49 protein-coding genes and 7 tRNA genes (1 of these 56 running past the window's edge) are annotated in these 57,671 nt (G+C 49.6%); 20 read left to right on the top strand and 36 right to left on the bottom strand.

What is annotated here, in order from left to right; genetic code table 11:
- The 19 genes from ACYQ8U_RS03330 to ACYQ8U_RS03420 all read right to left on the bottom strand — a co-directional run.
- On the bottom strand, positions 1 to 159 hold a 159-nt coding region (locus ACYQ8U_RS03330), incomplete at its 3' end, for a GTP-binding protein (RefSeq protein ID WP_459944367.1).
- A 54-nt stretch (positions 160 to 213) separates the two neighbouring features.
- Positions 214 to 289, bottom strand: a tRNA-Thr gene (locus ACYQ8U_RS03335).
- A gap of 25 nt (positions 290 to 314) precedes the next feature.
- Positions 315 to 390, bottom strand: a tRNA-Gly gene (locus ACYQ8U_RS03340).
- A gap of 33 nt (positions 391 to 423) precedes the next feature.
- Positions 424 to 508 (bottom strand) — tRNA-Tyr (locus tag ACYQ8U_RS03345).
- Positions 509 to 578: 70 nt separating this feature from the next.
- Positions 579 to 653, bottom strand: a tRNA-Thr gene (locus ACYQ8U_RS03350).
- 196 nt (positions 654 to 849) lie between these two features.
- The gene (gene qmoC, locus ACYQ8U_RS03355; protein ID WP_459944099.1) at positions 850 to 2,043 is read right to left on the bottom strand and encodes a quinone-interacting membrane-bound oxidoreductase complex subunit QmoC; all 1,194 of its coding nucleotides are present in this window, start codon (positions 2,041 to 2,043) and stop codon (positions 850 to 852) included.
- A gap of 110 nt (positions 2,044 to 2,153) precedes the next feature.
- Positions 2,154 to 4,415, bottom strand: coding sequence for a hydrogenase iron-sulfur subunit (locus ACYQ8U_RS03360; RefSeq protein ID WP_459944100.1), 2,262 nt, complete (start codon positions 4,413 to 4,415; stop codon positions 2,154 to 2,156).
- 6 nt (positions 4,416 to 4,421) lie between these two features.
- Positions 4,422 to 5,681 (bottom strand): NAD(P)-binding protein, encoded by a 1,260-nt coding sequence (locus ACYQ8U_RS03365; RefSeq protein WP_459944101.1) that lies wholly within the window; start codon positions 5,679 to 5,681, stop codon positions 4,422 to 4,424.
- Between the two features lie 327 nt (positions 5,682 to 6,008).
- Positions 6,009 to 8,024, bottom strand: coding sequence for an adenylyl-sulfate reductase subunit alpha (gene aprA / locus ACYQ8U_RS03370; protein WP_459944102.1), 2,016 nt, complete (start codon positions 8,022 to 8,024; stop codon positions 6,009 to 6,011).
- Positions 8,025 to 8,077: 53 nt separating this feature from the next.
- A complete protein-coding gene (gene aprB, locus ACYQ8U_RS03375; protein ID WP_459944103.1) occupies positions 8,078 to 8,497 on the bottom strand; it encodes an adenylyl-sulfate reductase subunit beta in 420 nt (139 codons plus the stop codon).
- A gap of 254 nt (positions 8,498 to 8,751) precedes the next feature.
- Entirely contained in the window at positions 8,752 to 10,893 is a 2,142-nt protein-coding gene (locus ACYQ8U_RS03380; protein ID WP_459944104.1) for an FtsK/SpoIIIE family DNA translocase, read from the bottom strand.
- Positions 10,894 to 10,995: 102 nt separating this feature from the next.
- Positions 10,996 to 11,427, bottom strand: coding sequence for a transcription antitermination factor NusB (nusB, locus tag ACYQ8U_RS03385; protein WP_459944105.1), 432 nt, complete (start codon positions 11,425 to 11,427; stop codon positions 10,996 to 10,998).
- Between the two features lie 122 nt (positions 11,428 to 11,549).
- Complete coding sequence (gene ribH / locus ACYQ8U_RS03390) at positions 11,550 to 12,017, bottom strand: 6,7-dimethyl-8-ribityllumazine synthase (RefSeq protein WP_459944106.1); 468 nt, start codon at positions 12,015 to 12,017, stop codon at positions 11,550 to 11,552.
- 49 nt (positions 12,018 to 12,066) lie between these two features.
- Complete coding sequence (locus tag ACYQ8U_RS03395) at positions 12,067 to 13,278, bottom strand: bifunctional 3,4-dihydroxy-2-butanone-4-phosphate synthase/GTP cyclohydrolase II (RefSeq protein WP_459944107.1); 1,212 nt, start codon at positions 13,276 to 13,278, stop codon at positions 12,067 to 12,069.
- Between the two features lie 50 nt (positions 13,279 to 13,328).
- The gene (locus tag ACYQ8U_RS03400; protein WP_459944108.1) at positions 13,329 to 13,988 is read right to left on the bottom strand and encodes a riboflavin synthase; all 660 of its coding nucleotides are present in this window, start codon (positions 13,986 to 13,988) and stop codon (positions 13,329 to 13,331) included.
- Between the two features lie 19 nt (positions 13,989 to 14,007).
- Entirely contained in the window at positions 14,008 to 14,607 is a 600-nt protein-coding gene (locus ACYQ8U_RS03405) for a tetratricopeptide repeat protein (RefSeq protein ID WP_459944109.1), read from the bottom strand.
- Entirely contained in the window at positions 14,600 to 15,739 is a 1,140-nt protein-coding gene (locus tag ACYQ8U_RS03410; RefSeq protein ID WP_459944110.1) for a DVU0298 family protein, read from the bottom strand. The genes ACYQ8U_RS03405 and ACYQ8U_RS03410 overlap by 8 nt, the downstream gene beginning before the upstream one ends.
- 37 nt (positions 15,740 to 15,776) lie before the next feature.
- On the bottom strand, positions 15,777 to 16,406 hold the full coding sequence (locus tag ACYQ8U_RS03415) for a tetratricopeptide repeat protein (protein ID WP_459944111.1): 630 nt from the start codon (positions 16,404 to 16,406) through the stop codon (positions 15,777 to 15,779).
- 257 nt (positions 16,407 to 16,663) lie between these two features.
- Positions 16,664 to 17,593, bottom strand: coding sequence for a bifunctional riboflavin kinase/FAD synthetase (locus tag ACYQ8U_RS03420; protein ID WP_459944112.1), 930 nt, complete (start codon positions 17,591 to 17,593; stop codon positions 16,664 to 16,666).
- Positions 17,594 to 17,679: 86 nt separating this feature from the next.
- Here ACYQ8U_RS03420 and ACYQ8U_RS03425 point away from each other — a divergent pair.
- The 5 genes from ACYQ8U_RS03425 to hflC all read left to right on the top strand — a co-directional run bounded on the left by ACYQ8U_RS03425 (position 17,680) and on the right by hflC (position 23,690).
- Positions 17,680 to 17,766 (top strand) — tRNA-Leu (locus tag ACYQ8U_RS03425).
- Between the two features lie 684 nt (positions 17,767 to 18,450).
- Positions 18,451 to 20,403: a phosphoenolpyruvate carboxykinase (GTP) gene (locus ACYQ8U_RS03430; RefSeq protein WP_459944113.1), complete on the top strand. Its 1,953-nt coding sequence runs from the start codon at positions 18,451 to 18,453 to the stop codon at positions 20,401 to 20,403.
- A gap of 108 nt (positions 20,404 to 20,511) precedes the next feature.
- Complete coding sequence (locus ACYQ8U_RS03435) at positions 20,512 to 21,411, top strand: rhomboid family intramembrane serine protease (protein WP_459944114.1); 900 nt, start codon at positions 20,512 to 20,514, stop codon at positions 21,409 to 21,411.
- Between the two features lie 186 nt (positions 21,412 to 21,597).
- The gene (gene hflK / locus ACYQ8U_RS03440) at positions 21,598 to 22,749 is read left to right on the top strand and encodes an FtsH protease activity modulator HflK (RefSeq protein ID WP_459944115.1); all 1,152 of its coding nucleotides are present in this window, start codon (positions 21,598 to 21,600) and stop codon (positions 22,747 to 22,749) included.
- A 2-nt stretch (positions 22,750 to 22,751) separates the two neighbouring features.
- Complete coding sequence (hflC, locus tag ACYQ8U_RS03445; RefSeq protein WP_459944116.1) at positions 22,752 to 23,690, top strand: protease modulator HflC; 939 nt, start codon at positions 22,752 to 22,754, stop codon at positions 23,688 to 23,690.
- Positions 23,691 to 23,708: 18 nt separating this feature from the next.
- Here hflC and ACYQ8U_RS03450 read toward each other — a convergent pair whose 3' ends face one another.
- Positions 23,709 to 24,398 carry a hypothetical protein gene (locus ACYQ8U_RS03450; protein WP_459944117.1) on the bottom strand — a complete coding sequence of 230 codons (690 nt, stop codon included), beginning with the start codon at positions 24,396 to 24,398 and terminating at the stop codon, positions 23,709 to 23,711.
- A gap of 362 nt (positions 24,399 to 24,760) precedes the next feature.
- Between ACYQ8U_RS03450 and ACYQ8U_RS03455 the strand changes: the two genes are divergently transcribed.
- On the top strand, positions 24,761 to 26,059 hold the full coding sequence (locus ACYQ8U_RS03455; RefSeq protein WP_459944118.1) for a citrate synthase: 1,299 nt from the start codon (positions 24,761 to 24,763) through the stop codon (positions 26,057 to 26,059).
- Between the two features lie 56 nt (positions 26,060 to 26,115).
- Here the strand turns inward: ACYQ8U_RS03455 and polA are convergent, their stop codons facing one another.
- On the bottom strand, positions 26,116 to 28,785 hold the full coding sequence (gene polA / locus ACYQ8U_RS03460; RefSeq protein WP_459944119.1) for a DNA polymerase I: 2,670 nt from the start codon (positions 28,783 to 28,785) through the stop codon (positions 26,116 to 26,118).
- Between the two features lie 277 nt (positions 28,786 to 29,062).
- Positions 29,063 to 29,596, bottom strand: coding sequence for a cold shock domain-containing protein (locus tag ACYQ8U_RS03465; RefSeq protein ID WP_459944120.1), 534 nt, complete (start codon positions 29,594 to 29,596; stop codon positions 29,063 to 29,065).
- Positions 29,597 to 29,911: 315 nt separating this feature from the next.
- Between ACYQ8U_RS03465 and hemH the strand changes: the two genes are divergently transcribed.
- Positions 29,912 to 30,865 carry a ferrochelatase gene (hemH, locus tag ACYQ8U_RS03470; protein WP_459944121.1) on the top strand — a complete coding sequence of 318 codons (954 nt, stop codon included), beginning with the start codon at positions 29,912 to 29,914 and terminating at the stop codon, positions 30,863 to 30,865.
- 4 nt (positions 30,866 to 30,869) lie between these two features.
- Here hemH and rodA read toward each other — a convergent pair whose 3' ends face one another.
- The 4 genes from rodA to mreC are packed head-to-tail and all read right to left on the bottom strand — an operon-like array spanning position 30,870 to position 35,269.
- Entirely contained in the window at positions 30,870 to 31,991 is a 1,122-nt protein-coding gene (gene rodA, locus ACYQ8U_RS03475) for a rod shape-determining protein RodA (RefSeq protein ID WP_459944122.1), read from the bottom strand.
- A 56-nt stretch (positions 31,992 to 32,047) separates the two neighbouring features.
- Positions 32,048 to 33,919 (bottom strand): penicillin-binding protein 2, encoded by a 1,872-nt coding sequence (mrdA, locus tag ACYQ8U_RS03480; RefSeq protein WP_459944123.1) that lies wholly within the window; start codon positions 33,917 to 33,919, stop codon positions 32,048 to 32,050.
- Positions 33,920 to 33,940: 21 nt separating this feature from the next.
- Complete coding sequence (locus tag ACYQ8U_RS03485) at positions 33,941 to 34,471, bottom strand: hypothetical protein (RefSeq protein ID WP_459944124.1); 531 nt, start codon at positions 34,469 to 34,471, stop codon at positions 33,941 to 33,943.
- Positions 34,472 to 34,480: 9 nt separating this feature from the next.
- On the bottom strand, positions 34,481 to 35,269 hold the full coding sequence (mreC, locus tag ACYQ8U_RS03490; protein WP_459944125.1) for a rod shape-determining protein MreC: 789 nt from the start codon (positions 35,267 to 35,269) through the stop codon (positions 34,481 to 34,483).
- Between the two features lie 40 nt (positions 35,270 to 35,309).
- Here mreC and ACYQ8U_RS03495 point away from each other — a divergent pair, with 40 nt between their 5' ends.
- Positions 35,310 to 35,444 (top strand): hypothetical protein, encoded by a 135-nt coding sequence (locus ACYQ8U_RS03495; protein WP_459944126.1) that lies wholly within the window; start codon positions 35,310 to 35,312, stop codon positions 35,442 to 35,444.
- Here the strand turns inward: ACYQ8U_RS03495 and ACYQ8U_RS03500 are convergent.
- Positions 35,441 to 36,478 carry a rod shape-determining protein gene (locus tag ACYQ8U_RS03500; RefSeq protein ID WP_459944127.1) on the bottom strand — a complete coding sequence of 346 codons (1,038 nt, stop codon included), beginning with the start codon at positions 36,476 to 36,478 and terminating at the stop codon, positions 35,441 to 35,443. The two genes, ACYQ8U_RS03495 and ACYQ8U_RS03500, sit on opposite strands and share 4 nt — an antisense overlap.
- A gap of 271 nt (positions 36,479 to 36,749) precedes the next feature.
- Between ACYQ8U_RS03500 and ACYQ8U_RS03505 the strand changes: the two genes are divergently transcribed.
- Positions 36,750 to 36,825 (top strand) — tRNA-Ala (locus ACYQ8U_RS03505).
- A gap of 268 nt (positions 36,826 to 37,093) precedes the next feature.
- Positions 37,094 to 38,635, top strand: coding sequence for a SpoIIE family protein phosphatase (locus tag ACYQ8U_RS03510; protein ID WP_459944128.1), 1,542 nt, complete (start codon positions 37,094 to 37,096; stop codon positions 38,633 to 38,635).
- Between the two features lie 484 nt (positions 38,636 to 39,119).
- Here the strand turns inward: ACYQ8U_RS03510 and ACYQ8U_RS03515 are convergent, their stop codons facing one another.
- Both ACYQ8U_RS03515 and ACYQ8U_RS03520 read right to left on the bottom strand, forming a co-directional pair.
- Positions 39,120 to 39,287 carry a hypothetical protein gene (locus ACYQ8U_RS03515; protein ID WP_459944129.1) on the bottom strand — a complete coding sequence of 56 codons (168 nt, stop codon included), beginning with the start codon at positions 39,285 to 39,287 and terminating at the stop codon, positions 39,120 to 39,122.
- A gap of 10 nt (positions 39,288 to 39,297) precedes the next feature.
- Positions 39,298 to 40,611, bottom strand: coding sequence for an aspartate kinase (locus ACYQ8U_RS03520; protein ID WP_459944130.1), 1,314 nt, complete (start codon positions 40,609 to 40,611; stop codon positions 39,298 to 39,300).
- A 16-nt stretch (positions 40,612 to 40,627) separates the two neighbouring features.
- On the opposite strand from ACYQ8U_RS03520, the gene ACYQ8U_RS03525 reads away from it, so the two are divergent.
- Both ACYQ8U_RS03525 and ACYQ8U_RS03530 read left to right on the top strand, forming a co-directional pair.
- Positions 40,628 to 40,837 carry a hypothetical protein gene (locus tag ACYQ8U_RS03525; RefSeq protein WP_459944131.1) on the top strand — a complete coding sequence of 70 codons (210 nt, stop codon included), beginning with the start codon at positions 40,628 to 40,630 and terminating at the stop codon, positions 40,835 to 40,837.
- Between the two features lie 616 nt (positions 40,838 to 41,453).
- Complete coding sequence (locus ACYQ8U_RS03530) at positions 41,454 to 41,657, top strand: hypothetical protein (RefSeq protein WP_459944132.1); 204 nt, start codon at positions 41,454 to 41,456, stop codon at positions 41,655 to 41,657.
- A gap of 367 nt (positions 41,658 to 42,024) precedes the next feature.
- Here the strand turns inward: ACYQ8U_RS03530 and ACYQ8U_RS03535 are convergent, their stop codons facing one another.
- From ACYQ8U_RS03535 to ACYQ8U_RS03545, 3 genes are all read right to left on the bottom strand, one after another.
- Positions 42,025 to 42,291, bottom strand: a complete 267-nt coding sequence (locus tag ACYQ8U_RS03535) for a DksA/TraR family C4-type zinc finger protein (protein WP_459944133.1) — start codon at positions 42,289 to 42,291, stop codon at positions 42,025 to 42,027.
- 351 nt (positions 42,292 to 42,642) lie between these two features.
- Positions 42,643 to 42,918: a type II toxin-antitoxin system RelE/ParE family toxin gene (locus ACYQ8U_RS03540; RefSeq protein ID WP_459944134.1), complete on the bottom strand. Its 276-nt coding sequence runs from the start codon at positions 42,916 to 42,918 to the stop codon at positions 42,643 to 42,645.
- Entirely contained in the window at positions 42,918 to 43,187 is a 270-nt protein-coding gene (locus ACYQ8U_RS03545; protein WP_459944368.1) for a CopG family ribbon-helix-helix protein, read from the bottom strand. Before ACYQ8U_RS03545 ends, ACYQ8U_RS03540 begins: the two co-directional genes overlap by 1 nt.
- Positions 43,188 to 43,661: 474 nt before the next feature.
- Here ACYQ8U_RS03545 and ACYQ8U_RS03550 point away from each other — a divergent pair, with 474 nt between their 5' ends.
- From ACYQ8U_RS03550 to ACYQ8U_RS03580, 7 genes are all read left to right on the top strand, one after another.
- Complete coding sequence (locus ACYQ8U_RS03550; RefSeq protein WP_459944135.1) at positions 43,662 to 44,330, top strand: dihydrofolate reductase family protein; 669 nt, start codon at positions 43,662 to 43,664, stop codon at positions 44,328 to 44,330.
- A gap of 246 nt (positions 44,331 to 44,576) precedes the next feature.
- Positions 44,577 to 45,458, top strand: coding sequence for a hypothetical protein (locus tag ACYQ8U_RS03555; RefSeq protein ID WP_459944136.1), 882 nt, complete (start codon positions 44,577 to 44,579; stop codon positions 45,456 to 45,458).
- 92 nt (positions 45,459 to 45,550) lie between these two features.
- Positions 45,551 to 46,651, top strand: coding sequence for an oxidoreductase (locus ACYQ8U_RS03560; RefSeq protein WP_459944137.1), 1,101 nt, complete (start codon positions 45,551 to 45,553; stop codon positions 46,649 to 46,651).
- 535 nt (positions 46,652 to 47,186) lie between these two features.
- On the top strand, positions 47,187 to 48,413 hold the full coding sequence (locus ACYQ8U_RS03565) for an NAD(P)/FAD-dependent oxidoreductase (protein WP_459944138.1): 1,227 nt from the start codon (positions 47,187 to 47,189) through the stop codon (positions 48,411 to 48,413).
- A gap of 81 nt (positions 48,414 to 48,494) precedes the next feature.
- Complete coding sequence (locus tag ACYQ8U_RS03570; RefSeq protein WP_459944139.1) at positions 48,495 to 49,094, top strand: 4Fe-4S dicluster domain-containing protein; 600 nt, start codon at positions 48,495 to 48,497, stop codon at positions 49,092 to 49,094.
- Positions 49,095 to 49,128: 34 nt separating this feature from the next.
- Positions 49,129 to 51,015, top strand: a complete 1,887-nt coding sequence (gene cooS, locus ACYQ8U_RS03575; RefSeq protein ID WP_459944140.1) for an anaerobic carbon-monoxide dehydrogenase catalytic subunit — start codon at positions 49,129 to 49,131, stop codon at positions 51,013 to 51,015.
- A 313-nt stretch (positions 51,016 to 51,328) separates the two neighbouring features.
- Entirely contained in the window at positions 51,329 to 52,081 is a 753-nt protein-coding gene (locus ACYQ8U_RS03580) for a class I SAM-dependent methyltransferase (protein ID WP_459944141.1), read from the top strand.
- 577 nt (positions 52,082 to 52,658) lie between these two features.
- Here ACYQ8U_RS03580 and ACYQ8U_RS03585 read toward each other — a convergent pair.
- The 4 genes from ACYQ8U_RS03585 to ACYQ8U_RS03600 form a co-directional block, all read right to left on the bottom strand.
- The gene (locus tag ACYQ8U_RS03585; protein WP_459944142.1) at positions 52,659 to 52,904 is read right to left on the bottom strand and encodes a hypothetical protein; all 246 of its coding nucleotides are present in this window, start codon (positions 52,902 to 52,904) and stop codon (positions 52,659 to 52,661) included.
- Positions 52,905 to 52,977: 73 nt separating this feature from the next.
- Complete coding sequence (locus ACYQ8U_RS03590; RefSeq protein WP_459944143.1) at positions 52,978 to 53,622, bottom strand: GntR family transcriptional regulator; 645 nt, start codon at positions 53,620 to 53,622, stop codon at positions 52,978 to 52,980.
- 384 nt (positions 53,623 to 54,006) lie between these two features.
- Positions 54,007 to 54,083, bottom strand: a tRNA-Arg gene (locus tag ACYQ8U_RS03595).
- Between the two features lie 39 nt (positions 54,084 to 54,122).
- Positions 54,123 to 56,381 (bottom strand): Rne/Rng family ribonuclease, encoded by a 2,259-nt coding sequence (locus ACYQ8U_RS03600; RefSeq protein ID WP_459944144.1) that lies wholly within the window; start codon positions 56,379 to 56,381, stop codon positions 54,123 to 54,125.
- Positions 56,382 to 57,240: 859 nt separating this feature from the next.
- On the opposite strand from ACYQ8U_RS03600, the gene ACYQ8U_RS03605 reads away from it, so the two are divergent.
- Positions 57,241 to 57,671, top strand: partial view of an LPS-assembly protein LptD gene (locus ACYQ8U_RS03605; protein WP_459944145.1) — the start only. 1,888 nt of this gene lie beyond the right edge of the window; 431 of the gene's 2,319 nt are visible here — the first part of the coding sequence; its start codon is at positions 57,241 to 57,243; its stop codon lies off the right edge, out of view.

A 57,671-nucleotide genomic window follows, 5' to 3' on the forward strand; every position in this document is an offset into this window, starting at 1 on the left:
CGCCTTATCAATCTCGCTGAAGTCAGTAAAAGTGGCCTGACCTTTGAGTGATAAGACACGAGTAATAGCAGCGGTCAGTGTGGTTTTACCATGATCGATATGTCCGACGGTACCTACATTGACATGCGGCTTGGTCCTTTCAAATTTTTTCTTTGACATTTTCTTATCTCCTCAGGCCGTTAATATGGTTTTCAGATTACTGATGGTGTTCATTGGAGCCCACGACCGGAGTCGAACCGGTGACCTCATCCTTACCAAGGATGCGCTCTACCAACTGAGCTACGTGGGCTTCTTATTTTACACAAAAATAACAATGGAGCGGGAAACGAGACTCGAACTCGCAACCCTCAGCTTGGAAGGCTGATGCTCTACCAATTGAGCTATTCCCGCTCAGGATATTCCTACTTTACCGGGCACATAAATTGGTGGAGGGGGGAGGATTCGAACCTCCGAAGGCTGAGCCGACAGATTTACAGTCTGTTCCCTTTGGCCACTCGGGAACCCCTCCAGGGGAAACGTCTGAAATAGACAGACATTCTTTATACTCTAACAAGCCCTTTGTAAAGTACTATTTTAAATGGAGCTGGCGATAGGACTTGAACCCACAACAACCTCATTACAAGTGAGGAGCTCTACCATTGAGCTACGCCAGCTTACAAGACCGGAGAATATACTTACTTTAAAAGTTTAAATCAAGTTCTATTTTCAATCCTTCGTTTTTTTTGCTTCGTTATAACGAAGAAATGTCAGGGACAACGATACAAAAAAGCCGAGTCCAATGGACTCGGCTTTTCCTTTAATTTCTTGGCAAGTGCGATCTCCAGAAGCAAGACCATACTTTAACGTTTTTCAGATCTTACCACTCCCGTAGACACTGTCACGATATTTTTCGAAAGTATAGGCACCGGTCCGGTAGATCAGATGAGCAAACTTTGTATATGGCAGATACAAAAACAGCATCATAACAGAGACGAGATGCAGAAAATAGACGATGTAACCGAGAACAGGCATGCCGGCCCAGCGAAGAAGTTCCGCCCCGAGTCCGGTAACACCAACTGCAGTGATTTCCCAGATGAGAAACCAGTCATAAAAGGTAGGCTGGGTGTTCTGTTCATTCTCCGCTTTTTTTCTATTGCTCCACAGCACCGCAATACCAAACAGCAGGGCAATTGCCGAAACATTAGCGAGAATCTTAAAAGGATCAGTCAGGGGCAGTGGGCCATGCAGAGACGGCCAGATCAGACCAAGGACATCATTTTTCAAAAGAGACCAGCATGTTACTATGAATAACCCAATAAAGGCCAACATCAACGGCAAATGACCACGTACTCGGTCAATATTCACTGTACACTCGCGAAATCTGGAGTGCTTGACAATCTCGATCAGAGAAGGCCAGAGGAATTCCTTGGTGAACTGGACAACAGAAGGCCGATACTCGTTGGTCAGACCGGCATCGGCGCTCATAGTCTTCCACATCTTGGTGATACCCTTAAAGCCGGCAAACAGGCCGAGCCCCAAAGATGGCACCATAATCAGCACGATAAAAAAGATATTTTTCGCATACCAGTAAAAATCCCAGGTGCCGAAAAACTGCTGATAGCCGTGGCTGGCAAATTCTTCTTTGGTCGGGATGTGCATTGCCCCGGAAAGAAGCCACATGACAAAAATCACCAGAACAGGCAGACCGATCAGGATCGGTAAGCCTTTCGCACTTGAAGCAAGTTTAGCAAGAGGCGCAGGCCAGCCGTAAAAAGTATATGCATAGGCCCGGATTGCGCTAAGGACATCACCGGGCTTTGCTCCTCGTGGACACATCGTCGTACAGTCACCACACTGATGACAGAGAAACACATCCGGATCGGTCACTAATTTATCTTTCATACCCCACTGGGCCCAGATCATCTCTTTTCTGGGAAAAGGCTTTCCATCTTTGGAAAGAGGGCACGCAACGGAGCAGGTTGCGCACTGATAACACTTTTTCAGTGTATCCCCCCCCGCCTCTTTCAAAGATTTAATAAACTCTAAATCGGGTTGAACATTCATTTGTTCCTCCTGCAAAGTATATCAATGTAACTCATTTAATTTCCATCATTTTCAGGCCGTGCACCCTGCCGGCCGCTTTTCATGCCGGCAGGGTGCCGAGCATAAACAGCCTAGAAGCCCTTAAATGGATTCGGTCCTATCTCGACAATTTGATCTACGAAATCATTAATGATCTGCGGGATTTTATCATAATCCGTGATTGCTACCTGGTTTGCCGCACATCTTTCAGATTCAAGGCCAAGGCTTGATAACGTATCACCGATATTTTCCATACGCTTGTTGGCAATTTCCGATCCCTTAACAAAGTGGCACTGGTAGTCATCACCGTAGGTACATCCCAGTAACATTGCGCCATCCAAACCGGCGGAAAGTGCATCCCTGATCCAGGCCATATTCACGGAACCCAGACATCGAACCGGAATAAACCGAACCATGTGACTGATACCATTCCGCCTCATTCCCGCCATATCGATGGCCGGGTAGGCATCGTTCTCACACACCAACACGAGAATTCGCAATCTGTCTTCATCATCTTCCGGTACTTCGATCGATTTGATCATAGAACCGATCAGATCGATGTTATAGTCCTTGAAACCAATAATACGTTCCGGGCAGGCACCCATACAGGTACCACAACGCCGGCATCTGGTCGGATTAGGCAGCGGAGTCCCTTTTTCGTCATCATCGAGGGCGCCAAAAGGACATTCCTCTGTACAACGTTTACACTGAGTGCATCTCTGCATGAAGAATTCGGGATAGGTTGCATCTCCTGAACGGGGATGAACCGATACTCCGCGATCAGTCGACTCGATACACTGGATGGCCTTGAGAGCTGCACCGGTAGCATCGTCGACAGCTTCTTCCATGGTTTCAGCTTTGCGTACACCACCGCAGGCGTAGACACCGGTTCGCCTTGTTTCATATGGAAAACAGATAAAATGCGAGTCAGCATAGCCATCAAAAAGATCAAGATCATTGAATCCAGGACCCTGCCGATAGGCAAGATTGATGCTTTTTTCATGCAGAGTTGTCGGCTCCATACCGGCAGCGAGAACGACCATATCAACACTCAGGTCGATATTCTCTCCGAGCAGGGTGTCTTCCACGGAAACATTCAGGGCACCACCATTCTCTTCAACTTTCATGACATTTCCCTTGGTCATGAAAATGCCCTCATTACTCTGGGCCTGTTTATAAAACAACTCCATATGCCCTGGAGTTCGCATATGTTGATAGAGAATGTACGCCTTGCCTGCCGCATTATCCTCACAGACATACTGCGCCTGCTTCAAAGCGACCATGGATGTAACCGAGTTACAGTACGGAAAATCCTTGTCGTCGTCTTTGCCACCGGGACTTTGAATAAAGGCGACATTGGCCGGCACCTTGCCTTCCTTGGCGATTTTTTCGAACTCGGCGTTGGTGACGACATTTTTCACCTTGCCGTATCCGAGATGTTCGTATTGTGAGACATCGGCAGGTTTCCAGCCAGTAGCAAGGACAACAGCACCTACCTTGACCGCATCAGGATTAATGGAAGTATATTTTTTCAACCCTTCATTGGGGTTTTCCATCTTGCCTTTTTCAATAAGGTCCGCTTCGTCAACGGTGACCTTGGCAGGAGCGTCCCATTCGGTTTTGGTGCCGGCAGCTTTAAAGGAAATGCCGAAATCCCCAGGGGATCCGGTTATACGCGCAACCTCTATACCGGTCTTGATAGTGATCCTGTCGTCACCTTCAACAGCGGAAATAAGACTGTGAATAGGATTGTCTTCCAGATCCGTCCAGGGCGCCTTGGTTGGAAAACTTTTTCTCCAGCCAAGAGCTTTGCCGCCGAGCTTTTCTTCTTTCTCGGTAAGGATGACTTTATAGCCAGCTGCTGCCGCTTCTTTTGCCGCGGTGAGACCAGCCAGACCACCGCCCATAACCAGAATCGTTTTATTAATGACTTCCAGCTGATAGGCATCGGGCAGTTCGGTCTTTTTGGCACGGGTACAGGCCATGCGCATATAGTCGCTTGCCGTCTCCTGCAGAAATTCCGCTGCTTCACCATGCGGTTCCTCGCCGGCAGCAGGTTTTACCTCGGACCATACCACATGCTCCCGCAAATTGGCCCTTACGGTGATTTTATCTTTCCCAAAATCGAACTCTTGGGTCATGACGCGGGGCGAGCAGGCACCGATGACGACGGTATTGATACCGCCGGCCACATCTTTTTCAATCAGAGCTCGACCATCTGCTCCACAGAGGCATTCATGCGTTTTGCACTCCATGGACATCTCACCAGTCACAACTTCAGCGAGGGCCTCAAGGTCAAGCCCTTCACCAATGCCACAACCAGCACATATATAGGCGCAATATTTCTTATCCATCAATCATTACCTCCTGGAAACCTGAATTGCCTTTAAGGCAGCTGCAGTTGAAGATTGAGTACATGTAACAACATCCGCGGCTTTCTTTGCACAACCCGTTGCTATCATAGCTTTATCGAAATCAGAAATGATAAAACCACTGGTGTCCATCTGCAGATCGGCAGGAACACCTTGCAGGGCGAGTGACGGTTGCATGCCTGTTGCCAGCACAGCCATGTCGACTTTTTGCGTCATCTTCTCGGCGGTGACTGCGTTTTCTGCAATGACAGACACCCCACCATCAGCCTCGAGAATAATGTCTGCGACTTTGCCCTTAATAAAGACAGCATTGGTATCAGCCATACGAGCTTCACGGAATTTTTCGTATTTCCCAGGAGTTCGCAGATCAATATAAAACACATAAATCTTGGCGTCGGGGTATTGCTCACGAACATAGGTCATCTGTTTAAAAGTGGCCATGCAGCAAATATGCGAACAATATTCCAGGTGGTTTTCGTCACGTGAACCGGCACATTGGACAAAGGCAATGGATTCTATCTCCTTCTCGTCGCCGGGTCTGACGATCTTCCCGCCGGTTGGTCCGTTCGGCGCAGCCATACGCTCGATCATCATATTGGTAACAATGGCTTTTGACTGGCCGAACTTGAGATTTTCCATTTTTTTCGCATCGTATGGAACCCACCCCGTTGCCCAGATTATCGATGCGACATTTACCGTGAAGGTCTCAGGCTGCATATCCAGATCGACAGCGTTGTACTTGCATGATTCTTTGACGGCTGCAGCACCAGCAGCAGACAAAGCATCCTTTTTAATGACATACCTTCTTGGAAAAGCCATTTCATGCGGCAGATACGCCGCCTTTGACTTGTTCATGCCAAAGTTAAAATCATTATCAATCTCATCGGGACAGGCAGCAGCGCAATCCCCACAGGCGGTGCAGTTGCTGTTCACATAACGTGGGGCTGTCTCGAGGGTGACCTGATAATTTCCGGCCGTCCCGTTCACCGACTTCACCGTGGTCATCGTGTAGGTTCTAATCTTACGATTATCCCTGATACGACGGAAATTGATCTCCAAGCCACAACTCGGTGGGCATAATTTAGGGAAATACTCATTTAATTGCGCCACGCGTCCGCCAAAAGATGCACTTTTCTCAACAAGAAAGACATCTTTTCCGACTTCAGCGGTCTCCAGAGCAGCAGTCAACCCACTGATGCCTCCGCCTACGACCAATACTGCACCAGAGGTGCCTTGCTCGTCAGTCATACCTAACCTCCATAATTGCTCTTAAAATATTTTACTATTGTCAGCTTCAGAGAATGCTTGTCCTACTTAGAAAAGCACAAAGCTTGACAACTATTGAACACAGCAGAAAAGCACAAAAAAACTTCGTAAAAGACTTTTTTAGCTTATGTTGATCGGAGTTGCAATATACTTCTCCTGCCAACATAAGCTAACCCCATCACAAGTCGCGGGATAAGCCCCTCAACGAAATCAGTTTCATGAAAAAAACAGCAAATACCAAAAAATCTCCAGGAGTCTATGACTCCTGGAGATTTTTGTTTTACTTCAGTTCAACTACATCCCCAGCCATTACAGCCAAGGATCGGTTGGGAAAATATTGAGACATTCAACTTTTTCGCACTTCCATTCTTGTGATTCAGGATTGAAAGTTGAGTTAACAAAACACTTCCAGTTCTCATCATCACAGGTCGGGAAATCTGACCGGTAATAAAATCCTGGGTAACGAGATTCCTTACGGAACTCGATGTGGCGAATATGTGTCTCAACACACCAGATGCGATGGTAGTTTTCCCAGCAACGGAGCAATTCATGAAGGTCGCCAGCTGCCATTTTCTCTGCATCTTCACGAAGGAGCTTGAGAAGATCGAGACAGATATTCAGCAGTTTGCCGGAGGTCATATAATAGGTCGCAACACCACCACCATACTCATCGGTGGCTTTCATGAGACGCATCATCAGACCAGCGGGCTTGCAGTAGTTTGGATTGACATCGGCAGCGGTAGAAGCGTCTTTAAACTCTTCATAGCGCCTTACCGGTGCGTAGATCTCGTCAGCAATTTCCTGTGCAGTTTGCTTCAACTCAGGTTTGAAGTCATTATCGCGACAGAATTTAACCATCTGCTTGGCAGCAATACGACCCTCTGCATGCGAACCGGAAGAGAACTTATGACCGGAAGCACCAACACCGTCACCAGCAGTAAAGAGACCATCAACAGTAGTCATACGGTTGTAGCCCCATTTGTACTTATGGACACGTGATTCATTTTTCACATCAGGTACCCAGGCTTCTTCCGGACCAGAGGTCCAGATACCGCAGCAACCGGAGTGTGATCCAAGCATGTATGGTTCGGTCGGCATAATTTCTGAACCAACTTTTTCAGGCTCAACGTTTGCACCGGCCCACAGACCAGCTTGACCAACGGACATATCGAGGAAATCTTCCCATGCTTCCGATTCCAGGTGTTTCCAGAACTTCTTCAGATCTTTATCATTCATACCCTTGGCCTTACGATCATCGAGGAAGGCATTGAGGGCAACGTCGGTAGCCATATAAATCGGGCCACGACCTTCTCTCAACTCGTTGATCATCAGATGGTTACGCAGACAGGTCGGGGTAACCGCAGAGGCACCATAAGGCATGAATTTCTCAAGCTCTGCTTTTACTGCATCACTATTGGCATAGAACTCACCAAGACCATTCTGTACTTTGGCCTTGAACAGAAGGAACCAGGCACCAACAGGACCGTAACCATCCTTGAAACGGGCTGGGGTGAAGCGGTTTTCCATCATGGTCAGGGTAGCGCCAACCTGAGCACACATGGTATAGGTGGAACCTGCGTTCCATACCGGATACCAGGCACGGCCTTTTCCTTCACCGGTAGAACGCGGACGGAAAATATTAACAGCACCACCACAGGCAACCATGGCTGCCTTGCAACGGAAAACATGGACCTTGTTTTCACGGGTGGAGAAACCAGCGGCACCGGCAATCTGATTCGGCTTGTTTTTGTCGAGAAGGAGCTTGACGATAAAAACACGCTCAATGATATTGTCTGAACCAAGAGCTGTCGCTGCAGGCTCTGCAACTATACACTTGTACGATTCACCATTGATCATGATCTGCCATTTACCGGTACGTACCGGCTGACCGCCTTCACGAAGAGTCGGAGCTGGCTTGGCGCCATCAAGGTTCTCGCCATCGGCATCTTTTTTCCAAACGGGAAGGCCCCATTCTTCAAAAAGCTTAACAGACTCATCTACGTGACGACCACAGTCATAGATAAGATCTTCACGAACAACGCCCATCAGGTCATTACGAACCATCTTGACATAACTCTCGATGGGATTCTCGCCGATGTAGGTGTTGATTGCGGACAGACCCTGAGCAACTGCACCGGAACGCTCAAGAGAAGCCTTGTCAACGAGAACAATTTTCATTCCTTCCGGGGCCCATTTTTTGATCTCGAAAGCGGTACCACATGCTGCCATACCACCACCGATGATGAGGACGTCAACATCATGCTCGACTACCTCTGGGTTCACTACGGCTTTGAGCTCACCTTTTGGTTTATTTGGTAATGCCATTTTCAAATCTCCTTAAAATAAAGATTTCGTAGTTATAAAGTATCTAACTTAGCTTATAATTTCGGGGAAGGAATATCGGTCTCGAGGAACAGACACTCATCATCAAGACTGGCACCCTTCTGTCCAGCATAAGCATTGGCAGCACCCTCAGCGGTAGTGCGGATAGGAAACTTGAAACGCTTCATGTTGCCATTACGGAATTTCACGGTCCACATAATGGAATCAGAAGATCTCATTGGATGAACCTGGCCGCCCATAGGTACGAAGTCATCATAACCACGAACAAAGATAGCACCCTGGGGACAGATCTTAACGCAGGAATAACATTCCCAACATGCATCAGGCTCCTGATTGTAGGCCTTCATTTCCTCGACGTTTAAAACCATCAAGTCATTGGGACAGATGTACATGCACGCCGTTTTATCTCCACCTTTGCAGCCATCACATTTGGCAGGATCTACATAACTTGGCATTCAACTACCTCCTCAGTTTTGTATTAACTGTTGTGACCCTGAACCGACAGGGTCCACTTAAACTCGGTACAACTAAAAGATCCCTTAACCACCCACGGCAGACGTTACAATGGGCAACTAAGTAATACTACAGATAAAATCGTTTTATTCTAAAACAATTGATTGGATTTCCACTGAATGACGACTCATTTTTCTTGAGAACTTTTTATATTAGGTTGCCCGGGAATTGTCAAGAAAATTCAACAATCCACCTATTATGCCGAGGAGTAATTATTGCGCACAATGACCTCACGAGGCTTGGCCCCGTCAGCCGGCCCGACAATCCCCTCTTTCTCCATAGTTTCAATCATTCTCGCCGCTCTGTTATAGCCGACGCGTAATCTTCTCTGGACCATGGAAATAGACGCCTGCCCCGCCTCTGATACCAGCGCTACCGCTTCATCGTAGCGCTCATCAAAATCATCGTCACCCTCAACACCGCCGCCATTCTGTTCCTTTTCGATTTCCTGCATGACGGTCTCATCGTAGCCGGAACTGCCCTGGTTTTTCCAAAACTCAACAATATCGGACGTTTCCTTTTCAGAAATATACGCACCATGAATACGCTTTATATCAGATGTTCCCGGAGCAAGAAACAGCATATCCCCTGCGCCAAGAAGATGCTCCGCCCCGGACGCGTCAAGAATGGTTCGTGAATCAATCTTCGAAGAAACCTTGAATGATATCCTCGTCGGGAAATTGGCCTTGATAAGACCGGTGAGTACATCGACCGAAGGTCTCTGGGTTGCAAGAATGAGATGAATACCGGCGGCTCTGGCCATTTGGGCAAGACGGGCAATCGCTGCCTCGACATCTTTTGAGGCGACCATCATTAAATCCGCCAGTTCGTCGACAATGACGACGATATAGGGCAGCTTCTCTTCATTTGTTTCGTTGTATGAGTCAAAGCTTTTCACCCGGGCCTCTTCGAGGAGCCGGTAGCGCCGCTCCATTTCCCGCACCGCCCAATTCAGCGCTCTTGAGGCGAGTTTAGGGTCAACAACGACAGGATGCAGCAGATGCGGGATGCCTTCATAGCCGGAAAGTTCGATTCGCTTGGGGTCAACCATAAGAAAGCGTACTTCCTGCGGCGTTGCGTTATACAGGATGGAGGCAATGATCGTGTTGATGCCGACGCTTTTGCCGGCACCGGTCGCCCCGGCAATCAACAGATGCGGCATTTTTGCCAGATTCGCCATAGCCAGATTGCCAACCACATCAAGGCCCAGGGCAATAGTGAGCTTATGCGAGTTTGCCCGATATTTTTCGGCACCAATGAGCTCACGAATATAGACGATCTGTCGCGTTTCATTGGGTATCTCAATACCGAGGGCAGCTTTTCCGGGAACGGAACCGACAACGCGCACTGACTGTGCTTTCAAGCCCAGGGCCAGGTCGTCGGCAAGTCCGGCGATTTTATTGATTTTTACCCCTGGAGCGGGGGAGTATTCATAGGTGGTTACCACCGGCCCCGGAGAAATACCAACGACTTTTCCCGACACGCCGAAATTTTTCAGCTTCTGCTCAAGCTGCTTGGAAAGTTTATAGTAGACTTCATTGTCAATTTTCTCCTGCACCTGATCACTTTTATTGAGAAGCGAAAGTGGCGGCAGCTTCCAGTCCCCCCTGGCCACGGGATTGGCAGCGAAGTCATCGTCCGCCTCCGCACCTTTGGCAGCTCGCGCCGGCTCTTTTACCAGGGGTACGGTGATAGTTTGCAATACCTGGGGGGCCAGCAGCGGCTTGTCTTGTTTTTCCAGTGCCCTGTCGGATGTGCCGTTGGTCTTTGGCAGTTTTTTCACCCTGACAGTATCCGGATCACTTTTGCAAAGAACAAAAAACCGCTTACCTAGCCGCCACCCTGCCGCCATAACTTGATAGGGAGAAAATTGGGTAGACAGCATCAGGGAAATCAAGAAAACCATGACAAAAAACAGCACGGTACCGCCATGACCGACCACCGCGTCGAGCAGGATGAAGCCGGTTTTTCCCAAAAATCCCCCGGCCTCAAGGTATTTGGCATCCTTGATGGTCAACGAGGAAAGCAGACCGCAAAACGAGATGACCGCACCGGTCAGCCCGGCAATCACCTGGGGCAAACGGGTAAAAGTCATCCGCGGGCTGAAAAAAAGAAAGGACGACAGCAGCAAAAGTGCGGGCAGCAGATACGCTCCCCAGCCGATGAACCCGAAAAGCACCTCGGCTATAAACGTACCTATCTGGCCACACCAGTTCCCTTGACTTTCCGGTGCATGGGAAAAAAGACTGAGAGAGAGAAAGAGGGAGAGAAATATTCCGAGGACGGCCAGGGCTTCCTGTCTGAGCCCCGGCTTGGGTATGTCGTTTTTTTGAGCCATGAACCTGAGCCATTCCTAAAGGAGCATTTTTTGTGATCATTCCGGGCAAAAGATGTACTCGGAATTCACCAAAATTGCAAGGAGAGGCCGGACGGCAAAGAATTACTTGTCAACCAGGACGGCCCGTACCGCGTCCAGAACACCGTTTATAAATTTAGGCGAATCCTCTCCTGCAAAACGTTTGGCAATTTCCACCGCTTCGTTAATTGCCACCTGGGACGGGACATCTGCCAGGTGCAGCATTTCAAAAATGGCAATGCGCAGCAGATTTCTGTCGGTTGCGGCGATCCGGACCAGACGCCAATTACTTGCCGTATCAACGATCAACCGGTCTATTTGCGCAAGATTGTCGCTTATCCCCTGCAGCAGAACCAGGGCATAGGCCCGTGCCTTTTTGTTCACTTGAAAGAGAGTGCAGAAGAGTTCAAAACGTTCAGCGAGATCATAGCCAAATTGTTGATCAGGACCGAGAGTAAAGTCCTCCTGATAGAGGAACTGGAGTGCAGCCTCCCGTGAATTTCGGCGTGTACCCATAGTTTTTAAATACCAATAATTTAAAGAGCAAAGGGGCGGATACAAACAGGTTGACCCCATTCCCGCCCCCTCAATTTCAATGCGCAGACCTTGCCGCCATTGTCTACATCTCAGATATCATGTTATGGCAGTAAATCAATTATATTGGCCATCTCTATGGCGGCCACCGCAACATCGGCTCCTTTGTTACCGGCCTTTGTGCCGCTGCGTTCTATCGCCTGCTCGATAGTTTCCGTGGTTAACACGCCAAAAAGCACCGGTACTCCGGTTTCCATACTCGCCTGAGCCGTACCTTTGCTCACCTCGTTAACGACAACATCAAAGTGTGGGGTTGCGCCACGAATCACCACCCCCAACACAATGATGGCATGGTATTTCTGGGATCCAGCCAATCTTTTTGCAATGAGGGGAATCTCAAAGGCGCCGGGCACCCTTACCACATCAATGTCGTCCCCGGCAGCACCGGACCGAACCAGGCTGTCGAGAGCACCCTCCAAGAGTCTCTCACTGAGGAAAGAATTCCATCTTGCCACAACAACAGCAAATTTCTTCCCTGCCGCATTGAGATTTCCTTCAATAAACTTTGCCATACCTTGTCACCTGGAAGTAATTATTTTACGTCAACAAAAAGTGTTTTTATCAATCATCCACGGCCATGAGGTGACCCATCCGGTCACGCTTACACATCAGATATTCCTTACTGTCCTTGGTGGCGGGCATCTCAAGCGGCAGCCGCTCGACAACTTCAATGCCGTATCCTTCAAGACCGACAATTTTTTTCGGATTGTTGGTCAGAATGGCCATTTTTTTCACCCCAAGATCGCGGAGTATCTGCGCACCGATACCGTAGTCACGAAGATCACTTTTAAAGCCAAGGAGATGGTTGGCCTCGACGGTGTCCACCCCCTGTTCATCCTGCAGGCAATAGGCCTTGAGTTTATTGACAAGTCCAATGCCGCGACCTTCCTGACGCATATACAGGACAATGCCGCAGCCTTCCTGATCGATCATTTTCATGGCCGCGTTCAACTGAAGGCCGCAGTCACACCGCGCGGAACCAAAGACATCGCCGGTCAGACATTCGGAGTGTACCCGGACCAGGACTCGTTCCGCCTTGGAGATATCGCCTTTAACGAGAGCCAGATGATCAAGTTTATCAATCGAGTTGGTGTAGACAACTGCCTTCCATTCTCCGGCGTGTTCCGTAGGAACCCGTGCTTCGACCGCCCGTTGGACAAGGGTGTCTTCACGCAGCCGATAAGCGACAAGATCAGCGATGGTGGCAATCTTCAAATTGTGCTTGTCAGCGAACTTCTCCAGATCACCCATCCGGGCCATCGTTCCGTCTTCGTTCATAATCTCACAAATCACCCCGGCCGGAATCATCCCGGCCAGCCGCGAAAGATCGACGGAACCCTCCGTCTGTCCGGCGCGGACAAGAACACCGCCCGCCCTGGCCCTGAGGGGAAAGATATGACCGGGACTGACAAGATCGTGTGGTTTTGTGTTCGGATCCACGGCAACCTGCACCGTGCGTGCCCGGTCAGCGGCGGAAATACCGGTTGAAACGCCGGTTCTCGCTTCGATACTTATTGTAAAACCGGTTCCATAGGGAGAGGTGTTGTTCGAGACCATCATCGGCAAGCCGAGTCTGTCGGTCAGTTCTTCGTTGAGAGTCAAACAAATCAGTCCCCTGCCGTAGGTGGCCATGAAATTGATACCTGCCGCATCTACCTTCTCGGCGGCCATATAAAGATCACCCTCATTTTCCCGGTCTTCGTCATCGACCAGAATGACCATCTTGCCCGCCTTGATGTCCTCAATTACTGCTTCAATTGAACTCACTGCCATAATAATTCACACTCATAAATGTAATGGTTAACCACATCCCTTTGCCGGGATCACATAAAACCGTGTTGTGCAAGAAAACCGGGATGAATAGCCTCACTGCCGCCCGAACCAGCCATTGCCGACCGGGGGGCGAGCAGCTTTTCAATATACTTACCGATTATATCGACCTCAATATTGACCTTACTGCCGGCCTTGAGCGCACCAAGTGTCGTCATCTTCAGGGTATGCGGTATTATCGACACGGAAAAGTGCGCCGGACCACAACTGTTCACAGTAAGACTGACCCCGTCGATAGTAATCGATCCCTTTTCAATGATGTAGCGTCCCTGCTCGACCGGCAGTGAAAAAGAAAAAAGAGTATAGTTGCCGATTTCTTTCCTGCCGGTAACGGTGGCGAGACAATCGACATGCCCGGAAACGAGGTGCCCGCCGAGCCGGTCGGAAAGTTTCAAAGCCCGCTCAAGATTGACAATGCCCCCCGGACCGATCAAACCAAGCTTGGTCCGCGACAGTGTCTCCGGAGAGACATCCGCGCTGAAACTGCGCCGGCGAATATTATACGCCGTCAAACACACCCCGTTCACGGCAATGGATTCACCTTCTTTCGGTTCGACGAGGTCAAAATCAGCCGTAAAGTCAAAGGCTATTCCGCCACCGACCGTTCGTTTCCCGGTTATTTTCCCGGCTCCTTCGATTATCCCGGTAAACATAGTGTCCCTGCAGACCGATTCAGGATTTGTCTGTCAACTGCGCCGCTTTTTTCATGAAACTGGCGGCAATGTTTTCATGCCGAAAATTTTTATGAATTGACGCGATGGTCCGATAGGTATCCGCAGCCTTTTCATTTTGTTCGAGCTTGAGGTACAATTGGGCTATTTCTTCAAGGGTCGTCACTGTTCCCTGGGGATCCCTGTTGTCATGATAATGATCGAGAATCGCCAGACAGGAGGTAATGGCCAGAGCATATTGGTTCAGCGCTTTCTGCACCTCGACAATCTTTTTCAACACCGCCAGCACACTCATTCGGTCATTGGATTTATCACAGATATCCAGGGCCCGCTGATAATGCTGTAGAGCGCTGTCGTATTCCCCACGGACAAAACAGACATGGCCAAGCTGGTTACTCGCGTTGGCTATGCCAGCCTGGTCATTTCTTTCCGTAAAACCAACAAGGGCATTATGCAGAGCTACTGCCGCCTGGCCGTAGGCCTGGTTTTCAAAATATTTTTTTCCCTCTTCATAGTCCGCCTGCAGAGGATCGGACGGCTTGGCGGTCGGGGATGCCCCCATTGTTCCAATGCTATCGAGTGTCTGTAAATTCTCAGTCATTGCTGATTTCTCCTTGTATCACCTGTAGTGCTAAACGTGCCGCTGCAGCGACAGTCGAAGAGACGAGTATTCCCTCGCGACAATACCGAAATGGTTCCTGATCCGTACCCAGCTGCATGAGTTGCAGAGCCACCTCGGTAGCTTTCAACCGCCCCATGAGTCTGGCCACCTGCCCCCGTATCTGCGGATCCGGGTGTTGCAGAAAGTGGAAGAGATTGTAAAAGGGGGTATCGCGAATCAGATCCGGCCGTCTCTCGGCAATTTCCGCAAGTGCCCACAGCGTCTGATTTTGCGTTGAAGGCTCACCGATATAACTCAAAAGATGCCGGGTAAACGCGCCGAATATATCGGTACGCAGGGAAATGACCGAACCAATCGTTTCCACCATGCCCCAGGGCGTTGCCGCTGAATCGGAACAAGCCTCGAACAAACGGTGCAACAGTTCGGATACGGGGCCTGGTTCCCGGGTCGATGTGCGGGCCGTGACCCGGCCGATTATCCAGGCCACCCACCAGCGATTTTCTTCCTGGGGATCATAGAGCAGGCGTTGCATCAGCCGCAGGGTTTTTTTATCGTCAAAGCACAAGGCGACAAGACTATCAATGTCCTCTTGTTCGACCAGTTCCCTGATTATTTTTTTATTGGCCTTCCTGCGTACCCGCTTTTCATCCGGGGCCGGTTCGATAACACCCGGTTTTTTCTCCGGCAGGATGCCCAGTGATTTCTCGACCACCTCGGCTTTCTTCTGTTTTATCCTGTAAGCGATATCCTGAATATCCGTGTGCAGACGGACAAAATAAAGCACTCCGCGAACAGCCCGGCCATCGACATTTTTCGTTGCCACTACCTGATGCAGACCTTCATCATAATTTTCAATACGTCCGGTCAGGTAGTCATCTTCGGGCATTAATTCCCAGGCAAAATCAGCATTATCATTGCAGGCATAGACAAGGGTCTCGACTATGGCGGCGCCGACATTGTGTCCTGTTGCATCAGCGGTATACACCGCACCACACTGACAGCGTCCAACGGGAAATTCAGTCATTTTTCTGACAGGTGCGTGGGTTGCCCGGCCGACCTTCTGGCCGCAAAACGGACACCACGGTCGTACAATAATCTGTTCTTTAGGCATCTATAAATCGCTCATCTTTTCAGCTGCGGCTCGTGCCTTATACCAGCTTTTCTTGAAGGCTCGAAACAAAATTCGGATCAACCGAGTAGCCGAGTTCTCTTGCCTTGTCCAGATGGTTCTTGGCATCAGCAAAGTTTCCTTTAAAATACAGCGCCACTGCCAGATTGTTATGGCCAAGCGGCGAATCGGGATCAAGCTCAAGACCCTTTCGGGCGGCAGTCACGGCGCGATCATCCTCACCTTTCATAGTAAGAACGGCGGTAAGATTTATCCAGCTGCTGGCCAGTTTTGGATTGTGTTGAATAGCTTTTTCATAGGACAGTATAGCCTTGTCGAAATCACTGCGCTGTTGCCAGATAAGACCGAGATTGGCATGGGCCTGGGCGCAATCGGGACTAGCCGAGATTGCCTTTTCGTTTAATTCCTGAGCCTTGTCCAGATTTCCCTGGCCAAAATAAATCGCACCGAGGTTGATCATGCTTTCACTGCTGAGGTCATCGATTTCAATAGCTCTTTCCAGAGCCGCTATGGCCTCCGGTATTCGACCGGCCTTCATATACACGAGCCCCAGGTGGTGGAAGGCCATCACGGATTGAGGATGTTCCTTACATTTCTTTTCCAGTTCTTCAATTACCTTCGGCAAATCTTCCTGCAACTGTTCTGACATAGTGTTCCTCTATATTTTAACGAGCTTGTGTCCTTGTCATTTTTCACCTTTTCTCACCCAGCTCAGGGGGAGAAATACTCCTCGACGTTGCAGGTCTTCTGCCATACAAATGGCCCCAAATGGGCCAAAGAGTCCTGCCCGCGACGAGCGCATACAATATAGACACCTTGAGCGCAGTTGCAACAATAAAATAGTTCCCCGGTCACTGTGACCATTTACCGACAGACTTCGACAGCGCGCCTGACGGCACAACCATTTCATTGCTCGGCGAGAATTTTTTTTGCCAGCAGGACATCTCTACCTATTTGTTCGGCGAGCTCCTTCGGACCGGAAAATTTCTTTTCACTGCGTAGAAATTTCAGCAGATTTACCTTGATCGGCTTGCCGTAAATATCTTCATTGAAATCAAAAATATGCGTCTCTGCCACCAACTGATCTTCACCAAACGTCGGGTTATAGCCAATATTGAGTATGCCGCCGTACTGGTGCCCTTCACAGAACACCTGAGTGACGTATACCCCATGTTTCGGTACCAGATCTTCCTCGTTAAATTTCAGATTAGCCGTGGGAAAACCAATCACCTTGCCGCCCCGCTGTTTGCCCATGCGGACAGTGCCGCGAATCTGGTAGCAGCGGCCAAGAAGTTCCCGGGCCGCCGCCATGTGCCCTTCTTTTACCAGCTCGCGGATTTTTGTTGAACTGACAAGCTGGTTGTTCCTATAACAGGCCTCAACCACGGTTACCGGAAAATGAAAGACTCGTCCCTGCTGTTTTAAGAAGTCGATATTGCCGCTGCGTCCCTTGCCAAAGGCGTAGTCATAGCCGACCACCAGCTCTTTCACCCCGATTTTTTTCACAAGCAGGTCGGCAACAAAGCTTTCCGCTGTTGTCTTGGCAAATTCTTTGGTGAAAGGGATAACCAGAAGGACATCGATGCCGGAGAGACTGATAAGCTCTTCCTTCTGTTGATACGTTGAAATCAGTTTGATACCGCCCGGCAGCAATATCTGCAAAGGATGCGGATCAAAGGTAATGACCACACTTGTGCCATTTATGGCCCGGGCCTTTTCGACCACTGTAGCAAACAGCTGTTGATGCCCGAGATGGACCCCGTCAAAATTGCCGATTGTCACACAGGCATTCGTTAAAGGGTGGCTGATATCTTCAATTTTTCTTAAAATTTTCATATTTACGACAAGGAGTAATTTTTTTTAGTGCTGCACCTAAGAATGTCTTGACAAAATCCCGCGTAGGAAGCATATTCATGCGCGTTGCCGAAGTGGCGGAATTGGTAGACGCGCTAGGTTCAGGGTCTAGTGGGGGTATCTCTGTGCGAGTTCGAGTCTCGCCTTCGGCACCAGTTAAATTTTCAAGGGCTGCAATCTTTTTTGGATTGCAGCCCTTTTTTTGTTTCTTCATTCCCTTTCAGTCCCACGGGAACAGCATCCTCTCTGCAACTACTTTCACGGGGAAAAAAGAGTCTGCCGACCAAACGAACGCCACGCCGATCCAATGAGGAATTGATGCCGTATAGCATGATTCCGGCAGAGATGCAATGTCCCTTTCATCGGACGCAAAGAGGAGATCCTTGGAATTCATGCCAAGGCAAGTGCAGCAAAACACCTGCATCTATCTCGGGAGTGAAACAGATAGATTTTTCAGAAAACGAAAAAACACCTGCATAATAGAGCCGCAATTACTCCGACCTTGTCGATCCGACTAGGCCGACCATTCGACAAAATAAGTACCATGGCCTGTCAGGAATAATTGCCAGAATCATCACAATACCTTATATATATGTCGATACATTGTGAACAATTGTTTATTCCTTAACCGTGTTCATTATTTTGATGGCACCGAAATTTAATATTGAAATCAAGACATTTCCTCATTTTATTTTTATATAAACGGCAGTATCTGAACTTGACGACTATCGGAGAAGCTCCTATTATAGGCTGGTCGGACTTGTTCATGAGTCGATTATTTTTCTATCAATGGTGCGTCAATGGTGCGAATCAGGCTATCATAAACGAAGGAGCAAAGAATGCTTGAAATGAAAAAAGGTGATGATATTCTTGCAGTTGTTGGTGGCATCGCCACCATTACCGAAGCTCGGAATGTCTTTGCTGAAAATCTCGACGAGAGTAACAACGCGAAACTTGCGCAGATCAAAAATGAAGAGGCACTGATTAAAATTGCCAATGCGATAAAAATGTGTCGCCCCGACAGTGTCTTTGTCAATACCGGTTCGGCAGCAGATGTCCAATGGATTCGAGAATACTCTCTCGCCAAAGGTGAAGAAAAGCCGTTGGCTAAAGCAGGACATACCATTCATTTCGACCTGCCGGAAGACCAGGCTCGATTGGTCAACCAGACGTTTTATATTATTAATGAAGGGGAGAGGATGAGCTCCCTGGCAAAATCGGTGTTGCGCAGCGAAGCAACCGAGTATGTCAAGAAGTTCATGCCGGGGATTATGACCGGTAAGACCCTGATCGTCGGTTTTTACAGCCGGGGCCCGGTTGGTGCCGAAGCCGCTCTTCCGGCCATCGAAATCTCCTCTTCCGGCTATGTACTGCATTCCGCTGAGATATTATACCGCAACTGTTTCAGCGACTTTGATGCAGAAATTGACCGCACCGGACTCTTTTTCACCAATGTTCACGCCCAGGGCAATAACACCTCCGCAGATGTGCCCAATGCCCGCATCTTTATGGACAGAAGCTGGATGACAACCTTTTCTACCTTCTGTACCTATGCCGGCAATACCTTACTGCTGAAGAAAGGCAATCATCGGTTCAGCGTCGATTATGCCACCTATTACAAGGTGGAAGAACAGCTGTCCGAACATATGTTTATCACCGGGATGACCGGTCCCGGCGGCAGGAAAACATTTTTTGCCGGAGCCGCCCCGTCCGGCTGCGGTAAAACCACCACGGCCATGGTTGGTACCGATTTTATCGGCGATGATCTGGCCCAGTTCTGGATTGACAAAAACGGCGTTCTCCGGGCGATCAACCCGGAAAAAGGTATCTTCGGCATCGTTGAAGATGTGAACCGTGAGGGTGATCCCTATTTGATGGACTGTCTTCGCGGAGACGGTACAGAGGTTATCTGGTCGAATGTTCTTGTTGCCGACGGGGTACCGTACTGGGTAGGCAACGGAGAGCCGGCACCTGACAAAGGGATAAACTTCCAGGGTGAATGGTATAAGGGGAAAACAGGTCCCGACGGGAAGCCGGTGCCGATGTCCCATAAGAATTCACGCTGTACCCTGGTTGCTTCGGCAATTGCCAACCATGCAACGGAGTTATCCGAAGATCCAAACGGCGTACCGATAAAGGTCATCACCTACTCCGGCAGAGATGCCGACACCATGCCTCCGGTATGGGTTGCCAAAACCCCCAACGAGGGAGTGGTGATTGGCGCATCTATCGTGTCCAAAGCCACTGCCACGGAAGTGGGCGCCTCCGGGGTAAACCGGCAGCCATGGGCGAATGCACCATTTATCCCCGGTGCTCTGGCTGATTATATGGCGGCGCAATTTACCTTCTTCAACTCGACAAAATTTTCTGAGACCACCCGTCCAATCATGGCCGGCTTGAACTATTTTCTCACCCATGAAAATCGTGGCGGCACCGGCAGTCATCTTCTTGGTGAAAAAAAGGATGTCCGGGTCTGGCTCGGCTGGTTGGACCTCTTTGCCAATGGCGAGGTAGAGGCCATCACCACACCGATCGGCTATCTGCCTAAATACGAAGATCTGGTGCCCTTGTTTCAAACCATAGACAAGGAGTATCCGAGGTCCTTGTACGATATGCACTTTTCCCTCTACATAGATAAGATTGTCCATCGCCTTGATCTGCAACGCGAGGCGTACAGCAAGGAACCGGAAATTCCGCAAATGATCTTCAAGGTCTACGAAAATCAGAAGAAAGAACTTCTCCAGCTGCAGGAAAAATTCGGCGCTATTGTTCCCATGGATAAACTGGTTTGATTTTGTCCTGCTCCAGCCCGGGCTATCCGGCCGGGCTGGAGCACACTTCGCCAAACCGGTAACCGTCTTCCCTCTGTTTTTGCGTCGCTGCTGTCAACAACCAAAGAAATGAATCCTCCCTCCGATCCATCGCCCGAACGTTTGATCGCACAGATTTCTGATCCCAAGCTCCTCAACAGCTACTCGCTGGTTCTTTCCGCTGCGGGGATAACCCACCGTATTCAATATATTTCCACTGATCAGATCCAGATTTATGTCGCCGCGCACAGGGAACAACGAGCCCTTTACGAGCTGGCTGCCTATGACAGCGAAAACAAGGACTGGCCACCTACGCTCCAGCAGGAAACCTTCGTCCCGACCTTCCGCGCCATGAGTTCGGTGGTCATAGGCTGCCTGATTTTCATCTACGGCCTGAGTGGTGACTGGCATCTTCACTCTTTCTGGTTTACCAAGGGAGGGGGGGATTCTACCGCCATTCTCAACAATTTTGAACTGTACCGCCTGGTCACCGCACTCACCTTACACGCCGACATCGTTCACCTCCTGGGTAACTGTTTTCTCGGAGGTTTTCTCTTACATTTCTTTTTTCATCTCACCGGCAACGGCATCGGCCTCTTTGCTCTTTTGTTCACCGCGACCATAGCCAACTACATCAATGTCCTGGTGCACGGCCCGGGCCATCTCTTTGTCGGTTTCTCCACCGCCATTTTCAGCGTTATCGGGATGCTCTGCACCATCAGTTTCGCATTGCGGACAAGACGATTTACCCTGCACTTTTTCATGCCTCTCATGTCAGGTTTAGCCCTCCTCGCCTTCCTCGGATCGAGCGGAGAAAGAACAGATCTCGGCGCGCATCTTTTCGGCCTTTTATGCGGCCTCGTCTCCGGCAACTTCGTCCGCTGGCCGCTCTTTGCTTCTTTGCGCTCCACTTTTCTCGTGCAAACCCTACTCGGCGCTTGTACCTTGTTCCTTTTTTATGGTTGCTGGCTGGTAGCCCTTTACCGGTGAGCCGAACGAAAATCGTCGCCAACCTCGGGCTAAATTGACGATTCAGATTGCAATCACCCCCATCTATTATTACCCTTATGAGTTCGGTAAAGCATTTTAAGCAATCCTCAGGCACTAGTACGCTTTTTTTGTCAGGTTTTAGTGCAGGGGATAAGGTATCAGACTATTAAGATCAGGAGATTTTCTATGTCCAATCAGGATCAACAGCCTCCATGGGGTAAAAAGCACAAGCCGCAAACCCCGGAAGAGATTGTCGCCCAGCTGATTAACAAATTACAGGATTTTTTTTCAGATAAAAAAAAGCCGCCGCCTGCAGGGGATAACCAAGGGCCTACACGTCCTCCTTCCTCGCCTTTTGCCAACGTAGGGAAAATACTGACCGTTGTCCTCATCATCATTGTCCTGCAGGGCGTGTATTCCTCTTTTTTCAAGATAGCTCCGAGTGAGGTGGGGGTGATTCTTCGACTTGGTAAATATTCGCGAACGACCCCCCCCGGATTGCATTTCAAAATTCCCTACATCGACCACCTCTATAAAGTTGATGTGGAAAATATCCGCAAAGAAGAGTTTGGCTTTCGCAACCGAACCCCCGGACAACAATCAATTGCCGACCGGCGGGCCTTTGACAGTGAATCGCTTATGCTGACCGCCGACAAAAATGTCATCAACGTGGCCTGGATTGTCCAGTATAGAGTTGCCGATCCATATGCTTTTCTCTTTAAGGTCGCTGATGTACGCCAGGCCATCCGTGACAATTCCGAGAGTGTTACCAGGCGGATAGTCGGCAATATGGACTTTGACTATGTATTGAGTAACCGTGACCTTCTCGCGGCATCGGTAAAAAAAGAACTCCAGGAGCAACTTGACAAACTCTTTCCCAAGGGCGTAAGCGGTGTCAGCATCGGCACCGTGCAATTCCAGGATATCAACCCGCCGGACCAGGTAAAACCGGCATTTAATGAGGTAAACGAGGCCGATCAGGACATGAAACGACTGGTCAATGAAGCCCAGGAAACCTACAACCGGGTTATTCCCAAAGCTTCCGGTGATGCCAAAAAAATCATCGAAGAAGCTTACGGATATCAATCCGAGCGCATTAATAACGCCGAGGGCGAAACGCAGCGATTTAATGATATTCTCAAAGAATATAAAAATGCTCCAGAGGTGACCCGTAAACGGATGTACCTGGAAACCATGAAAACAATACTGCCTAGCGTAGAATCCGTCTATGTCATTGATAAAGACCAGCAGGCGCCAATCCCGCTCTTGAACATCACCTCAGCAGCCGGCCTGTCGGTAACGCAGCCACAACAGACTGATACTACTCAAAGGAAATAGATATGAAACAAATAGCCCAATTTTTTCTTGTCGGCCTGGTTCTTCTGGCAATTGTCGTGGTGTATGACGGCTTCTTCATCCTTGAGGAAGGCAAACAGGTGGTTATCACCCAGTTTGGTGCTCCGGTAGGTGATCCGGTTACCGATGCTGGCCTGCACTTCAAAATGCCTTTTGTGCAGCAGACCGAAGTTTTTGAAAAGAAGATCCTCATCTGGGATGGTGAGCCGAATCAGATTCCGACCAACGACAAGACCTATGTTTTTATTGATGTTACCGCCCGATGGCGCATCGTCAACGCCTTGAAGTTTCTTCAGGCGGTCAATAATGAAACGAGAGCCCAATCTCTTTTAAGCGACATTATTGACGGTACCATTCGCGATATGGTCAACAAGAATGACCTGATTGAGATCATTCGAAGCTCGGACTGGTCCATCGACACCATGTCGCCAACCACGGAACGTGCCACCATCGGTGTCAAACCGAAAAATGGTCGTGACGGCATCTCCAGACAGGTTCGCGACATAGCCTCGAAGGTCACGCCGCAGTATGGCATCGAACTGATGGATGTGATAATCAAACGAGTCAACTACATTGATTCGGTTCGACTCAAGGTCTATGACAGGATGATTTCTGAACGGAAGCGGATCGCCGCGGAGAAACGCTCAACGGGTGAAGGCCAGAAAGCCGAGATCCTTGGTACGGTGGAGCGCCGACTCAAGGAAATTATTTCCACCGCCAACCGTGAGGCTGTGACGATTAAAGGTAAGGCCGATGCCGAAGCGACCAGAATTTACGGCGCCGCTTACTCACAGGATCCGGATTTTTATGGCTTTCAGAAAACTCTGGAGAGCTATCCGACCATCGTCGGCAACAATACCTCGCTGGTTCTTTCCTCTGAATCCGATCTGTACCGTTTTCTCAAGTCGGTAGAAGGAAACTAGAGATCCACATTTCTGCTCTCAGGTGGCCTGGTTGTCATCCAGGCCACCGCTTGTTCCCGGATAGGCGGGCGCCTGACTCTTGCGGTAAGGAATTCTTCCCTTCGCGTCAAGCATGTCGACAAATGTTTCTAATTGCGCTTCATCTTCAATTTCATCGGTATCAAGCTGTTCGAAGCGGCAATTGCAATGACTCAGCTGCCCTGCACACCAGGGACAAATCTCCACAGTACATCCGAGGAGATGGTTTTCTCCTTCGGGTACCGCACAGACCGGGCAGAGTTCTTTCTCTTTCCCCTTAGACGCAAGATACTCGTCCAGATCTTCTCGCAAAGGGCATATGGCCAGAAACTCTTCCTGGCTCTGAAAACCGAAAAAAGACAATACCTGAGGGTCAATTTCCTGGCGGTATTCTCCCAAGAGGAGAACGTGATCGGCTGACACCGCGTATAGATAGGAAAAATTAGCCGTGGAAACAACAAAAAGATGAACGCCCTGTTCATCGATAAGTCTGGCTATCCGGATGACCGCCTCTTCACGCGCCTCAGGAAGACAAGAATAATATTCCCGGAACACCCTCATGATAAAGGCATTGTTTCTATACCGGTCAACCAGAGCTACCGCCGCCGCCATTTCATCTTCCGGCACTGCATAGTGGATAAAAAGTTCAATCTCCTTGACTAATTGCTGCACCGTATTCTCAAGAGGCATGGTTGATCCTTCAAAGCTAAGTATTTAAAACTGCATCGACTGTTTTGCTCTGACGATGCACAAAGGTCCGCGAAAAATGGCAAATTTAAGATCATTTGCCGAATAGTCAAAATTATATTATAGTCTTCTCCTGAAGATCATTCCAGGAACAATTTCAGGTCCAGCAGCTCCAGCCGAACTTGTTGTTGCATGTAGAGCACCCTTTCCGGCAATATTTCCATCCAGCCCTGCAAAACGGTAACAAAAACTCAGTTGCATATGCAGGCTTTCGCTCCTTCCCTTAGGCTGCCGGGGATAGCATTAAACCAGAAGTGTGTGTTTCCGATCCGGGGTCACCGTTTCGCCAACTATAAGGAATTACTATGTCACAAGAATTTGCTACCCTCTCTCTTGGAGAAAAAACGTATCAACTGCCCATTATCGTCGGGACAAGAGGGGACAGGGCGATTGATATCCGCAATCTGCTGAAAGAAACCGGTCATACCACTCTCGACAGCGGTTACATGAACACCGGGTCATGCACCTCGGCCATTACCTACCTCGATGGTGCAAAAGGGGTTCTCGATTACCGCGGCTATGCGATTGAGGATCTGGCAAAAAACTGCAGTTTTACCGAAGTGGCCTATCTGATTCTTCACGGGGAATTGCCGACCTTCGATGCCCTGGAGTTCTTTAAACACGAGATGCGTCGTTTTGCATTACTCCATGAAGATATGATCCACTTTTTCGATCATTTTCCACCAAACGCATCACCGATGTCTATCCTGTCGACCACCGTTAATGCCCTGCATAACTACTATCCGGAGATGGACGACGATAACGATCCCTACGGCGGCTACTCGGTGACAACCGCCCGACTGCTGGCCAAGACAAGAACCATTGCCGCTTTTTCCTACAAAAAGAGCATCGGTCATCCTCTGGTCTACCCCAGCCCCCGGTTAAATTATTGCGAAAACTTCCTCAACATGATGTTTGATCGCCCGAACCTGCCGTACAAAATAAAGCCCGAATTCGTCTCGACCCTGAACAAACTGCTCATCCTGCACGCCGACCATGAACAAAATTGCTCCACTTCAACGGTCCGACTGGTCGGCAGTGCCGGTGCCAACCTGTATGCGTCAATTTCGGCGGGAATCAGCGCGCTCTGGGGTCCGCTGCACGGCGGGGCCAATCAGGCGGTCATCGAGATGCTGCAGGCGATCCACAGAGACGGCAACAACTACAAGAAATATATCGCCAAGGCGAAGGATAAAAATGATCCTTTTCGTCTCACCGGCTTCGGTCACCGCGTGTACAAGACCTTTGATCCCCGGGCGAAAATAATTAAAGAGGCCTGCCGGGAGATCATGGAAGAGCTTGAGATTCACGATCCACTGCTTGATATTGCCCTGGAAATGGAAGAGCATGCAAAGACCGACGAGTACTTCATAGAGCGAAACCTCTACCCCAATGTCGACTTCTATAGCGGAATCATCTATCGCGCCATGGGCATCCCCACCAATATGTTCACCGTCATGTTTGCCCTGGGTCGCCTTCCCGGCTGGATTGCCCAGTGGACCGAGATGAAAGAAGATCGTGAGAATGCAAAAATCGGCCGCCCCCGGCAGGTCTATTCCGGGCACCCGCGCAGGCCATTCGTCGCTATGAAAGATCGGTCATAATCCGTACCTGCCCTGTCAGCGCTACTATCCATTTCTCCACCAGCTCGGCAGTGGATTTATTTGGCAAGATTTCTGCCAACCGAAAAATTGGCGACAAGTGGTACGTCGAGGCTCAGCGCATGCTCCATGGCCGTTTGAATGATCGACCGCGTCTGCTCCAGTTCTACCTCCGGCAGTTCAAAGACCAGTTCGTCATGGATCTGCAGCAACATTTTGGCGGCCAACCCCTTCGCCTTCATGGCATTGCTGCATTCTATCATGGCAAGCTTGATAATATCAGCGGCAGTCCCCTGGATAGGCGTATTGATGGCCATCCTTTCGGCAAACTCCCTTCGTGTTCTGTCTTTGGCATTTATCTCGGGAAGGCTTCTCCTTCGTCCCAGCAAGGTGGTCACGTAGCCTTTCTCCCTGGCCATAACGACAATATCTTCCATAAATGTCTGTACCCCGGTATACAGGCGAAAGTAGCGGTCGATGAAACGTTGCGCCTCTTTTCTGTCGATATCAAGCTGACTTGCCAGACCGAAGCTGCTCATACCGTAGACGATACCGAAGTTTATACTCTTGGCCACCCGGCGCATTTCCGAGGTGATCAGCATGGGCGAAATACCAAAGATCTCCGCGGCGGTTCTGGCGTGGATGTCCTCGCCTGATCGGAAAGCGTTGAGCAGCGCTTTGTCCTGGGAATAGTGGGCCAGCACCCGCAAATCTATCTGGGAATAATCCGCCGAAAGAAATACCAGACCATCGCCCGGAACAAAGGCAGCACGGATCCGATTGCCCTCCTCGGTCCTGATCGGAATATTCTGCAGATTGGGGTCGCTGCTGGACAGGCGGCCGGTGGCGGTTACCGCCTGATTAAATGACGAATGTATTCTGCCGGTCGTCGGATCCTGCAGCTGCGTCAGTCTGTCGACATAGGTGGAGAGCAGTTTTGCCACCGTCCGATAGCGCAGAATAAGTGCGGGCAGTTCATGTTTGTGGGAAAGTTTTTCCAAAACCTTTACATCCGTCGAATACCCTGTTTTCGTTTTTCGGCCATGGGGCAGACCCTGTTCCTCAAACAGTATCTGCGCCAGCTGCTGTGAGGAATTGATATTGAAAGCATGTCCGGCCAGGGCATAGATCTGTTCTTCGAGGATTTTCAATTTGCCGGTGAATTCAAGCGAGAGGTCGGCAAGAACTGTTGGATCGATGCAGATTCCTGCCATTTCCATTTCGGCAAGGATGGTGACGATCGGCATCTCAACCTGCCGAAACAGCTTCATAAGGCCTTTTTCGCCGAGCACAGGTTCAAACTCCTGCCAGAGCAGCAGCGTGCCATAGACATCTTCACAACTGTACACTCCGGCCTTTTCGATAGCGACATAGGCAAAGCAATCCTCACGCTTATCCCCTTGGACAACCTCATCGAAGGAGGTCATTTTCAACCCTCGTTGCAGACAGAGTGCGTCGAGTTTCAAAGAACGTCCTTCGTTCTCAATGAGATAGGCGGCGATAAGAGTATCGGCCAGCGGCCCACCGAGCTCAATCCCCCACTGCTGCTTAATGACCGTGAAATCGTATTTCAGGTTATGGGCTATTTTGGTTGATTTACTGGACAACAAAATTGGTTTGAGGGCGGTGAAAACCTCCTGCCCATCGAGTTGCCCTGGAGCAAGATTTCCCCCGTCATCAAGATGACCGACGGGAATATACCATGCTTTCTCCAGGCTGCAGCAGAGTGATATGCCGACAAGGCGGGCTTTTCTGGCATTGAGCGAGGTCGTTTCCGTATCGACAACCAGCAGTTCGGCATCGAGCAGCACATCGACCAGTTCGACCAGCTGGGTACGATTACGTACGGTAACAAAACCGTCGGTGGGCACGCCGGTTGAGGTGTCAATGCCTTTCAGCAGGTTGGCAAACTCGAGTCTGGTGTATATTTCCCCCAGCTGCTCGTCGTCACCTTGCCGCAGTAGATACCTGTCAAGCTGCTCCGGAATGGCGACATCGGACTTGAGATTGATTAATTCCCGGGAGAGATAGGCCTGCTCGCGATATGCAATTATTTTTTCTTTCATCTTCGACTTTTTCAACTCATCGACGTGGGCATACAGGCCATCGAGGGAGGTAAAGTCGCCAATCAATTTTTCGGCGGTTTTCTGCCCGACTCCCGGCACGCCCGGAACATTATCAGAGCTGTCACCGATCAGGGCAAAAAGATCGAGGAGTTGATCCGGCCGCACACCGTACTTCTTTATAACCGCATCCTCGTCCATGACCTTATCTTTCATCGGATCCCACATGACCACATCATCGGAGATAAGCTGCAGGAGATCCTTATCACCGGAGACGATGACCACCCGATGTCCGAGGGCAGTAAATCTTTTGACCACCGAGGCAATGATATCATCGGCCTCGACATCCTGCTCTTCGAGCATGGTCAGGTTTGCCGCGGCGACAAACTGTTTGATATAGGGAATCTGGACGCTCAGATCCTCGGGCATCGCCGGACGATTGGCCTTATATTGGTCATAGAGACGATGGCGGAAAACCTGACCGCGGCTGTCAAAGGCAATGACCAGATAGCTCGGATTTTTCTCTCGAATCAGTCGTTTCACCATATTGATAAAACCGAGAACCGAATGGGTCGGCTCGCCCTTGCTGTTCGATAGCGGTACTATGGCGTGATAGGCGCGATAGATATATGAGCTCCCGTCAATAATATAAATTTCTTCTTTCACAGCCTGCTGCTCCATGTATGCTTGAAGGTTCTTCGGTACACCTCTGTCCGAAGTATGGAAATAACATCAGCGTTTTCGGTCCCGAGGATGGGCTCTCTTTTCGGCTTTCCGGGGTATGGTGACAACGCAATAACAGTATTGGTTTGAAAGGCGAAATATAGCGGTTTTTTATGTTTTTTCCTTGAACAATCGCCGTTCTTTTGTTTCTTGTTCACACGACAAAAAAAAGCCCCGGACAGCGGACTGCCCAGGGCTTTTGTTATAAATTTACTCGATGCTATCGCAGTGGTCTCACCCAGGAAGCCTGTGGACCTTTATCTCCTATGGTTTCACCAAAACTGACACTGTCTCCCTCCGACAGGTCGTCCATATTCAAATTTTTCAGTGCATTTTCATGGAAATAAATATCTCTTTTATCTGCCGAGGTGATAAATCCATAGGACTCATGTGGAGAAACTTTTCTGATTACGCCCAATTTATCATTTGGGCCTGCTTCGACCGGCTGTTTTTGGCTTTTCCTTTTTTTCCTCTGCATCTCTTTCAGCTGTAAGGTCAAGACGTCAAAGGACTCTGTAAGTGCGGCCCGTACGGTCTCACCTCTCCTGGTGACGACAGCGGTATCATTTGGTACTGACGCTACCAGTTTGATCTCAAACCCACCTTCTTTATAACTGGTGGTGGCTTCAATGCTGACGCGTAAATGAAGAACGAAATTTGGGTAGTGGCGAATGAGTTTTTCTTGCTCTTCCTGGATTTTCGTCTGCCAACCTTTACGCATTTCAACATTTCTGGCTTCGATCTTCAGTTCCATATAGTTCCTCCAGCTCTGTTTCAAACAGTGGTTACACCACCATTTTACTCATGCATCATCAGATGCATCCCTTGCAGTCCATCAACAAACCAGGCAGAGGGAACATCTCAAAAATCCCGATCGAAGATGGTCTGCTTATGGCTACATTATATTCCCCTCTCCACGAGAATCAAGGTCGATGATCGTTTTCCCAGTACAATTCAGGCGGCTCTAACTTTTTGCCCGGGCAATAATTGAGAAACATGGCTAATCACATTTTTTCATTGTATACTCATTTGTCTGTAAATCTTACCAAAAACTAACAGGAGTACTCCATTGCAAAGCGGCAAGAACGGCGTTATCCTTCTCAACATGGGGGGGCCGGACACCTTGGACGACGTCCGGCCATTTCTTTTCAACCTTTTTTCCGATCGGGAAATCATCCGACTTGGTCCGGCCTTTCTGCAAAAGTTTCTCGCCTGGGTCATATCCCGCAGGCGTGCGCCCAAAAGCAAGGCAATCTATGCCCGGATAGGCGGCGGTTCTCCTCTGAAGGAAATCAGTTTCCGTCAGGCCAGAGCCCTGCAGGAGGCACTCAGTGCAGATGGCGACTATGTCGTCACCGTGGCCATGCGCTACTGGCCGCCGTATGCCGACCAGGCGGTACAGGAGCTTCTGGCGGCAGGTGTCGATCATCTGACAGCTCTCACTTTATACCCGCACTACTCGAAAGCGACGACCGGTTCCTCCCTGTCGCATCTGCAGCAAAGTCTGCAGCGACTGGCCCCGGACATGCCTTTTACCGGCATCTCCTCCTGGCCTACGCAAAACTGTTATGTCGCCGCAGTAGCCGAAAATATAACTCAAGGTTTACAGACTTTTGACACACACCCCGTGCAAATCGTCTACAGTGCCCACAGTCTTCCGGTATCTTTTATAGAAGACGGCGATCCCTATGTGGATCATATCGAGCAAACCATCGCGGCAATTGAGCAAATTACCCAGCAAAGCGGCAGGCTCTGTTACCAGAGCAGGAGTGGCCCGGTTGAATGGCTTTCTCCTTCCACCCCGGAGATGCTGGAGACTCTGGCCGGGGAAGGGTGTAAAAATATCCTCATGGTGCCGATAAGTTTTGTCTCCGACCACGTTGAGACCCTGTACGAAATAAACATCCTTTACCGGGAACAGGCAGCACAAAGAGGCATGTGCCTGCAGCCATGCGCCTCCCTCAACACCAATCCCCTCTTCATTCAGGGCCTGAGGGCACTGGTTTTGCAAGAAAAGTGTTGAGGAGTTAGTCTCTCGGCATAGCCGCTTGAAACCGCCGTATTCTCACGTTCATCAGCAGCCCCAGGCCAAGCATGGTCGTCAGAAGTGACGAACCGCCGTAGGAGACAAGTGGTAAGGGTATGCCGACGACAGGCAAAAAACCCATAATCATGAATAAATTAATCACCGCCTGCCAGAAAATCAGCATCACCACCCCGTACGCCAGTAACACGCCGAACCGATCTTTGGCATACATGGCCACATTCAGCCCCCAGAGCAGGAGGAGAAAGTAGGTACCGATAAAGATGACACTGCCGGCAAAGCCCCACTCCTCACCCCAGACGGAGAAGGCAAAGTCGGTGTGTCGTTCCGGCAGGAAATGCAGATGCCCCTGGGTCCCTTCCAAGTAGCCCTTACCAAATTTTCCGCCGCTGCCCACGGCTATTTTCGATTGCAGGATCTGATAGCCATGCCCCATCGGATCGTGATCCGGATTAAGAAAGGTTTGAATCCTCTGTTTCTGGTATGGTTTCAACAATTTTTCCCAGGCCAGCAGGCCGGCGGCAAAGGCCAGACCACCCATTATCCCATAGGTGGACATCTTCAGTTTAACAAAAACCGTCATCGAGACAAAAATGATGCCGAGCATCAGGGCCGTCCCGAGATCCGGCTGCAAAAGGATCAGCACGAAGGGAATCCCGGTGAGTACGACCGGTATAAAAAGATCCCTGATGGTGTATCCGTCGTTAATCTCCTTTCTTGAATAATAACTGGCAAGGGTAACAACGAGCATGAGCTTGGCCGGTTCCGACGGCTGCAATTTGAAAAATCCCAGGTTAATCCAGCGCTGAGCGCCACCCGCCGAATCCCCGGCCATGAAGGCAATGATCAACAGAAGAATAATTAAGCCGTAAAATGGATAATTCCATGAATGCAGCTCCTGATAGTCAAAACTGACGACAAATACAAATCCAGCAAACCCCATCAGAAAAAAATATATCTGTCTGGTATAAGGCGGCGTGCCAAAGCCGCTGTCTGGAAACGAAGCACTATAGAGGTTAAAAAAAGCCATGATGCATACCAGAAAAATGAGCAGCAGCAGCATCATGTCGAAATGTTCAAACAAGCGTCTGTCTATTCGAAACATTTTTTTCCACCTTTTGTAGATCTCTATTAATCGACAACGACAACATATTTTACCTGTTATTCGACGACCTGATTCAATCGACCGCTGAAATATTGATTCAGAACAGCCCTGGCAATGGGCCCGGCACCCGAACCCCCGTGTAAACCGTGTTCAACCAGAACCGTTACGGCAATTTCCGGATCCTCCGCCGGGGCATAGCAGGTAAACCAGCCATGATCCCGATATTTATACGGAATATCTTCTTCCTTCAGACCACGATATTGCGCGACTTTAACCACCTGCGCTGTTCCGGTTTTCCCTCCGATCCGTAGACCTTCGATGGCAACTGAACGGGCGGTACCACGCTTGCCTTGCACCACCTCTTCCATCCCCCGCTTGATACTGTTAAAATGTTGATCCAGTCCAGTTATCTCACTCACCAGTTCAGGGGAAAAGGTCTCGATTATCTTTCCTTCCGGATCAATCACCTGTTCGATCAGCTGAGGGCGGTATAATTTCCCGCCATTAGCCAGGGTCGCGGTCATAGAGCACATCTGCAGCGGGGTGACAAGGTTGAAACCCTGGCCGATGGCCACGGAGATCGTCTCCCCCTCCTGCCACTTGGCATTGCGGTATTTCTCCTTCCATTTTTTCGTCGGAGCAAGACCGGACTTTTCATATTCCATCTCGATCCCGGTTTTTTTGCCCAAACCCAGTTTTTCCGCATACTCCGCCAAGACATCAACGCCGACTTTCTGACCGACCTGGTAGAAGTACACATCACAGGATTCGCCGATGGCTTTTAACAAATTCACCGGTCCATGCCCCGAATGTTTCCAGCATCGATACCTCCTATTACCGAACTTATAGAACCCCGGACAATAAAACACCGTGTCGTTATCAATCACGCCCTTGGCCAGGCCGGCCATGGCTGTCACCATCTTATACGTCGAACCGGGTGGGTAACTTGCCTGCACCACTTTGTTAATGAGTGGATGTTTGGGATTATCCAGCAGGGCCTGCCATTTCTTGGTCGAGATGCCGCCGACAAAGTCGCTGATATGAATGGTCGGGGCGGATGCAGCGACAAGTAATCTGCCGGTTTTCACTTCCATCGCCACGACAGCCCCTGACTTTTCTCCAGCCGCCATATAACTCTCGGCGATCTGCTGCAGCTCAACATCGAGCGTTAATCGAAGCTGTCTTCCAGGAAGCGGCTCGACGGTCTTGAGTAACTGCTGCTCAAAGCCCTTGGCATCAACCTCTGTGTAACTGTGGCCCTTTTCCCCTCGCAGGTCTTCCTCGCGCAGCTTTTCGAGACCTTTTTTACCGATGAGATCCCCGCCTCGATAGATGGTTTTGTCAGACGTTTCCAGTTCCTGCTTGGAAATTGAACCGAGGTAGCCGATAATATTGGCGGCAAGATCTTCATAGTGGTAGACCCGGACAGGCTGCACTTCGGTGCGAATCCCGGAAAATTCATGGTTATGATTTTCCAGATAGGCGAGAGTCTGCCAATCGATATCTTCCTTCAACAGTACCGGCAAATATTTCGGGGTATCCGATGCCTGCCGAATTTTTTCCCACAACTCTGCAACATCCATATCAAGGACCGGTGCAATTCGTTTTAAGACATTGCCGAGGTCCTCGGAATCCTCCTGAATCAAGGCAACATTGAAAGACGGCCGGTTGGTGACAATTTCTCGATTATTGCGATCGAGAATGTGTCCCCTTGGGGGAGCGAGCTGCCTGATTCTGACTCTGTTGCCGTAGGCTTTCTTTTCATATTCCTCCCCATTACTGATCTGCAGAAACCAGAGCCGCAGGACAATGATGACCAAAAATAAAATGATGAGGCCGGCAGCCGGCAGCAAACGTTTTTTTAAAAGATCAAGAGCCCCTTCGTCACGCTCTGTAATATCTTCAATATCTTTCAATGCTGATTTCAAAATCCATCTCACCTTTATTGATTACACCGGTTTTCGAGGACGACGACGGAGAGGTTTGGCGCGCAAACGGCGTTTCTGCAGATACTCGTACAGACTAGTGAACAGAAGAAAAAGTGGAATGGCCACAACAACCAGCAGGGCAGTTCTCTGCAGAGTGAGCCCCCAGGACCATTCCTGCACATCTTCCGTTAAGGCTAGAGAAGAGATAAAATAGAGAAACATCTGTACCAGAAAATAGCTCAGGCCAACAAGTGGAATCTGATAGGTCGACTCCTTGATCACGCTTTTATTCGTCAGTAGTTTCAGTGCGGTAAAGGTGAGAAGACACATCAGAGGATACAGACCGAGATAGACACCAGCCACGACATCGATAATCCATGCCAGGGAGAAAACCAGCACAGTGCCGGGTATCCAGGCAAAACGATAGGCAATGAAGGTGACGAGAATAAAAACAAAATCCGGCCGACCGAGCCACAGCGGCAGCGACTGTAACAAGGTTGTCTGTACAACAATCAGGGCAATCCCCAGCAGCCAGAATATAAAAAACAACATTACCCGTTTCTACCTCCTTGTTGAAAGGTTCGTTGAATCGAGTATTTTTCGACGATCCGTCGGATCAATAAAGACAAATTCCAGTTTCTGAAAATCGACACTGGGTTGCACCTCGATCTCCTGAAACATGCCTCTTTGTTTTTTATGTACCTTCGACACCCTGCCAAGAGGAATTCCAGCCGGAAAGACCCCGCCAATGCCAGCGGTAACAATGTAATCACCTTCCTCGACATCGACATTCTTCAACACATAGTGGAGAATATACCCCCGCTCCCCAGCCCCTTTCAGAATACCCCGGATTCGATTTTTCTGAATCATTGCGTCTACAGCACTACTTGGGGCATTGGCCAGCAGAATTTTTGAATAATGCTCGCCGGCATGAATAACCTGTCCGACAACTCCTGCGGGAGCAAGAACAATCATTCCTTCCAGCACGTCGTCTGTCCTCCCGCGATCAACCACAATGGTCTGATACCAGTAAGCGGGCTCCTTACCTACGACCCGGGCGGACAGGGGCTGAAAACTCAATTTTTTCTTGAAGTCGAGTAACTCTTCAAGGTAAAGATTGGTTGTGTACCCTTCCCGATATTCTCCGATCTCTCGCAAATACTTGTCGACAAGTAGTTGCAGCCGTTTGTTTTCCCCCCGCACCTTCCATAAGGCAATATAATCGTCTTTCACCGAGGTTATCCCGGCAACAGATCGCGTAACAGCATTCTGCATGGGGCCAAGGAAATCGAGCGTAAGTTGGTGCAGTGTACCAAAGCGTCCGCCGATCATCGAGGCTAGCAGCAACATACCAGCGACAAGCACTATCATTACCAGGAGCAAAACCTTAATGGTTGCAAATATGGATCGCTCCTGTCTAGCTTTTGGTTTTTTTCGCACGGATCACAACAGTTATGAGCAGAATATGGAGGAGTACCGGCAGTTGATCCGGCACAAATACAACATCGGCAAGGACGGTGACTAATCGATCGTCACCTCACGCAGGATATCAAGGTTATCAAGCGCTTTACCGGAGCCAAGAACAACGGAAGACAGAGGGTCATCGGCCACAATTATCGGCATTCCGGTTTCTTCTCTCAGACATTTATCAAGATTTTTCAGCAATGCCCCACCTCCGGTGATGACGATACCGTTGTCGACAATGTCTGCAGCCAGTTCCGGCGGTGTCAACTCAAGGGCAACCCTTACCGCCTCAACAATGACATCAACCTGCTCGGCTATTGCCGAATGAATTTCGTCTGCAGAGATCTGCAAGGTTTTAGGTACCCCGGACACAAGATCCCGTCCTTTGATATCCATCGTTTCATACGGTTCTTCCGGCATGACATTGCCGATGGTCGTCTTGATCAACTCTGCAGTCCGTTCCCCAATGGCCAGGTTATGCTTGCGCTTGATGTACTGCAGGATGGATTCATCCATCTTGTCGCCGGCAACCCTGACGGATTTCGCATAGACAATACCGGACAGAGAAATAACCGCCACCTCCGTCGTGCCCCCGCCGATATCAATGATCATATTGGCGGTAGGCTCGGTGATCGGCAGTCCCGCCCCTATCGCGGCGGCCATCGGTTCTTCAATCAAATATACTTCCCGGGCTCCTGCCGATTCAGCAGATTCCTTTACCGCTCGCTTTTCCACCTGGGTTATCCCAGACGGAACGGAAATGATGATGCGCGGATGAACCAGAGTCCTTCTATTGTGCACCTTATTAATAAAATATCTGAGCATTGCCTCGGTTACTTCAAAATCAGCAATAACTCCGTCCTTGATCGGCCGAATGGCAGTTATGTTCCCCGGTGTTTTGCCAAGCATCATTTTCGCTTCGTGCCCGACAGCGAGCACTTTACTCATTCGTCCATCCTGCCGGACGGCAACGACGGATGGTTCGCGCAGCACGATCCCCTTGCCCTTGACATAGAGAACGGTATTTGCCGTGCCAAGATCAATTGCCAGATCATTGGACAGCCAGCCAAAAAGAAAATTAAACGGTGAATACATATATTCATCCTTCTGATAACAGGCACCTTGTTGCACCCTTCAAGATCCATCAATTCAGAGCTGAAGAAAGAGATAGGCGTCCGTCAAAATTATTAAACTGGGCATCATGGAAAACACTTCTCACAAGCCTTCAATACATAACAAACCTTACTTTCATTAGCAACAAATATGGCATAGAACGACAAAGAATGCGCTGTTTTTTATTGACATGAAAATTAAACCCTGTTAATGATATCTCAACTTTATGGCCAAGCAGATTTGTGGACATCAAGGGGCTATAGCTCAGCTGGGAGAGCGCTTGACTGGCAGTCAAGAGGTCGTCGGTTCGATCCCGACTAGCTCCACCAAATAGAGAAAGGGGATAACTCATATTGGGTTATCCCCTTTTTGGTTTACTTATCTGCTTTCGTAGAGAGCAACCTTCCTTTTCAGCCCTCCGCCTGCAGTAGTTTGATCAAAAGCCTGAAATACCTCCACCATGTAATTCATTCTGAAGGCAGAATAACATCTCATTACTCAGTTGTTCTTTCTTTTGCTGAAATTTTTGCCTATTCTTGTAATCTGTTATGGTTTCTCCACCGACATATTACTTAAAGTAAATGAACAGGCAAGGTTATGCATAAAATAGACGAATTGAAAAAAGTCAAAGACGCCCCCGTGGTCATTTCCGACCGCAGTGGCCTGGTGGTCTATGCCAACTCCTGTTTTTTGGACATCTACCAATGGACCGACGAACTCATCGGCTCCAGCCTGAATAGAATTATCCCTTCCGCCTTCCATGACTCGCATAACATGGGATTCTCAAGATTTCTCGTCACCGGCAGATCGCGAATTGCCGATCACGTCGTCGAGGCGGCGGTGGTCATGGGAGACGGCCGCAGGCGTTGGTCGAAACATCTCATCGTCGTTGAGAAGATTGGCGAAAATTATTTGATCGGCGCAAAGCTCATACCTCTTGATCTGGCGCCCATGCCGGTACCTCTCCATGAATCGCAGGTACCCGCCTTACCGGTTATCGACGAACTTCGCCAAACCATCGGCAAGATGGAAGTGGCGCTCGGTGAAATCGAGGATGCCATTGTCTGGACGGATGGCACGGGTGAAGTCCGCTGGTGTAACAAGGCCTTTGACCAGCTTGTCGGCAGGGACCATCTGTCAATTTTAGGTGCCGACCTGTCCGAGTTACTTCCTCTGACATCGCCGGGGATCGCTGTCGACGACGCTGGGCATCCGATCCAGCAATTACTGGCAAGTGAGCATAACCGGCGGGATTTCGAAGCGAAGATCAACGGCCGGCGCGAAATATTGGAAATCAGCTGTTCCGGGTTTTCCTTGAGGGATTCTCAAAAATCCATCATTCTGGCGCTGCGGGTCGTCACCCGGCAGCGTCGAATGGCTGATGCCCTGGCTGTATCACAAAAAAGGATGGAGAAAGAGCTGCAAATAGGTCGTGAGATACAGATGAGTCTTCTGCCCGCTGCTTTGCCCGAGGAACCTGCATTCTCCATTTTTGCCTTCTGCCATCCGGCCCTGGAGGTTGGCGGCGACTTTTATGACCATTATTTTATCAGGAAAAACCGGCTCTGTTTTTGCGTTGGCGATGTCTCCGGCAAAGGTGTCCCGGCAGCACTTTTTATGGCGGTGGTCAAAACAATGATTCGGGACTACGCCTATAGCGGTAAAAATCGGACGGCAGATATTGTTCGAGAAGCCAACCGGGAACTTAACCGTCATAATCCGGCAAGCATGTTTTGTTCTCTTTTCATCGGTATCCTGGACATCAAATCAGGTCTTCTGATATATACCAACGCCGGCCACAACCCGCCTTTCTTTATGAAAAATGGCCGTTCTTTTGAACTCCTCAAAGACAAACACGGTCCCGTGCTGGGTGCTTTCGATGAGATTAAGTACGATGAAGGAACCATCCAGATGGAACCGGGTGATGTCATTCTTGTCTATACCGACGGCGTGACGGAAGCGGTTGGGCAAAATGGCGGCTGGTATACGGTTGACAGGCTACAGGAGGTTCTCGAAGATGAAAAACTAGGTGCACCACCAGCTATCGTTGCAGCAGTAACAGACGATGTCAAACGATTCAAGGGCCACGCCCAGCAGGCGGACGACATTACCCTGATATGCCTGCAATACAAGGGGTAGGAGCTGGAAAAACTCTTTTCACCTGTCTAAATCGGGGCAAAAGGGCTCTTCCTCTTATCGATAAAATCCTTAAAAAAACAGTCAGCGCATCTTAGGCGGAATTTTTCCACCAAAAATGGTCAACTCTTTGGAATTTCCAGCAGCATACACGTTCTCAACAAATTCTGTCACAGTGCACCTCCTGTTGTTGATTTTTTGGCGAAAAAAGCCTTGATTCAAGTATATTTCACTGTGATGGCAGATGGTTAAAGTACCAGAGGCCTTTCATTGATATGCAGGCCTGATAATCGTCTGCAGCGGGACACTATAGCCTAATTTAGGTGACTAATGGCATATTTTTGCAGGAAATGGACCTGGCGAGCTCGGTTCAATGCCAGTTATTGGTTGCAGCGTAAAAAAATTGCCAGAGCTGTCGGCAAAAGGTAGTTTTGATGCATTAGATCGGATGGCCCTTCTTTGGAAACCCGCAGAAAGCGATGACTTATCACTTTTTGCCGAGGCGGATGTAGCCTAGCGAGCGACTTTCGACGATGCCCATCAGCCCGTTGAAATTGGTAGAGTGATAGAGCCGCTCCTCGGGGATACCGGCGTAGAGTTTCTCAGTGATATCGTTGATCATGCCTGATACCCGGTAAAAGTAGGTGCAAAGCATCGCCGACCGATCAGTCGCCGATAAAGGCCTGATAGATCGTCCGCACCGTCGTTTCGTAATCGGTGCCGCTCACCCCAATGATGATGTTCATCTCCGAGGCGCCCTGATTGATCACCCGTACATTGATGCCGGCCCTGCCCAGTGCGCCAAAAATCTTGCCGGAAATGCCGACCGTGCGGACCATACCCTCGCCCACCAACGCCAGGTCCTTCTCGATGGAGATGCTGTCCGGCTCGAGCTGACGGCTGATCTGCTCGAGCAGCACCTCGTCGAGACCGCCCAGCTTGTCGTCCTCGATGATCACGCTAACCGAATCGATCGACGAGGGGCAATGTTCAAAGCTTACCCCCTGTTCGCGCAAAATGCCAAGAAGCCGATGGACAAAACCGATCTCCCGGTTCATCAACGTCTTCTCCAGCGAGATCATCGAAAAACCTTTTTTCCCTGCGATACCGGCTATCTCAGTGGTCGCGACCGTAGCGGCGCTAAGACTCGGGGTGATGAGGGTGCCGGGCTCATCCGGCCGGTTGGTGTTCTTGATCCGGATAGGAATTCCCGCTTCCCGCACCGGCAGGATGGCCTCGTCATGAAAGACCGAAGCGCCCATATAGGCCATCTCCCGGATCTCCCGGAAGCTGATCTCGGCTATCGGCCGGGGATTGTCGATGATGCGGGGGTCGGCCATCAAAATGCCGGAGGTGTCGGTCCAGTTCTCGTAGAGCATCGCCCCGGCGCTCCGCGCGGCTATGGCCCCGGAGATATCCGAGCCGCCGCGGGTAAAGGTTTTCACCTCGCCGTGCCGGTTACGGCCGTAAAAGCCTGCCATCACATAGCGTTTTGATGGTTCGGCCAGACGGGCGCCGAGCAGCTCGTAGCTCTCAGGCGCAATGGTGCCATTGGCCCGGATGACGATGTATTGGGCCGGATCGATGAAATCCGCACACAGGAACTCAGCTATCACCCGGGCCGAGAAATATTCGCCGCGGGACGCCGCGTAATCGGCGGAGCAGCCGGCGACCAGTTCATCACCGAACCGGTCGATGTCGGCCAGCACAGCCGGGTCAAGGCCAAGCTCAACGACGATCTCAGCATAGCGGCCGCGAATGAGACCGAACGGCTCGGTGATGGCGGTGCCCATCGTCGCCATGTCCTGGCAGAGGTAGAGTAGGTCGGTGAGCTTGCTTTCATCTCCATGGCGTTTGCCTGGGGCCGAAACCACCACGATACTTCGCCGTGGATCACTGTCGATGATCGCGGCGATTTTTTTGATCTGACCGGCGTCGGCCACGCTTGACCCGCCGAATTTGGCGACAATCCGTTCCATGAGTCCCTCTCCCACAATGATACTCGGATATCTGCTGTCGTTACATGAACAGCTGTCTCTATACCATTATTTCTCTCGGGAAGCCATCGGCCATTTCTCCAATGCAGTCTGTTGCGGGCGGTCGTTTGTCATTGGCCGATTTCACCATGACGTGCAGCAGCACATTCGCGCCTTTCTCGCAATCTTCTATTCTTTGGGGCGTTCCTATGGCTGGCCGAAATATTAGTATCATTTTGTTGATGTACAACCACTGTGATTGTGCGAAAGGGAGAATTCTTATCATGGGAGCACATTTCGAAAATTTCATGATATCGTCGGGTTGATAATTTTTTATCAAATAATCATGACACCGTCGGAACCAGGGAAATTCAGTGTGAAGCAATGGTGGACCGAGAAAGTTGAGGCCCTGGCATGAGGATAATTGAGAACGAAGAAAATCTTGTGAGATCGGACTGAAAAGGATAAGCTGGTATCTGTAAATGCAGCGGCTTCGAGTAGGAAGCCGCTTTTGTGGGGCTTTCTAAAAAGCGTTGAATTATCACCTCACCGATTGAACTCAGCTGCTCGGAATGTTGCGCAAAGTTAAAGAAGCAGAGATCACGTAGGCCGGATAAATGCGAGATGATTTGCGGTGGGTGCGGACAAAGTTTTGATGTAGGTGACCTTGAAACACTGGATGCACTGAAAAAGCAGTCTTAATAGAATTATTCGATAAGTTCAATGAGTTCAATGGGATTGGTTAATGTTCGTCGTACCGGAGGAAGGCGGAATACGTTTCAAAACCTGGAAGAAATTGCCCAGTGGCAGGAACAATAGAAAAAGCAATGCGAAGGAGATACAACATGGCAAAGGAAAGATACCAAATCAAATCGGAATGCCCTGAATGCGGATGTGGCCTTATATGCAATATGACGCCTGATGAATACCGGGAAAAATATGGCAACATCAAGGATAAAGTGACCGTTAATTGCAGTAAATGTGGCAAAGAACACGATGGCTGCGTAACTGAGGAACACACTGATGTCCAAAACAGGACAGAATCGTAAAATGATCGTGTGATTTTATTGGGTTTTGAGGATTGGAAAGTTCGTTTTTCAAAACCAGGTTCCCTTTTTCGTTTCAAAGCATTTTCGGCTGCCAGCAATCAGACACTCTCACAGGTCTTAATGGTATTTTTTTGGAATTGGCTCGGTGGTACTGCAGATGAAAATCGACCGCTTGTGAAACTTTCATGGTGCACCTCCTAGAGTTGTGGTGGTGGGAAAATCTTTGGATAAGTATCCACCATGATGCTGATGGGTCAGTGATGCGCCTCTCAGGAATTATGTATCAATCGCCCTTACCGAGCACTTGATTTACAAAAGCTCAACAAGGAGTGAGCTCAGCCAACGCCTCTGTATGTGGAAATGAAATCTATTTTAACTGGCTATCTTTACTGCCTCGCCTGTTAATACCGGTTGAAAAAGTCTGATGTTTCTCTTTCTCAGCTTGACATAGGATGCAGAGACGGACACCAGGAATAGCTTCCTTTCTGGCCGCCGGGATCGGTTCGTCGCATTCCTCGCAGTGGCTTAGGCTTTTGCCTTTAGGGATACGGCTCCTGGCTAATTTTACAGCATCTTCCACACTTGCATCAATTTGTTGTTGTACAGCTCCGTCGCTGGTCCACCCACCTGCCATTTTTTTTCCTCAGTCTCTCTGTTACTTGCAAAAGGTCCGATTCATCAAACCACTCCGCGTTCCTCTATGTATAGCTCCTGTCTTTCTATTTTAGTTAGCCTTTGGCTTCTCTGCTAGTCTGATATCAAATATGTATTCAGATCACCAGTCCATTTCATATCGCCCATCAACACAAACGAGGGCACTGGAAAAAAAAATGCAGATGGTCATAAAACATCTTTGAACGACAAGGTGAGCGGACGGCGGAATTTATCCCGGTCTTCGCTCTACCGGGTGACCGTAAAGATCCATGCCGACATAGGTAAGAAAGTAGAGTGGAACAAACCAGGGACCGGCTATTAATAGCTTAAGCTACCTATGTTCACGTGTGTGCCACAACCGCAGCACATAGATAGTGGATTCCTGAATTTCATATCGCATTTCATAATTTCCTACAAGAATCCTCCTTATCTCGCGCGATTCAAACTCAAACACTTGTTCACCAATGCGTGGATTAACTAACAAAGCAGTCGGCGCCTTAGTCACCGACTGCACTGCACGCGCAGCAGCAGGCTGATCTACTGATGCCAAAATCTCATATAGTCGTGCCAAATCTGAGAGTGCCTTACTGGTCCATTTCAGTTCCATTAGCGCGGCACAGGCAACGGATCGTCAGTGCTGAGGCTATTGGCCCATACCTGTACTGCCTGATGGTCGATAACAAGGCCTGCGTCTACGTCAGCAAGCGCCTCTCGGGTTAATCGATCACGTTGTTCTTCTTGATCAATCCAAGCTGACAATGCCTGTTTCATTATCCATCCGCGTGACCGTTCAAGTCGAGCGGCCATTTGATCGACCTTTTCAGCAAGAGGTAAGGGAACGTGCGCGGTTAATACTTTTGTTTCTTTTTGAGCCATAGTGATTCTTCCTTTGTGCACTTGTGATTGATAGTCAATCATAATGATTATTCTTGATTGCGTAAACTCGCATCCTCAAGATGCCTGATTGGGGAGTAAGTCGAAGCCAATGAAATTTTGGAAAATATGGAAATGGGGGGACTAGACTATTAATACCATCGATCCAAAAGTTCAGACATAGTCTATCTTTCTGAATTGTTACAAAAAAGTTCAGAAACATTTCAATTTGACTTGTCAGACATTGACCTTACGTTACCAATAACAACATTACAATGACCGGTCCCGCCATGGAGGCGGCCACTATTTGTGTAATCAATTTTTAAATTTTTTCACGAAAAGGATAAGTGCACTGGCTTGTTTTTTGCTATTATCGATAATTTTTACCAATATGCATTTTAGCTGGATTGTTTCCGTCCAGCTAATATCTTGGTTAGCGTACATGACCAAGACCCGCCTCACGACAGGAGTGTTTCCATGAGAAAACTCATCGTATCTACGTTTGCGTCGCTTGACGGAATCATGCAAGCACCCGGCGGACCGGAAGAAGACCCCACTGGCGGTTTTACCCTTGGTGGTTGGATGTTCCGCTACGGGGACGAAAGCATGGACATCTCAGCATCAGGTTTCGACGGCAAGGATCGCGAGCTTGTGCTCGGGCGCAGGACCTATGAGATATTCGAAGCGTACTGGCCTTATCAGCCGGATGACCATCCGATTGCGAAGACGCTCAATGCAACGAAAAAGTACGTTGCTTCGCGCACGTTGACGATACTTAACTGGAACAACGCGAAGCTGCTCAACGGCGATGTGGTCTCGGCAATTATAGATCTCAAGGCCTCCCCGGGCAAGGACCTGCAAGTGATTGGCAGCGGCAATTTGATTCAAACGCTCCAGGCCGCCTCATTGATAGACGAGTACAACGTGTGGACTTTTCCAGTGGTGCTTGGGCGGGGCAAGCGCCTCTTCAGCGAGACCGCCAAGCCATCGGCCCTGCGGCTCGTTCGCTCTCAGGTTTCGACCACTGGCGTTGTGATGAGTACCTATGTACCAGATGGCGATATCCAGCCCGGTTCGTTCCCAAGTGCCGAACCGAGCAAGGAGGAGTTGGTTCGACGCAAAAAAATGGCGAATGGGATGTGGTGATGTGAAAGTTGGCCCTGTGATACTGCAGATGAAAATCGACTACCTGTGAAACTTTCATGGTACACCTTCTGTTGTTTTGTGAAATAGCGGGAGGGCCTGCGAATTCATGATACAATAAATCACAGAATGTATAGATGGGAGCTCCGATAACCATGCCAGGAATAAGGTTAAAATATGAGCTGTGCGTTCCAATACAGGTTTGCCAAGCCGGGCACGGTTCAGCTGGCAGTTGGCAGGAGAAATGAAATGGTCGAAAGGCTTCACATAACGAGTGGTGACATTGCAGGCGGGAGTCTGGTCAAATCCGGTCTGCCCGGCGAAGTGTTCGTCTGGCACGACATACTGTATGACGGTCCCAGGTGTCCCGGTTGGCCTGATAAGGAGACCCTCAATGCCCGGGCGGTCTTCCTGGAAGAAGCCACCGCAGGCGGCTTGAGCAGGCGGGACATTGTGGAGACGCTTCACAATCAGTACTGCAAGTTGATGGAGGCGGCGGACAAACATATTGTTCTGTGGTTTGACGCGTGCCTGTTTGATCAGTCCATGCTCGCACATATCCTCACATGCCTGCTTCACCACGGTGCCCGAGAAGTGGAGCTCCTCTGTGTTGATGCATTTCCTGGAATCGAGCCTTTCCACGGTCTTGGGCAGATGCAACCCGATCAACTGGCTTCCGTGTATGGCAACCGCCAGCCCGTCACCGACTCCCAGTTCCGGTTCGCTGTCCGGGTGGACGAGGCCCTCGCCACTCAAGACTATGGCGTGTTGACCGAACTGTCTCAAGCAACAAATGCTCCGTTACCTTGGATCCCTGCAGCCCTCGCCCGATGGCTGCAGGAACGCCCTGACCCAGATACAGGACTTGGGCGGCTTGAAGATCTTGCCTTGAGGGCGATTCGTGCCGGATGCGAGAATCCAGGCATGATCTTCACATTCGTAGCTGCCGCGGACGCACCGCCACAGTTTTGGGGAGACATAACTCTCTGGGCAAGAATCAATGCGCTTGCGGAGCGCGAACCACCGTTGGTAAGGATCGACGGCCCAATGGACAGGCTGCCTCAATGGGAATGCGAGGTTTCTATCAACGACTTCACAATCAAAGCATTGCCGAACTATGGCATTAAGTAGAACGTGCAAAAAAAACGCGCAGCAGAAAATGGCAAAGACCCAGTGCTCTGGTCTGAAAATTTTCAATGTGCCTCACTCAATGAAAGGAAAACATGCCAAGACTATTCGAATCAACAGAGATAAATGGAATGAAACTCAAAAACCGTTTTGTGAGATCTGCAACCCATGAGGCAATGGCAGAACTCGATGGAACGGTAAAAGATCAGTTGTTGGACTGTATGGCTGAACTCGTCCGTGGAGAGGTAGGTCTCGTGATTACCGGGCATGCTCATGTGATAAGGGAGGGTCAGGCGGGTGTTCGACAGATGGGTGTGTATTCCGATGCAATGATCGATGGCTTGAAACGAATTTCGTCGGTTGTTCACGAAAACAGGGGGATTGTTGCCATACAACTTGCCCACGCGGGAAATAGGGGGATAGGGAAAAATGAATATGCAGCCCTTGGACCGTCAGATCTGTTTATAGACGGCAACAAAAAAGCTTCCGCAATGACAGTTGATGACATCAAAAGAACGGTAAAGGCTTTTGGTGAAGCGGCTGAAAGATCTGTTAAATCCGGCTTTGATGCCGTTCAGATCCACGCGGCCCATGGGTATTTGCTGAGCCAGTTTTTATCTCCCTATTATAACAGAAGGGATGATGGTTACGGTGGAAGCCTTGAGAATCGTGCGAAGTTGCTTCTCGAAGTGTACGAAGAAATCAGGACCAGGGTTGGAAAGGCATTTCCAGTGATGGTCAAGGTTAACTCAGAGGACTTCCTCGATGGCGGTATCACCGTGCAGGAGGTGATCAAGATCGCCCATATGCTTGAGGATCGCGGAATAGACGCAATTGAGATGAGTGGTGGAACCTTTGAATCCGGCAAGTACATTCCATCAAGGGTTGGTACATCAAAAGCAGAAAAACGAGAAGTCTACTACAGGAAGGCGGCTGAAGCATTCAAGAAAGAAATAAAGATTCCGCTTATTCTCGTCGGAGGTTTTCTGTCGTTTAATATTGCGGAGGAAGTCATAAATTCAGGACTTGCCGATTACGTGGCACTATCACGGCCTCTTATAAGGGAACCACAACTTATTGCAAGGTGGGCAAGTGGAGATACGAGAAAAGCATCATGCATTTCCTGCAACAAGTGCTTTTCGACCCTTTTCATGGAAGAGTCCTTACACTGCCCTGTTGAAAAAGAGCTGGATTAGTAAAAATATAGACTATCCAGAATCGCGGTCCTTAACTCATTGTGAACATTGTGAAGGCGGCAAGATACCAACCTCAATCTCAAAATTTTTTATCTGGTATTCAAATAAAAACTGCTGATCATCCCTAAAGACCCGTCAGGAATAAGGTCAACAAAGTAAGTGAACTCCTTTCCGGGACTTGCCAGTGGAAATCTGTAGAATTGAACTTATTTTCTGCCTCGACCGTTGGCCCACATTTGAGCGTTATTGGTAGCAAGTTTTCATCCAAAGGGATTGTGCGATTTACCGGAGCCATTTCTTTCTCTTCATTATATGCAGATACTCTTGTCGCCGAATCCATTTCACACTTGACGATGAAGCCTCTCTCTTGATAGTGTTTGCTCTATTGATTTCCCGCATATCGGGACTGGCAGTGCAGGTGCAATCTGCATCGCAATAAATTCCGGCGAACGGCACGGTGTTCTTGCCCGAATCCTGGAGCTCCTATCCACTCTAATGCCCTGAATAATGACAAGGGGCGAGCTGGAGTTGCGGTATGAAACATGTCATCATTGGCAATGGCATCGCTGGAGTCCGTGCGGCCGAGGCTATCCGTGAACTGGATGTAACTGCCGCCATCACCATGATCGGCGATGAAACCTTTCTTCCCTACAGCCGACCCATGATCAGCCATGTGCTGGAGGGCTCCCAATCCCATACCAAACTGCCGATTCGATCGACAGAGTTCTACAACGACCTCGCCATCGAGCCGTTGCTTGGCAATCGAGCGGCAGGCATCGAAGTGGAGTCGTGCCAGGTAATTCTGGCGAATGGGGTAAAAGTTCCCTATGACCGACTACTCATAGCCGCCGGGGCCGATCCCCGGCCAATCAAGGCTGATGGACTGGGGTTGGAAAACATCTTCTACATGCGCACACAGGCCCATGTTATGGCCCAGGTGGCCGCTCTGGATGGCGCTCGCAAAGCCGTGGTGCTCGGCGGCGGGCTGGTGGGTTTCAAAGCCGCCTACGGACTTTTGAAACGTGGTCTTGCAGTCACCATGCTTATTACCTCCGGGTATCCCTTGTCCATGCAGGTAGACCCTGTGGCAGGCCAAATGATTCTTGACGAAATGGTTCGCCATGGCCTTATCGTCGAAGTCGGGGTTACAGTTCAAGGCTTTACCGGAAGCAAAAGGGTTGAGGCGGTGGTTACTGATACTGGCCGTCGTCTGGACTGCGACCTGGTGATTATCGGCAAGGGAGTCCTGCCGTGCAGGGATTTTATACCCAGTGACAGGGTTGAGGTGGATCTCGGAGTTGTAGTGGATGAATATCTGCAGACCAGCGCCACAAATATCTACGCAGCCGGAGACGTGGCGGAACTGCACGATTTAGCCAGAGACTGCCGCTGGGTAAATGCGCTCTGGCCGGAAGCAGCCAATCAGGGCCGGGCGGCTGGTTACAACATGGCAGGAAGACGGGTGGCCTATCCCGGCAGCCTGAGCCGCAACGTTATGCGGGTCTTTGACCTGGACGTTCTCACCGTGGGTAATGCTAATCCTAGGGACGAAAACGGGTTGATCTCCATTTCGACTGGAGGACCGGCCGATCGTCTGTACCGTCGCCTAGTGATAAAAGAGGATCGGCTGGTTGGGGCCGTGCTGATCGGCGATATCGAACAGGGTGGGGTGCTCCGCGCCTTGATTGAGAACCGCACTCCTTTGCGTCTGCCCGCCGAAAGGCTGCTGCGGTCCGGATTTAATTTTGGCCAGCTGTTTTAGAGTTTTTGCAAAACATACTGGATTAAAGCAGGAGGATCGTTTTTTATTACCTTGGATTACGTGTATTACAAAGGAGGAGCCATGAATCAAGTCGTCGTTCATCCTGAACGGTGTGTAGGCTGCATGCAGTGCATGTTGACCTGTGCTACGGCCCACTCGCGCAACGGCACACTGTTTAGTGCTGCGTTGGAACGTCCGCAGCCAAAACCTCGCATCCATGTGGGTGCAGGCCGTTTTAACGAGGGTTTCCCCAACCGCTGTCGCCATTGCCAACCCGCACCCTGCCAGGCCGCCTGTCTAGCAGGTGCCATCAACTGGATAGCCAACACCGGCACGGTAATGATCAATCCGGACCGCTGCATCAATTGTGCTTCCTGCGCCATGGCCTGTCCCTACGGGGTGATCCGCTTTCATGAAGATCCTCTTGGCCCGCCAAATCGGCCGATAGCCGTCAAATGCGATAACTGCAGTAGCCGGGTAGCCAAAGGGTTGATTCCCGCTTGTGTCGAGGTGTGCAAAGCAGGCGCCTTGACCTGGGAGCCGGTTGATGAAGCCATGCGGCGGAAAAACCGTGAGGTTGCCCGGGCTATGACCGGGGAAGCTGATAATCCGAATGTCTCCGCCGGAGTGGCCCTGCTGAAGTCCATCAAACGTGCAGAACTCGAATTGAACGAGCGCTGAGATGATACCATTTTGAAGACAAGGAGAGACAATCATGTTTGCTCAAAAATCCAGCCTGTCGGTCACCAAAGACTGTGATCTGCTCTACGCCAAGGCTCGCAAGGATGGTATCGAAACTGTCTGGGAACGACACGAGGCCCAGCAGCCCCAGTGTGGTTTCTGCGATATGGGGCTTTCCTGCCGCATCTGCGTGATGGGACCATGCCGGGTAGATCCTTTCGGTGAAGGTCCCCAGACTGGCGTCTGCGGCGCGGATGCCGATATCATCGTCGCCCGTAATCTTTGCCGGATGATTGCTGCCGGTGCCGCCTCCCATTCAGACCACGGTCGCGATCTGGTTGAAGTGCTTGCCGGAGTCGCCGATGGAAGCGCCATCGGTTACAAAATCCGTGATGAAGCAAAACTTAAAAGGCTTGCCACAGAATACGGTATTGTCGTCGACGGCAAAGAAACCCTGGCCCTCGCAGGTGAACTGGCCCAGGCGATGATGGAGGATTACGGCATGCGCCGCAAGGCCATCCAACTCGTCGATCGCGCCCCGCAGAAGCGGCGCGAAGTGTGGAAAAAGTACAATCTTATCCCCCGCGGCATCGATCGGGAAACCTCGGAGATGATGCACCGTACTCACATGGGTGTGGACAACAACTGGGTGACCCTGCTGCTTCAGGGGATGCGTAACGCGCTCTCGGACGGATGGGGCGGTTCTATGATCGCCACCGAGGTCTCGGACATCCTTTTCGGCGTGCCTACCCCGCGGCCGACTATGGTCAACGCAGGGGTGCTCAAAGCCGATCAGGTCAACATCGTCGTACACGGCCATAACCCTGTTGTCTCGGAGATGGTTTCACTGGCCTGTCAGTCGCAAGACCTGCTAGATCTGGCAAAAACCAAAGGAGCTGCTGGTATAAATTTGGTTGGCGTCTGTTGTACCGGAAATGAGCTGCTTATGCGTCGCGGTATCGCCATGGCCGGCAACCATTTGATGACGGAACTTATCCTCTCTACTGGTGCGGTGGACATGATGATCGTTGATTACCAGTGCATCATGCCGTCAATCGGCAAGGCAGCCGGTTGCTACCATACCAAGATGATAAGTACCAGCGATAAGGCCCAATTTCCACAGATGGAACATGTGGAGTTCCATCCCGGTAATGCTGAGAAAAAGGCCGTCGAGGTAGTTCGCACAGCAGTAGAGAATTACGCCAACCGCAAAGGTGTCCCCTATATTCCAGTGGAGCCACAACCTGCTGTCGGCGGCTTTTCCGTGGAGACCATCATCAGCGCCATGGGCGGCACTGCCGACCCGTTGATCGATGCCATCAAAACCGGCAAGATCCGCGGCGCGGTTGGTATTGTCGGTTGCAACAACCCAAAAATCAAGCACGACTACGGCCACGTGACCCTGACCAAGCGACTCATTGAAAACGATATCCTGGTGATTGATACCGGATGCGTCTCGGTGGCTAACGCCAAAGCTGGCTTCAAGTTGCCCGAAGCCGCAGAAATGGCCGGGCCAGGACTGCAGGCGATCTGCAAAGCGCTGGGTATCCCGCCGGTGCTGCATATGGGTTCCTGTGTCGATAACGTCCGCATCCTTGTGCTGGTTTCGGCCCTGGCCAATGCTCTAGGTGTGGATATCTGCGACCTGCCGGTAGCCGGCTCGGCGCCGGAGTGGTATTCGGAGAAGGCGGTCACCATCGGGGTCTACTTCGTTGCCTCGGGGGTCACCACCCACCTTGGCCCGATGCCTCCCATTACCGGATCCATGAACGTGGTCAAACTGCTCACCGAAGGCCTTAAAGACGTGGTTGGGGCCACTTTCGCAGTCGAGCCCGATCCGGAAAAGGCGGCAATTTTTCTGCGCCAAACCATTGAGGGGAAACGCCAGGCGTTGGGTCTCGATAATCGTACTATCGGATAAAAACAGCTACGATACAAGCCTGGGGGTTTTTAAGGACACCCAGGCTATTTGTATGCTCCCATATCTTATCTGAAGGGGTCATTGATTAATATTTTAACCTGACGATATTTGTAATCAAAGTGAACTTTAGGTCGCGTTCTCTGTTTTATCCTGAATGTTGAATCCCTGAAGACTTCAATCTGAGATTGCTCGATATTGTTGTGTAATTATCCGCATTGCCTAGCAGGCATTCTTTCTGTATAACTTTACAAGTGGCAAGATAAACAGTTCTGTATACATCCTCATTCGCCCAAAACAAGGAAGAGCTTAGGCTATGGATAATTACAAACTCTTAATCGACCTACACAAACAAGGCTGTCGGCAAGGACCGGGTGGGGATGCCGAGACGGAGCAGGCGCTCAATCTGGCCAAAGTCAACCGGACCACGCCGCTCAAGATTGCAGATATCGGTTGTGGTACGGGGGCATCCACCCTCCTGCTTGCCAGGCTCTTGAATGCCCAAATCACGGCGGTGGACTTCCTTCAGAACTTTCTGGATGTGCTCGAGGACAGGGCTGAAAGCATGGGGGTGGCAGACAGGATCTCAACACTTGCCTGCTCCATGGACAACCTACCTTTCGCCGATGACGAATTGGACGTCATCTGGTCCGAGGGAGCAATCTATAACATCGGATTTGAAAAAGGAGTGGCGGACTGGCGACGCTACCTGAAGGCGGGTGGTCTATTTGTTGCTTCCGAGATCACATGGATCACGGCCTCCCGACCAGCGGAACTCCAGAACCATTGGGATAGCGAATATCCCAAAATCGATGTCGCCTCGGCCAAGATCAGGATTCTGGAAAATCACGGTTATTCGCCGGTTGGGTATTTTGTATTACCAGAGCAATGCTGGCTAGATGAGTATTACCGACCCATGCAAGCCAGGTTTGAAGACTTCCTGAACCGGAACGGAAACAATGCAGAAGCACGTGCGATCGTGGCTGCGGAACAACGGGAAATCGACCTCTACCAGACATACAGGGCTTATTTCAGCTACGGGGTGTATGTCGCGAGAAAGCTGAAGTAAATAGGCGAATCAGGTAACTGGGGGAATCTCTCCCCCCCTAGCCACCACAGCACCCAGTATGAGGGTCCTCACTAAACGGTTCCCTGAGGCTTACCTGTTACTTAACTGTGCCCGATACTTTCATATCAAGCATTGAGGTTGGAAGGATGAACCTCCTGTCTTTGGGATTGTTGACGAAAAATGCCATAGTTCTAGTATACCTCAGGGTGCTGTTTCGCAACTGGAGTGACGTACAGGAAAGCTTACGAATACACTTCGACTTCTTTGGGGAAATGAACAGCTTCTATGTAAATTCTGTGTAGCGGATACTTTTGGGAGTTTATATCAGAAAAAAAAGAAATACGGTGTTTGCTAACTCGCACTTTTACCTGGCGTGTATATGCGAATATTGCAGGACAGGGAGAAGTTTTTTCTTTGGAGAATTATCGGTTCATCCGACTAAAACGTACTTTGTCTCGTGAAGGGCCATTATTTTCAATACCAAAACCATGATAGAGTAAACTCGTGGACATGCAGAACCCTCCTTATTTTTTGCTTGGTTGCTTTAATAAGGACTGCATGTCCATTCTTTTTGCTACTAATTTTTCACTGCACTTACGCTTAATTTGGAAGAACCATTTATTTGGCGATGCGTGGTGATCCCATTTCTTTCTGCGGAAAAAAACTTCTTCATCACTCTGAAAAACCGTCCTATGATGAGAATGATCTCCTCATCATGCAATTGATGACATTTTCTGCAAAGTACATCCATTTCTTCCAAGCTTAGGCTTTTAGATTCATAATCTCCAGTCCTGTCTTCGATGGTTTGATTAATAGGGTTCACAATGTCCTCCTTTTATCGATTATCGATAATGCTACCTTTACAATCATATAGCGTTTTTTTAACGCCTCCTATTTCAGTTGCACTTCCTCCAGTAATGGGATATTTCCCGAAAGTGCGATGCTAAATAACGTGCCGAATATTCACGGTGGTTTCTTTCTAAAGCCACAACTATTGGAGGATGAAGGGCATATAATTTCTCCATGGGCATTGATGTATCCACAATTGTTGCCATGACCTGAGACTGCATCCTGAGAGCCTCCCACATAGTCAGCATGGTCTGATTGCCAGAAAACTTTACAATGGAGCGATGAAACAGATTGTCTGCCAATGTAAAAGCCTTCACATCTGTATTGGTAACGGCCCTATGCATAGATTCAAGATGAATACTGAGCTGCTCCGCAAGCTTTACAGTATCGATTTCAGCAAGAATCAAGCAGTGCCCTTCAAGTGCTTCACGCACCAGATATGCTTCCTCAATTTCCTTCTTGTTGAACCTTCTGACCAAAGCGCCCACATGGGGTTTGTGTTCAATATAACCAAGAGCTTGCAAGCTACGAAGTGCCTCACGCACTGGAGCCTGACTGGTGCCAAACTCGTTGGCAATCTGTAATTCTTTCAATCTGTCGCCTGAGTTTAGCGTACCTTCTACAATCCTATCAATAAGAATAGATTTTATCTGCTCTGTCAGACTATCCTTACTCACGGCTTTACGACCCATCACATTTATATCTCCTTTTATATATTATCGATAATATATGATCTATAAATCATTGTCAAGGATTGGTCACTGACGCCGTCATAAAAGTTGCATCTTGAGATATTCTTTTGTCCCTGCTTAACAAGAAGACTCAATGTTTGAAGCTCTTCCTGTTAGGGATGCTACCAGTATACGTAATGAATTTTCCCCATAAATCTCACCTCTGGCTATATGTTCCACCAAATGTCCCTTTATCGGACAACCAGTTTTTCTCTGAAAAAAGTAAATATCCACCTAAGATTATTGGCCTTGCCACCTTGAATCATGGCCCTAATATACCCAATCGCATCATAGAACTAAATAAAAAAGCACCTAACTCAAAATGAGCTAAGTGCTTGAATTTCTTGGTACACCAGGCAGGATTCGAACCTGCGACCCCCTGATTCGTAGTCAGGTACTCTATCCAGCTGAGCTACTGGTGCATTGAGGAGCTGCCTTTATACCCTAGATTGATCAGTAACTCAAGCCTGTTTTTTGGTGTTTATTTCTTTTTCCGTCTTATGAAAAAGCACTTCGTGGTCTGCCGGTTTCATATCGACTTCGGCAATGATGGAAATTTCTACCTGGTAGCGCTTTTCAAGCTCATTGAGTTCGCTTCGCTTTTTGTTAAGCAGATAGGATGCCACATCAAGCGGGAAATGGCATTCAATGGTCTCTACCTGCTTGCGACTGGCACCGGTCTGAATTCGCCGCAAATAATAGAGCGAGAGGGTCTCGACCGAGCGTACCGTTCCCCGCCCTTTACAATGCTCACATCTGCGATAATTTCCCGACTCAATGGGAGCGCCTAATTTTTGCCGTGAAATCTCCATGAGGCCGAACTTGGATATTCTGCTGAAGTCCACCTTGGCCTTGTCCTTCTTCATCGCCGCTTTCACTTCTCTTTCTACGGCCAGGATATGTTTTTTGTTACGCATATCGATAAAGTCGACAACAATTAAGCCGCCGAGATCTCGCAGTCTTAATTGCCGGGCGAGTTCCGCAGCTGCTTCCATGTTGGCCTGAAAGATAGACGCCTCAAAATTTTTACCCCGGGAGGTGGAACCCGAATTCACATCGATGGCGACCAATGCCTCGGTCGGGTCAATGACTATAGAGCCGCCTGAGGGCAGATTGACCTGCGATTGATAAATCGACTCTATCTGGTCCTCAACGCTGTACTGATTAAAAATCGGTCGAGCGCCCTGGTGAAAACGCACATTGACATTTTTCTGCTGCTCCGGCGGCAGCATCTTGACGAACTCTTTCACCTGTTCCAGGGCAGTCCGATCATCAACGAGGATTTCCTGAATAGAGGGATCGAAATGTTCCCGCAAAAATCGCAGCACACTCCGGTGATCTTCATACACCAGGCCGACCCCGTCCATTTCCTGTCCCTTGTTCTTGATCTCGCCCCACAGCTCAAGGAGATACTCGACATCTCGCGACAGGGCATCCTGGGTTATATCAACACTGGCCGTACGGACAATCCAGCCGATCCCCTCCGGTAAATTCATGGCCGTCATGGTATCTCGAAGCTGTCCTCGACGCTGTTCGCCGGAAATCTTTCGGGAAATTCCAGCCGAATCCGAGCCGGGCATGAGCACCACACATCGACCGGGAATCGACAGAAAGGTGGTCATGTTCGCGCCTTTCTTGCCCACCTCTTCTTTTACGACCTGGGCCAGGATCTCCTGCCCCCGTTCCACGACATCGGTTATGTTGATTTTCTTCCACTGGTTATTTTCCACCTGTTGCCGAATCTCCGCACTCAAATCCTGCTTATAATATTCGGGATGGATTTCACTAAATGGCAGAAAACCGTTTTTTTCCGTACCGTAATCGACAAATGCCGCCTGAAGACTCGGCTCGAGGGCAACGATACGGGCCTTGTAGATATTATTTTTTGTCTGCGTTCTGGAAATCGTTGAGACATGGATAGATTCCAACCGACCATCTTCAAGCAGGGCCAATCGGCATTCTTCCGGTTCTTCGGCATTAATAAGCAGCTTGCAGACTCTCTTGGGCTCTTCTTCCTTGGGCTCCGCTGCTCTTGTCGTTTTTTCCTTGGCCGGTCGTGGTTCAGACAGAGCAGCTTGCTCGTCCAGCTCATCATCATAACGGGCAGCAACCGCCTCGATGTCCGCGGCTTCTTGCATCTCTACAGCATCTGCGGCAGAGTCGGCATTCTGCTCAGTTGCTTCTTCCGGCAGAGATGTCTCTTCTACGGCGGCAGTCTTTTTTGCCGATCCTCTTCCCCGACGTCCCCTTGAACGTTTTGATGGTACCTTTTCCTCAGCAGTCGGCGTCTCCAGAGAGAATACACCCTCATCGATGCCGGCGACCGCCTCTTTTTCTTCAGTCGATACTGCTTCAGTTACCGTCTTGTTCTTGTCAGCTTCTTTCCCTTTGCCTGACCTCCGCCTTCCGGAAGGTTTTCTGGCAGGAGCACTTTTTTTCGGCTGATCCAGATTTTCGGCAGCGGTCTCGGCAACCACTTTTTCTGTGCTGACCTTTTTTACCGGTTTCTTCCTCGGGCTCCTCTTCGGCACTGCTTTTTCAGGCTGCTTTTCAGTCTGGTTTTCAGTCGCGACCACTTCATTCTTCGGTTCTGGAATCTCTACGACAGCAGTGATCGCATCGTCTATGCCTGTACTGGTGGTACTTTTCCACCATGCCCCGGTCGTCGCCTTTATCTGAACAGTCTTTTTTTCTTTCTCAACATTTTTCTTTACAACCATATTTTGTCCTTTTTACCGAATGCACCACACGTGCAGTGGGAAGCGATCCGGCCATCTTATTGATAGAGTCCCTGGTAATGCGGGCGATACGCTTCCGACATTACCAACAATCATCGAACAATCATCCTATTGGTACGCACCCCGCCAGGGCGGGATTCGAAAAATCCCCCTGCAGGGGAACACGCTTTTCATTACCCCTTGCGGGGTAGGCGCCATTGAAATTATTTGTTAATAATTTAAATGGCACTAACACTCTTCGCGGGACACATTCAGCAAGATCAGCTCAGACAGCGATTATACTGTGGCGGATCAGGCAGATAATCTGCCGTAATACCAGCACGTTTCAGAAGGCCGAAAAACTGTCTTTTACTCAATATAACCCTTCAATTTTTTAACAGGAAATGATCCCGGACATCTCTTTGAGATGTCATACATATTTTTGTGAAAACGTGATATATCTTTTCACATATGGAGAGGAACAATTCCCCGACACACTAGTACTGTCAATTTCAATGAAACACAAATAATATTTGTTCTTTCCCCCTATGGGAGAAATTTAATTTTCAGGATTTTTTCTGTCCCGTGAAGGCGAGTCGGCACATATTGCAAAAATCATCATTTTTCAAATATTATTAAGCAGATAATCTCATCATTATCCGACCAGCGCATGACTTTAATCTTGACAGTGTTTGCTCTGAACCGTAAATTCCAGCTCTTGACGAAGCCTAGACGTGGAATCGTTTAGGCTTTATCCCGCAAAAATGCAGAATTTACAGAAATACTCTCTATTTTACTCTTTTCCCTGCGAAGAGGAAAGCTTATTGCACTGCAGATAACGATCTCTCGAAAGGAGTATACTGTGTCCAGAAGTTCGTTTCGATTAACCTGTTTTCAATGTATCCGGGCTGCATTAATTCTGCTGTTAAGCGGCGGTCTTGCCGGTCAGGTACATGCGGAGAAAGTCTCGACTGAAGAATGGAATATTACTGCCGATAAGCTTGTACGCTATGAAGACCCAAGCAGCATTGTCGCACAGGGCGATGTGGTCCTGATAAAAAAAGAGCGGCTGCCGCCACGACGCTCCGCAGCTGAAATCAAATTTTCCCAATGGTCCGAACTTCTTGAAGAAACGGCTGAAGACGCAGATAAAACGGCTGAGGATATTGAACAGTCGGCCACGCCGGAGTATCAAACGGTCATGACAATCAAGGCTGACCAGATCGTCTATGACATGGATCTTGAGTTCATAAATGCCAAAGGGAATGTGCAGATTTCCACCACAGATGCCCA

The sequence above is a fragment of the Desulfocastanea catecholica genome (assembly GCF_054657295.1).

Bases quoted from the DNA above. Each gene is read 5' to 3' on its own strand.
- qmoC (WP_459944099.1), bottom strand. From the start codon at position 2,043: ATGAATGTTCAACCCGATTTAGAGTTTATTAAATCTTTGAAAGAGGCG.
- ACYQ8U_RS03360 (WP_459944100.1), bottom strand. From the start codon at position 4,415: ATGGATAAGAAATATTGCGCCTATATATGTGCTGGTTGTGGCATTGGT.
- ACYQ8U_RS03365 (WP_459944101.1), bottom strand. From the start codon at position 5,681: ATGACTGACGAGCAAGGCACCTCTGGTGCAGTATTGGTCGTAGGCGGA.
- aprA (WP_459944102.1), bottom strand. From the start codon at position 8,024: ATGGCATTACCAAATAAACCAAAAGGTGAGCTCAAAGCCGTAGTGAAC.
- aprB (WP_459944103.1), bottom strand. From the start codon at position 8,497: ATGCCAAGTTATGTAGATCCTGCCAAATGTGATGGCTGCAAAGGTGGA.
- ACYQ8U_RS03380 (WP_459944104.1), bottom strand. From the start codon at position 10,893: ATGGCTCAAAAAAACGACATACCCAAGCCGGGGCTCAGACAGGAAGCC.
- nusB (WP_459944105.1), bottom strand. From the start codon at position 11,427: ATGGGTACACGCCGAAATTCACGGGAGGCTGCACTCCAGTTCCTCTAT.
- ribH (WP_459944106.1), bottom strand. From the start codon at position 12,017: ATGGCAAAGTTTATTGAAGGAAATCTCAATGCGGCAGGGAAGAAATTT.
- ACYQ8U_RS03395 (WP_459944107.1), bottom strand. From the start codon at position 13,278: ATGGCAGTGAGTTCAATTGAAGCAGTAATTGAGGACATCAAGGCGGGC.
- ACYQ8U_RS03400 (WP_459944108.1), bottom strand. From the start codon at position 13,988: ATGTTTACCGGGATAATCGAAGGAGCCGGGAAAATAACCGGGAAACGA.
- ACYQ8U_RS03405 (WP_459944109.1), bottom strand. From the start codon at position 14,607: ATGACTGAGAATTTACAGACACTCGATAGCATTGGAACAATGGGGGCA.
- ACYQ8U_RS03410 (WP_459944110.1), bottom strand. From the start codon at position 15,739: ATGCCTAAAGAACAGATTATTGTACGACCGTGGTGTCCGTTTTGCGGC.
- ACYQ8U_RS03415 (WP_459944111.1), bottom strand. From the start codon at position 16,406: ATGTCAGAACAGTTGCAGGAAGATTTGCCGAAGGTAATTGAAGAACTG.
- ACYQ8U_RS03420 (WP_459944112.1), bottom strand. From the start codon at position 17,593: ATGAAAATTTTAAGAAAAATTGAAGATATCAGCCACCCTTTAACGAAT.
- ACYQ8U_RS03430 (WP_459944113.1), top strand. From the start codon at position 18,451: ATGCTTGAAATGAAAAAAGGTGATGATATTCTTGCAGTTGTTGGTGGC.
- ACYQ8U_RS03435 (WP_459944114.1), top strand. From the start codon at position 20,512: ATGAATCCTCCCTCCGATCCATCGCCCGAACGTTTGATCGCACAGATT.
- hflK (WP_459944115.1), top strand. From the start codon at position 21,598: ATGTCCAATCAGGATCAACAGCCTCCATGGGGTAAAAAGCACAAGCCG.
- hflC (WP_459944116.1), top strand. From the start codon at position 22,752: ATGAAACAAATAGCCCAATTTTTTCTTGTCGGCCTGGTTCTTCTGGCA.
- ACYQ8U_RS03450 (WP_459944117.1), bottom strand. From the start codon at position 24,398: ATGCCTCTTGAGAATACGGTGCAGCAATTAGTCAAGGAGATTGAACTT.
- ACYQ8U_RS03455 (WP_459944118.1), top strand. From the start codon at position 24,761: ATGTCACAAGAATTTGCTACCCTCTCTCTTGGAGAAAAAACGTATCAA.
- ACYQ8U_RS03465 (WP_459944120.1), bottom strand. From the start codon at position 29,596: ATGGAACTGAAGATCGAAGCCAGAAATGTTGAAATGCGTAAAGGTTGG.
- rodA (WP_459944122.1), bottom strand. From the start codon at position 31,991: ATGTTTCGAATAGACAGACGCTTGTTTGAACATTTCGACATGATGCTG.
- ACYQ8U_RS03485 (WP_459944124.1), bottom strand. From the start codon at position 34,471: ATGTTGTTTTTTATATTCTGGCTGCTGGGGATTGCCCTGATTGTTGTA.
- mreC (WP_459944125.1), bottom strand. From the start codon at position 35,269: ATGTTGCTGCTAGCCTCGATGATCGGCGGACGCTTTGGTACACTGCAC.
- ACYQ8U_RS03495 (WP_459944126.1), top strand. From the start codon at position 35,310: ATGGTTGCAAATATGGATCGCTCCTGTCTAGCTTTTGGTTTTTTTCGC.
- ACYQ8U_RS03500 (WP_459944127.1), bottom strand. From the start codon at position 36,478: ATGTATTCACCGTTTAATTTTCTTTTTGGCTGGCTGTCCAATGATCTG.
- ACYQ8U_RS03510 (WP_459944128.1), top strand. From the start codon at position 37,094: ATGCATAAAATAGACGAATTGAAAAAAGTCAAAGACGCCCCCGTGGTC.
- ACYQ8U_RS03515 (WP_459944129.1), bottom strand. From the start codon at position 39,287: ATGCTTTGCACCTACTTTTACCGGGTATCAGGCATGATCAACGATATC.
- ACYQ8U_RS03520 (WP_459944130.1), bottom strand. From the start codon at position 40,611: ATGGAACGGATTGTCGCCAAATTCGGCGGGTCAAGCGTGGCCGACGCC.
- ACYQ8U_RS03525 (WP_459944131.1), top strand. From the start codon at position 40,628: ATGATACTCGGATATCTGCTGTCGTTACATGAACAGCTGTCTCTATAC.
- ACYQ8U_RS03530 (WP_459944132.1), top strand. From the start codon at position 41,454: ATGGCAAAGGAAAGATACCAAATCAAATCGGAATGCCCTGAATGCGGA.
- ACYQ8U_RS03535 (WP_459944133.1), bottom strand. From the start codon at position 42,291: ATGGCAGGTGGGTGGACCAGCGACGGAGCTGTACAACAACAAATTGAT.
- ACYQ8U_RS03540 (WP_459944134.1), bottom strand. From the start codon at position 42,918: ATGGAACTGAAATGGACCAGTAAGGCACTCTCAGATTTGGCACGACTA.
- ACYQ8U_RS03545 (WP_459944368.1), bottom strand. From the start codon at position 43,187: ATGGCTCAAAAAGAAACAAAAGTATTAACCGCGCACGTTCCCTTACCT.
- ACYQ8U_RS03550 (WP_459944135.1), top strand. From the start codon at position 43,662: ATGAGAAAACTCATCGTATCTACGTTTGCGTCGCTTGACGGAATCATG.
- ACYQ8U_RS03555 (WP_459944136.1), top strand. From the start codon at position 44,577: ATGGTCGAAAGGCTTCACATAACGAGTGGTGACATTGCAGGCGGGAGT.
- ACYQ8U_RS03560 (WP_459944137.1), top strand. From the start codon at position 45,551: ATGCCAAGACTATTCGAATCAACAGAGATAAATGGAATGAAACTCAAA.
- ACYQ8U_RS03565 (WP_459944138.1), top strand. From the start codon at position 47,187: ATGAAACATGTCATCATTGGCAATGGCATCGCTGGAGTCCGTGCGGCC.
- ACYQ8U_RS03570 (WP_459944139.1), top strand. From the start codon at position 48,495: ATGAATCAAGTCGTCGTTCATCCTGAACGGTGTGTAGGCTGCATGCAG.
- cooS (WP_459944140.1), top strand. From the start codon at position 49,129: ATGTTTGCTCAAAAATCCAGCCTGTCGGTCACCAAAGACTGTGATCTG.
- ACYQ8U_RS03580 (WP_459944141.1), top strand. From the start codon at position 51,329: ATGGATAATTACAAACTCTTAATCGACCTACACAAACAAGGCTGTCGG.
- ACYQ8U_RS03590 (WP_459944143.1), bottom strand. From the start codon at position 53,622: ATGGGTCGTAAAGCCGTGAGTAAGGATAGTCTGACAGAGCAGATAAAA.
- ACYQ8U_RS03600 (WP_459944144.1), bottom strand. From the start codon at position 56,381: ATGGTTGTAAAGAAAAATGTTGAGAAAGAAAAAAAGACTGTTCAGATA.